40 protein-coding genes, 1 tRNA gene, 1 other RNA gene and 4 pseudogenes are annotated in these 52858 nt (G+C 71.5%); 26 read left to right on the top strand and 20 right to left on the bottom strand.

From position 1 onward, the window contains the following. The 4 genes from RKE29_RS04035 to RKE29_RS04020 form a co-directional block, all read left to right on the top strand. Window positions 1–2371, top strand: a 2371-nt coding sequence (locus RKE29_RS04035) for a hypothetical protein (RefSeq protein ID WP_312003606.1), incomplete at its 5' end; no start/stop codon positions are given. Further along, a complete protein-coding gene (locus RKE29_RS04030; protein ID WP_312003605.1) occupies window positions 2368–3552 on the top strand; it encodes a hypothetical protein in 1185 nt (394 codons plus the stop codon). The genes RKE29_RS04035 and RKE29_RS04030, both read left to right, overlap by 4 nt. Further along, entirely contained in the window at window positions 3549–4640 is a 1092-nt protein-coding gene (locus RKE29_RS04025; RefSeq protein ID WP_312003604.1) for a hypothetical protein, read from the top strand. The genes RKE29_RS04030 and RKE29_RS04025 overlap by 4 nt, the downstream gene beginning before the upstream one ends. 1728 nt (window positions 4641–6368) lie before the next feature. Beyond that, on the top strand, window positions 6369–7370 hold the full coding sequence (locus RKE29_RS04020) for a hypothetical protein (RefSeq protein WP_312003603.1): 1002 nt from the start codon (window positions 6369–6371) through the stop codon (window positions 7368–7370). Window positions 7371–7548: 178 nt separating this feature from the next. Here the strand turns inward: RKE29_RS04020 and RKE29_RS04015 are convergent, their stop codons facing one another. Continuing rightward, the gene (locus RKE29_RS04015) at window positions 7549–8343 is read right to left on the bottom strand and encodes a VOC family protein (protein ID WP_312003602.1); all 795 of its coding nucleotides are present in this window, start codon (window positions 8341–8343) and stop codon (window positions 7549–7551) included. A gap of 504 nt (window positions 8344–8847) precedes the next feature. Between RKE29_RS04015 and RKE29_RS04010 the strand changes: the two genes are divergently transcribed. Beyond that, window positions 8848–10188 (top strand): cytochrome P450, encoded by a 1341-nt coding sequence (locus RKE29_RS04010; RefSeq protein ID WP_312003601.1) that lies wholly within the window; start codon window positions 8848–8850, stop codon window positions 10186–10188. A 64-nt stretch (window positions 10189–10252) separates the two neighbouring features. Here the strand turns inward: RKE29_RS04010 and RKE29_RS04005 are convergent, their stop codons facing one another. Continuing rightward, a complete protein-coding gene (locus RKE29_RS04005) occupies window positions 10253–10627 on the bottom strand; it encodes a nuclear transport factor 2 family protein (RefSeq protein WP_312003600.1) in 375 nt (124 codons plus the stop codon). Between the two features lie 437 nt (window positions 10628–11064). On the opposite strand from RKE29_RS04005, the gene RKE29_RS04000 reads away from it, so the two are divergent. Next, window positions 11065–12933 carry a prolyl oligopeptidase family serine peptidase gene (locus tag RKE29_RS04000; protein WP_312003610.1) on the top strand — a complete coding sequence of 623 codons (1869 nt, stop codon included), beginning with the start codon at window positions 11065–11067 and terminating at the stop codon, window positions 12931–12933. Here RKE29_RS04000 and RKE29_RS03995 read toward each other — a convergent pair. The 9 genes and pseudogenes from RKE29_RS03995 to ffs form a co-directional block, all read right to left on the bottom strand. Next, window positions 12926–13768: pseudogene (locus RKE29_RS03995) on the bottom strand (SURF1 family protein); the annotation flags it as partial. The gene RKE29_RS04000 and the pseudogene RKE29_RS03995 overlap by 8 nt on opposite strands. Window positions 13769–14331: 563 nt before the next feature. After that, window positions 14332–15351: a hypothetical protein gene (locus RKE29_RS03990; protein WP_312003599.1), complete on the bottom strand. Its 1020-nt coding sequence runs from the start codon at window positions 15349–15351 to the stop codon at window positions 14332–14334. Between the two features lie 290 nt (window positions 15352–15641). Further along, window positions 15642–16283: a SigE family RNA polymerase sigma factor gene (locus tag RKE29_RS03985; protein ID WP_312003598.1), complete on the bottom strand. Its 642-nt coding sequence runs from the start codon at window positions 16281–16283 to the stop codon at window positions 15642–15644. A 399-nt stretch (window positions 16284–16682) separates the two neighbouring features. Beyond that, window positions 16683–17966, bottom strand: a complete 1284-nt coding sequence (locus RKE29_RS03980; protein ID WP_312003597.1) for an aspartate kinase — start codon at window positions 17964–17966, stop codon at window positions 16683–16685. A gap of 636 nt (window positions 17967–18602) precedes the next feature. Further along, window positions 18603–19271 (bottom strand): DUF5063 domain-containing protein, encoded by a 669-nt coding sequence (locus RKE29_RS03975; protein ID WP_312003596.1) that lies wholly within the window; start codon window positions 19269–19271, stop codon window positions 18603–18605. Continuing rightward, on the bottom strand, window positions 19264–19863 hold the full coding sequence (recR, locus tag RKE29_RS03970; RefSeq protein WP_312003609.1) for a recombination mediator RecR: 600 nt from the start codon (window positions 19861–19863) through the stop codon (window positions 19264–19266). The genes RKE29_RS03975 and recR overlap by 8 nt, the downstream gene beginning before the upstream one ends. A gap of 81 nt (window positions 19864–19944) precedes the next feature. Beyond that, window positions 19945–20280, bottom strand: a complete 336-nt coding sequence (locus RKE29_RS03965) for a YbaB/EbfC family nucleoid-associated protein (RefSeq protein ID WP_312003595.1) — start codon at window positions 20278–20280, stop codon at window positions 19945–19947. A gap of 234 nt (window positions 20281–20514) precedes the next feature. Further along, window positions 20515–23067 carry a DNA polymerase III subunit gamma and tau gene (locus tag RKE29_RS03960; RefSeq protein ID WP_312003594.1) on the bottom strand — a complete coding sequence of 851 codons (2553 nt, stop codon included), beginning with the start codon at window positions 23065–23067 and terminating at the stop codon, window positions 20515–20517. A gap of 80 nt (window positions 23068–23147) precedes the next feature. Continuing rightward, window positions 23148–23238, bottom strand: an RNA gene (gene ffs / locus RKE29_RS03955) — signal recognition particle sRNA small type. A gap of 76 nt (window positions 23239–23314) precedes the next feature. Between ffs and RKE29_RS03950 the strand changes: the two genes are divergently transcribed. Beyond that, window positions 23315–23399, top strand: a tRNA-Ser gene (locus RKE29_RS03950). A gap of 95 nt (window positions 23400–23494) precedes the next feature. Here the strand turns inward: RKE29_RS03950 and RKE29_RS03945 are convergent. The 3 genes from RKE29_RS03945 to RKE29_RS03935 form a co-directional block, all read right to left on the bottom strand. Beyond that, window positions 23495–24730, bottom strand: a complete 1236-nt coding sequence (locus RKE29_RS03945; RefSeq protein ID WP_312003593.1) for a site-specific integrase — start codon at window positions 24728–24730, stop codon at window positions 23495–23497. Between the two features lie 11 nt (window positions 24731–24741). Then, entirely contained in the window at window positions 24742–25050 is a 309-nt protein-coding gene (locus RKE29_RS03940) for a helix-turn-helix domain-containing protein (protein WP_312003592.1), read from the bottom strand. A 146-nt stretch (window positions 25051–25196) separates the two neighbouring features. Continuing rightward, window positions 25197–25724 (bottom strand): helix-turn-helix transcriptional regulator, encoded by a 528-nt coding sequence (locus RKE29_RS03935; RefSeq protein ID WP_312003591.1) that lies wholly within the window; start codon window positions 25722–25724, stop codon window positions 25197–25199. Between the two features lie 365 nt (window positions 25725–26089). Here RKE29_RS03935 and RKE29_RS03930 point away from each other — a divergent pair, with 365 nt between their 5' ends. The 7 genes from RKE29_RS03930 to RKE29_RS03900 all read left to right on the top strand — a co-directional run bounded on the left by RKE29_RS03930 (window position 26090) and on the right by RKE29_RS03900 (window position 32971). Further along, entirely contained in the window at window positions 26090–27040 is a 951-nt protein-coding gene (locus RKE29_RS03930; protein WP_312003608.1) for a hypothetical protein, read from the top strand. A 71-nt stretch (window positions 27041–27111) separates the two neighbouring features. Further along, on the top strand, window positions 27112–27792 hold the full coding sequence (locus tag RKE29_RS03925) for an ATP-binding protein (protein WP_312003607.1): 681 nt from the start codon (window positions 27112–27114) through the stop codon (window positions 27790–27792). A 130-nt stretch (window positions 27793–27922) separates the two neighbouring features. Beyond that, entirely contained in the window at window positions 27923–28753 is an 831-nt protein-coding gene (locus RKE29_RS03920; protein ID WP_312003590.1) for a DUF2637 domain-containing protein, read from the top strand. A 305-nt stretch (window positions 28754–29058) separates the two neighbouring features. Then, window positions 29059–29469, top strand: coding sequence for a hypothetical protein (locus RKE29_RS03915; RefSeq protein WP_312003589.1), 411 nt, complete (start codon window positions 29059–29061; stop codon window positions 29467–29469). Next, window positions 29466–31154 carry a mobilization protein gene (locus tag RKE29_RS03910; RefSeq protein ID WP_312003588.1) on the top strand — a complete coding sequence of 563 codons (1689 nt, stop codon included), beginning with the start codon at window positions 29466–29468 and terminating at the stop codon, window positions 31152–31154. The genes RKE29_RS03915 and RKE29_RS03910 overlap by 4 nt, the downstream gene beginning before the upstream one ends. A 152-nt stretch (window positions 31155–31306) precedes the next feature. Beyond that, window positions 31307–32356, top strand: coding sequence for an AAA family ATPase (locus RKE29_RS03905; protein ID WP_312003587.1), 1050 nt, complete (start codon window positions 31307–31309; stop codon window positions 32354–32356). A gap of 6 nt (window positions 32357–32362) precedes the next feature. Continuing rightward, window positions 32363–32971, top strand: a complete 609-nt coding sequence (locus tag RKE29_RS03900; protein WP_312003586.1) for a hypothetical protein — start codon at window positions 32363–32365, stop codon at window positions 32969–32971. 62 nt (window positions 32972–33033) lie between these two features. Here the strand turns inward: RKE29_RS03900 and RKE29_RS03895 are convergent, their stop codons facing one another. Then, a complete protein-coding gene (locus RKE29_RS03895) occupies window positions 33034–34017 on the bottom strand; it encodes an FAD-dependent oxidoreductase (protein WP_312003585.1) in 984 nt (327 codons plus the stop codon). Window positions 34018–34027: 10 nt separating this feature from the next. Continuing rightward, window positions 34028–35473 (bottom strand): carph-isopro domain-containing protein, encoded by a 1446-nt coding sequence (locus RKE29_RS03890; RefSeq protein ID WP_312003584.1) that lies wholly within the window; start codon window positions 35471–35473, stop codon window positions 34028–34030. 340 nt (window positions 35474–35813) lie between these two features. On the opposite strand from RKE29_RS03890, the gene RKE29_RS03885 reads away from it, so the two are divergent. The 9 genes from RKE29_RS03885 to RKE29_RS03845 all read left to right on the top strand — a co-directional run bounded on the left by RKE29_RS03885 (window position 35814) and on the right by RKE29_RS03845 (window position 43837). After that, the gene (locus RKE29_RS03885) at window positions 35814–36236 is read left to right on the top strand and encodes an ATP-binding protein (RefSeq protein WP_312003583.1); all 423 of its coding nucleotides are present in this window, start codon (window positions 35814–35816) and stop codon (window positions 36234–36236) included. Window positions 36237–36325: 89 nt separating this feature from the next. Then, entirely contained in the window at window positions 36326–37321 is a 996-nt protein-coding gene (locus RKE29_RS03880; protein ID WP_312003582.1) for a D-2-hydroxyacid dehydrogenase, read from the top strand. Window positions 37322–37324: 3 nt separating this feature from the next. Beyond that, window positions 37325–38440, top strand: a complete 1116-nt coding sequence (locus RKE29_RS03875; protein ID WP_312003581.1) for a GTP 3',8-cyclase MoaA — start codon at window positions 37325–37327, stop codon at window positions 38438–38440. 106 nt (window positions 38441–38546) lie between these two features. Continuing rightward, complete coding sequence (locus RKE29_RS03870) at window positions 38547–39566, top strand: hypothetical protein (protein WP_312003580.1); 1020 nt, start codon at window positions 38547–38549, stop codon at window positions 39564–39566. 26 nt (window positions 39567–39592) lie between these two features. Next, complete coding sequence (locus tag RKE29_RS03865; protein ID WP_312003579.1) at window positions 39593–40432, top strand: radical SAM protein; 840 nt, start codon at window positions 39593–39595, stop codon at window positions 40430–40432. 96 nt (window positions 40433–40528) lie between these two features. After that, window positions 40529–40663 carry an albusnodin family lasso peptide gene (locus tag RKE29_RS03860; RefSeq protein WP_312003578.1) on the top strand — a complete coding sequence of 45 codons (135 nt, stop codon included), beginning with the start codon at window positions 40529–40531 and terminating at the stop codon, window positions 40661–40663. 61 nt (window positions 40664–40724) lie between these two features. Beyond that, the gene (locus RKE29_RS03855) at window positions 40725–42554 is read left to right on the top strand and encodes an albusnodin/ikarugamycin family macrolactam cyclase (protein WP_312003577.1); all 1830 of its coding nucleotides are present in this window, start codon (window positions 40725–40727) and stop codon (window positions 42552–42554) included. Then, the gene (locus tag RKE29_RS03850; protein ID WP_312003576.1) at window positions 42547–43275 is read left to right on the top strand and encodes a lasso peptide biosynthesis B2 protein; all 729 of its coding nucleotides are present in this window, start codon (window positions 42547–42549) and stop codon (window positions 43273–43275) included. Before RKE29_RS03855 ends, RKE29_RS03850 begins: the two co-directional genes overlap by 8 nt. Continuing rightward, window positions 43244–43837, top strand: a complete 594-nt coding sequence (locus RKE29_RS03845; RefSeq protein ID WP_312003575.1) for a GNAT family protein — start codon at window positions 43244–43246, stop codon at window positions 43835–43837. Before RKE29_RS03850 ends, RKE29_RS03845 begins: the two co-directional genes overlap by 32 nt. A 409-nt stretch (window positions 43838–44246) precedes the next feature. Here RKE29_RS03845 and RKE29_RS03840 read toward each other — a convergent pair whose 3' ends face one another. From RKE29_RS03840 to RKE29_RS03825, 4 genes and pseudogenes are all read right to left on the bottom strand, one after another. Beyond that, window positions 44247–48032 carry a hypothetical protein gene (locus RKE29_RS03840; protein ID WP_312003574.1) on the bottom strand — a complete coding sequence of 1262 codons (3786 nt, stop codon included), beginning with the start codon at window positions 48030–48032 and terminating at the stop codon, window positions 44247–44249. 1396 nt (window positions 48033–49428) lie between these two features. After that, window positions 49429–49854, bottom strand: a pseudogene (locus tag RKE29_RS03835) (tyrosine-type recombinase/integrase); the annotation flags it as partial. Between the two features lie 261 nt (window positions 49855–50115). Next, window positions 50116–50274: pseudogene (locus tag RKE29_RS03830) on the bottom strand (helix-turn-helix transcriptional regulator); the annotation flags it as partial. Window positions 50275–50361: 87 nt separating this feature from the next. Beyond that, window positions 50362–50523: a hypothetical protein gene (locus tag RKE29_RS03825; RefSeq protein ID WP_312003611.1), complete on the bottom strand. Its 162-nt coding sequence runs from the start codon at window positions 50521–50523 to the stop codon at window positions 50362–50364. Here RKE29_RS03825 and RKE29_RS03820 point away from each other — a divergent pair. The 3 genes and pseudogenes from RKE29_RS03820 to RKE29_RS03810 form a co-directional block, all read left to right on the top strand. Then, window positions 50513–50982: pseudogene (locus tag RKE29_RS03820) on the top strand (alpha/beta hydrolase); the annotation flags it as partial. The gene RKE29_RS03825 and the pseudogene RKE29_RS03820 overlap by 11 nt on opposite strands. Before the next feature lie 90 nt (window positions 50983–51072). Then, the gene (locus tag RKE29_RS03815; protein WP_312003573.1) at window positions 51073–51522 is read left to right on the top strand and encodes a hypothetical protein; all 450 of its coding nucleotides are present in this window, start codon (window positions 51073–51075) and stop codon (window positions 51520–51522) included. A 16-nt stretch (window positions 51523–51538) separates the two neighbouring features. Next, window positions 51539–52285 (top strand): hypothetical protein, encoded by a 747-nt coding sequence (locus tag RKE29_RS03810; RefSeq protein ID WP_312003572.1) that lies wholly within the window; start codon window positions 51539–51541, stop codon window positions 52283–52285. Window positions 52286–52858 lie beyond the last annotated feature (573 nt).

The following is a 52858-nucleotide window of genomic DNA, read 5'->3' as shown; positions in this document are numbered from 1 at the left end:
GCGGGCCGCCGACCGGGCCGCCGACCGGGCCGCGCGCGGCTGGGCGCTGGCCCGGCCCACACTGCTGCGGCTGCCCGACGCGGGCGTGCTGTGGATACCCGACGCCGCCTGCGGCAGCGGCGCCGCCGAGGAGGACGGCCTGCGGCCGCTGGCCGACCTGCTGACCGAGCCCGCCGTGTTCGACGCGGTGCTGTCGGCCCTCGCCGAGGTGCCCGAAGGGGTCGCCGTGCCCGCGCCCAGCGTGCTGGAGCACGACCTCACCGACGCCGCCCGCGCCCGCGCCTGGCGGCTCGCTCTGGAGGCCCTGACCGGCCAGGACACGCCCGTACCGGCCGGCGCGGGCCCCGACGGGGCGGGCGCGCTCCCCGAGGGGCTGCGGCCGCTGGTCGGCGAGGCCGTGCCGCACAGCCTCGCCGACCGCCAGTGGCTGCGCCCGGGCAGCGAGGCCCACGCCCGGCGGATGGCCGCCGGACGGGCGCTGCGCGGCGCCCAGGACGCGTACGCGCGCGTGCGCCGCCCCTCGGCCCTGCTCCAGGGCGCGGCGGTGCGCGAGGCGGCCCTGCCGGACCGCCTGGAGGAGCTGGCGCGGCACGTGGGCGCGTACCGCGAGACGGTCTCCGGCGCGCTGCACGAGCAGCGGGACGGGCGGCTGACGTCCGAGCAGCGCGACAGCCTCATACGGCGCGGCGTCGACCTCACCGAGAGCCCCGAGACGTCCCCGGAGCTGGCCGTCCCGCACCTGCGCCGCTACACCGAGGACCTGATCGGCGGGCGGCTGCCGCTGCGGTCCGCCGCCGCCCGGCTGTCGGGCCTGTCGCGCCGCTCGGCACCGGCCGGCAGCGCGGCCCGGCTCAGCCGCCTGGACGAGGCGTGCCCGCCCGGGACGGTCGCGGACCTGTCCGCGCCGGTGCCCTTCGCGCCGGCCTGGCCGCCGTGGCAGGCGGCGGCGGGCGCGTTCGCGGCGGCCGTCCTGGTCGGGTTGTCGCCGCTGGCGGGCTGGCTGCTCGGCCCGCTGGTCGGCGTGGCGGCGGTGGCGCTGACGGCACTCCTGCCGGCGCGCCGGTTCGGGAGCGCCCGGGCGGGGTACGGGGCCGCGGGCGACCATCTCGTCGCCGAGGTCGCGGGCGGCCTGCTGGGCGGCGTGCTCGGCGCGGCGGCCGGGCTGCTGCTGGGGCTGCCGGGATGGGTGCGGGCCGCCGGGCCGCCGCTGGCGGCACTGCTGCTGGCCGCGGTGGCGGCGCGACGCTGGACCGCGTCGGTGGACGCCTGGTGGGAGCGCAAGCGCCCGTACGCCGCGGGGGCCGCGCTGGAGGCCATGGACGCGCTGCTGGCGCAGGCCGCCGTGTACGACTGGCTGCTCGCCGACGCCCGGCTGCGCTGCGCGGGCGGGGCCCGCGCGGTGTCGTCCCTGCTGACCGCGCTGGCCACGGAGGTGCAGCCGTGGGCCCGGACGTTCGCCGAGGCGTCCGGCCCGACGACGGCCGGCGCCAGGGCCGCGGCGGCCGCCCGCGCGGGCCGGCCCGACGGGCAGGGGGAGACGGCGGGCGAGTGGGAGCCGTGGGACTGGGACGACTGGGACCAGACCGCGGACGACGGCGACGCCGAGGTCTGGTGGGACGGCGGCGCGCCGTCCGGCCCCGGGCCCGCGCGGGACGGCGCGGGGCCGGTGAACGGCGGCGCTCCCGGCGCGAACGCGGGCGGCTACGGCACCGGCGCGCCCTTCCCGCGCGGGACGGCGCCCTCCTCGCGCGGGCAGGGCTCCGCCGGGCTGCCGTGGCTGCGGCGCGAGACGGGCGACGGCGGCCCGGCGCTGGTGGAGACCCTGGCCGGCGACCTGGCCGACGGCGTGCTGGACTTCCTCGCCCCCTACTGGGGCACGGTCGAGCGGGACCCGGGCGCCACGGCCCTGCTGCCGTTCGCCGGGCACCTGGCCGAGTTGCTGGAGGCGACCGCGGACCGGCTGGCCCGGGACGCGGCCGCGGCCCCGCCCGGCGCCCGCGACCCCGGGAGCCGCCCCGGCTCGGCGGTGCTGCTCGGCGTGGGCACCGAGGGCGTCGCGCGCGTGCTGGCCGACGGCGAGGAGGCCGCCCGACCGCTGTGCGAGCCCGGGCAGCGCCGCCTGCTGTCGCACGGCCACCAGGCGGCGCCCCGGGTCCGCTTCGCACCGGAGGCGGCCCGCCGCGGCGCCGACGAACCGGCCGCGGACGAGTGGGGCGCCGCGGACGACGACGTGGTGTGGACGCCCGCCGGCCGGTTCGCGGGCGTGCTGCGGCTCATGCCGCTGCGCCCGGGCACCGTACGCAGCGTACGGCCCCAGGACGGCCCCGGGCGGCCCCAGGACGGCCCCGGGCGGGAGGAGCGGCTGGCATGACCCAGCACCCCGGGCAGGACCCCGGGCACGACCCCGGACGGCACCCCGCGCGGGACGGCGGCCCGCAGGACGAGGTGGAGTTCTTCACCCCGGACGGCGAGCTGGCCCGGCACCGCGCGCGGTACGGGCCCGACCGGCGGGCGCCGGGCCGGGCGGGCCTGGCCGCCCGGCCCGTCGTGCTGGACGGCGGCTGGAAGCTGCTCCAGTACCGGCTGCCGCTGTCCGCGCGGGGCGACCGGCGCGCCTACGCGGCTCTGGAGCGCGGCATCGGCGCCGCGCTGACCGTCGAACGGGCCTACGGCGCGCGCACCCCGCGCCGCTTCACCCGCCTGGTGGGCCAGAACCTCGACGTCTCCGAGCCGTTCGTGCTGTTCGAGCGCCCGCGCGCGGCGCCGCTCGCCCAGCGCGGCGAGGAGCTGGGCATCGAGGAGCTGGGCCGGGTGATGGCCGAGCTGGCGCTCGTGGTGCGGCTGCTGGAGCGGGCCGGCGTGGTGCACCGGGCGATCAGCCCGGAGACGGTGCTGTGGGACGGCGAGCAGGTGTACGTGCGCGAGCTGCTGAACGCGATGCCGGCGCACTCCGCGCGGGAGGCGTTCGGCCGGCTGCCGTGGGCCGCGCCCGAGCAGTACCGGGGCACCGGCCGCTGCGACCCGCGCGACGACCTGTGGAGCGCGGCCATGGTGATGTACCACGTGATGGGCGGCCGCCCGGACGGCACCGCCGCGCCGCCCCCGGACCTGGACACCTACAACCAGCTCGCCGCGCTGCGCGACAGCGGCGCCTTCGCGCCCCTGGCCGCCGACCGCCCGTCCCCGGCCACGGTGCTGGACCGGCTCGGCGTCCCCGACCCGGCCGGGCCCGCCGCCCGGCCCGGCGACGAGCTGGACGCGGGCCGCGCCGAGTACGCCGGGCACCTGGCCGACAAGCGCCGGTTCCTGGGCGGGGACGGGCACACCGCCCCGTCCGGTGGCGACCCGCCCGGCGGCGGCCCGGCCGACCTGCCCCCCGACGTCACCGGCCCGGCGCCCGGCGCCTGGTCCACCCGGTCGAGCGAGGGCGCGCGTGGCGGCAGTCCGGGCACCGGCGGGGGCGGCCGGGCCCGGTCGCCGCGGCGCACCGGACTGGGACTCGGCCGCCTGGGCGGCTTCGGCGGCTTCGGCAGAAAGGGAGGCGACCGGTGAACGGCCGGCCGGCGGCACGCGCGTACCCGGAGGTCCGCTGCCCGTACTGCCTCGACCCGGTGACGTACGACGAGTCACGGCTGTACGTCCGCAACGTCCAGCAGGAGCTGGAACCCCTCGACCTGTCGGCCGAGCGCAACCCCCTGCGCCGCGAGGACCTGCTGCGCGGCGCCCACCAGCTGTGCCCGCACACCGGCGGCGTGCCCCCGCACTACCTGCCGGTGTCCTTCCTGGTCCACGGCCGGCCGCTGACCGTGGCCATGATCGGCAGCTCGACCGCGGGCAAGACGCACCTGCTCGCCTCGATCCTGGGCGAGGTGGAGAGCGGCGCCCTGCGGCCGTACGGGCTGGCCTGCCGCCCGCTGGACCCGGAGTGGCACCGCCGGTTCCTGCGCCAGCAGGTGCAGCCGCTGCACGACGCGCAGGTGCTCGCCGCGACCGCGTCCACGGCGTTCGCGTACTTCGCGGACGGGCTGCTGGTCTCCGGGCACGGCGGGACGCGGCCGGTGATGTTCTTCGACCTGGCCGGCGAGGACCTGGTGGAGCACGGGGAGGCCGCCCGCTTCCTGACCGGGGTCGACGCGTTCATCTTCCTGATCGACCCGCTGCGCGCGCTGCGCCTGCCGCAGCTGGACCGGGTGCGGGAGAAGACCGGGCTGCGCGAGCGGGACCTGGGCGACGAGGCGTTCGCCACCGTACTGGACCGGGTGCCGCGCACCGGCCGGTACATCGACGGCGCGGCCGCCGCGGTCGTGCTCAACAAGAGCGACCTGGTGCGCTTCGACCCGCCGGTGGACCGGTGGCTGTCCCGGCCGCTTCCTCCGGCCGTCTCGGGCCATGAGCTGTACGAGGAGAGCCGGGACGTGTACGCGTTCGTGCGCCACCACGGCAGCCCCGCGTGGCTGAAACCCTTCACCGAGTGCCTGCGCTGCACCCTGCACTTCGTCTCCGCCACCGGCGGCCGCGAGCAGGGCGGGGTCTTCCCCTACGGCGTCGTGCCCCGCCGGGTGCTGGCGCCGCTGCTGTCGATCTTCGCTATGTGCGGGCTCCTCCCGGGCGAGGACCTGAGAGAGGCGGGCCTGGCATGACCGCGCGGACGGGAACAGGGGCGGCGGGGGCGGCCGGAGGCGCACCCGGCCACGAGCCGTGGGTGCACCAGCTGGTCTTCCGGTGGGACGCGGACAACCTCTCCGGCAGTACGGGCTTCGGCGTCGTCGCCTGGTCGTGCGAGCCGGAGCGCGCGCGGGCCGTGCACCGCCGGGTGGCCACCATGCTGCGCGTCGCGGGCGGCGCACCCGCCCCGGGCCTGGTGCGGATCGTCAACCGCGGGCGCGGCGAGGTGCTGCTGGTCCGCCGCGTCCTCGGCCACGACCCGGCCGGCCGGCGGGACACCTGGTGCCACGCCCTGCTCGGGCCCGAGGCGCACCTGGACGTGGCGACCTGCCTGGGGCTGCACGCCTGGGACTGGCAGGGCGAGGACGGCGGCCTGCCGCTGGGCACCGTGCGCGGCGCCCTGCGCCCGGTGCCCCTGCCCGCCCTGGCGGCCGCCGCGGCCGACGCCCGGGACGGCCTGTACGCCGGTCTCGCGCGGGTCGCCGAACCGCTCGGCGCGGCGGCCGCCGAGGTGCTGCGCAGCCCCGGCAAGCGCTACTCGCTGCTGGACCGGTGGGGCGGCGACAGCCCGTACCTGATCCTTTGGGGGCTGTACGGCATCTTCGGCGGCGTCCGTGACGACCACCCGCAGGGCTGGTCCTTCGCCACCCACGACACCGACGACTCCGAGGCGCTGGGCTTCGTCTTCGTACCGGACTGGCCCGCGGCGGCGGCCGACGACGAGCGGCGGGTCCGGGTCGACCTCGGCCGGCCGCGCGACGACCGGGCCGGCCGGGCCGCGGCGGAGCTGGTGCGGCGGCTGCTGGAACGGGCGGACGGGACGTACGAGGAGCGGCGGGCGGTGGCCGACGCGCTCGCGCGGGCGGTACGGGCGGCGGGCCGCGCGCCGGACGGTTTCGAGGCGGCCGGCGGGCTGCTGCTGGCGGCGGCGGAGCGGGCGCTGGGCGCGCTGGGGAGCGCCGGGGCGCCGGGGGGTACGGCCGGGCCGGGCGCGGTGGAGCCGGACGGGGCCGGGCTCGGCGCTCCGGGGCGGGGTGGGGACCTGCGGGAGGTCGGCCCGGGCGGCGGGCTCCCGGACAGTGCGTTCCCGGGCGGGGCGTTCCCGGACAGGGCCTTCCAGGGCGGGGCGTTTCCGGGCGGGGAGTGGAGTGCGCCGGGGGCGGCCGCGGCGGCTTCCGCGGGGCCGGGGCCGGGCGGGCCCGCGGAGCCGGTACGGGGACCGGGCTCGGGGCCGGAGGGCTCGCCCGGGGCCTGGCCGGAGCCCGGCCGCGCGCCTGCCCCGGAGCCGGACGGGGAACCGGGCGGGGAACCGGTCTGGGGGCCCGCCGGCGGGCCCGCCGAAAGACCNGCCCGGGGCCTGGCCGGAGCCCGGCCGCGCGCCTGCCCCGGAGCCGGACGGGGAACCGGGCGGGGAACCGGTCTGGGGGCCCGCCGGCGGGCCCGCCGAAAGACCCGTCGGCGGGCCGGTCGGCGGAGGGCCGGTCCGGGCACCGGCCGGAGGCCCGGACCGGCCCTCAGGACCCGGCGGAGGGCCACCCGGGCCGTACGGGCCGTCCGGGCCACCCCGGGAGCCTGGGGACCCTGGGCAGCCCGGGGAGGCGCCGCTGCCGGCCCCGGACCGCCGACGGGACCCGGTCCCGGTCCCGGTGCCGGCCGCCGGCCCGGGCCCCGGCCACGTACCCGGCCCGACACCGGGACCGGGCGTGCCCGGGCCGGACCCCGTCCCCTGGGCCCGCGCGGGTGTCGCGCCCGCCTGGGTCGGCCCGCGCGAGGCGGCGCGCCGACAGCAGGCGGCCGGCCCCGGGGCGGGCCCGGCGCCGGGCGAGGCGGCGGCGCCCGGCCCGCTGTACGAGGTGAAGGGCCGGGAGCTGCTGCGGCGGCTGCACGAGGACCTGGCCTACCCGCGGCTGACGGAGGTGCTGCTGGAGATAGCCTGCCGGGTCGACCGCTGGCGGCCGGAACTGCGCGAGGAACTGTGCGCGACCGTGCTCGACCGGGGCCTGTTCCTGGCGTACCGGCCGCACCCGAGCGGCGGCCCGGGGGCACATCCCGCCGGCCCGGACGAGGCGACGCGCGCCGCGAACGCCGCCTCCCTCTACATCTGGGCGGTGCGCCCGTACGCCGGGCGCGACTGGGCGAACGCGCGGCTGGCGGAACTGCTGCCCGGGCTGTGGTTCGGCCGGGACCGGGCCTCCCGCGCGGCCGTGGAGTGGATCGTCAGGAGCGACCCGCGCCTGCTGGACGAGGTCTGGCTGGGGCTGCTGGGCCTCGGGCTGGCGGGCGCGACGGCGGCCTGGGCCCCGTACCTGCCCGCCCGGCTCCCGCCCGCGCCGCCCGCGCCGCCCGCGGGCCCGCCCCGGACCGCTCTCCTGCCCACGCCGCCCGACGCGGGAGCGCGCATTCCCGGGGCGCGCGGCGGCCCGCCCGGCACGCTGATGCCCGGTGCCGGCCCGCCCGCGCCACCGGCGCCCGGCTACCCGGACCGGCCCCGGCCACCGGCGCCGCACGAGCCCCCGATGCCGTACGCGTCACCCTCCGGGCCTCTGGAGCCGGCGGTGGGTGAGCCACCGGAGCCGGAGGAGGAGACGGCCGACGGGGAGGCGGCCGACCGGTGGCGGAGCCGACTGCCCGTCCTCGTCCTGTGCGCCGGGGTCGGCCTGATCGTGGTGGCGGTGGTGCTGCTGGCGCAGTTCGTGCTCGGGTGACGGCGGACGCGCGGCCCGTTCGGGAGCCCGCCCGGGAAAGGCGCGGCCCGCGCGGGACGGCATCGCGAGAACGACGGCCCGCGCGGGAGGGGCGTCGCCGAGAGCGGCCCCCGCGCGCGACCGGAAACGGCGGATCCAGGCGAGCGGATGCCAAGCGGGCCGGACACGAGCGCACGGATCAGAAGTCGGCCCGTACGGACGTGACGCTGAAGGGCGCGCCCACCACGTCGCGCAGCGCGGCCGTGCGCCCGAGCGGGGAGTCGCCCGGCGCGGACAGGACCGTGCCGCCGAGGTCGGCGGCCCTCTCGGCGACGGCGTCCACGTCGTGCACCCGGAAGTACACGTGCCAGCGGGGGCGGACGGCCGGGTCGGGGACGGCCTCCATGGCGCCGCCGCACAGGCCCGCCACGGCCTGCCCGTCGATGGAGAGGATCACGCGGTTGTGCTCGTAGCGCACGTCGCAGCGGGCCGAGGGCTGCGCGTCCCAGGCGAAGACGGCGCCGTAGAAGAGCGCGGCCTCGAACGCGTCCCGGGTGCGCAGTTCCACCCACAGCGGCGCACCGGCCCTGCGGTGCTCCCACCAGGAGGAGGTCAGGTCGCCCTCCCAGATGGCGAAGGGCGCGCCCGAGGAGTCGGCGGCCCAGGCCACCCGGCCGCCGCCGAAGTCGATCGGCCCGACCGCGACCGTGCCCCCGTGGTCCTGGGCGCGGCGCGCCACCTCGTTCGCGCTGTCGGCGGCGAAGTAGGTGGTCCAGGCGCCGGGGAGGCTCGGGTCGCGGTACGGGGAGGAGCCGACGCCGACGGTCGGCGAGTCGTCGGCGAACGCGATCGAGTAGTGGCCGCCGCCGTGGCGGCTCGGTTTGAAGCGCCACCCGAAGAGGTCGCCGTAGAAGCCCTGGGCGCGCTCCAGGTCGGAGGCCATGAGGCTCACCCAGCACGGCGCGCCCTGAACGGCGCGGAACCTGACCTGCACGGCCGGTCACCTCACCTCGCTCGCGGCCACGTGCCCGCCCCCGCCACCGGGCGCACGCGCGTGGCGGCCCCGCCACACTCCCGGCCGGGCGGCCGGGCCCCGTACAGGGTGCCCCAGGGGCGCGGCCCGACACCGGACCCGGCCCCACGGCCCGTACCAGCCGGGACCGGCCGACCCCGGCCCGCCCGACCGGCGCCCGGCACCCGCCGGGGACCCCGGCCCGGGAAGCCGTCCGCCGCACGCGCGCCCGCCGAACCCGCCAGGCCCGCCGGCTCCGAGGAGCCACCGGGCTTGCCGGACCGCGCGCACGCTGCCTCGCGCCCCGCGCGGGGGCTCGTTGTCTCCACCCTCCCCCCATCCACCGGAGCCCGCCACTCCACGCCGCAGCCGCGCGTGCGCACAGGAGGCCGACGGACGGCCGGGAAGCACGCCCAGGACGACCGGGAAGAGGATTTTTCATACCGTACACCGCCGTTCCCGCCCCGAACCGGCACTATGACGCCCATGCTGAACATCAATGTGCGGACCAGCGTCATGGCCTGGCTGGGCCGGAAGTACCTGCCCAGGCTCCAGGGAAACGGCTTCGACCTGTCGAAACTGACCTTTCTCCCAGCCACCACGCTCGCCCCGCTGCGCCGCCACGGACTCGACCCGGTGCCGGAACTCGCCCGCACGCGCGTGAGCGCGCCGGTCAGCAGCCTCCCGCTCCCCTTCGGGCTGACCGCCTGGCTGGTCACCGGCTACGACGCCGTCAAGGCGGTGCTGGGCAGGCCGGACGGTTTCAGCAGCGACTTCACGCATCTCCAGCGGAACGTGGGGGTCGTCGCCCGCCACAGCCCCGGCGGCCTCGGCTTCAGCGATCCGCCCGCGCACACCCGGCTGCGCCGCCTGCTCACTCCGGAATTCACCGCGCACCGGCTGGCCAGGCTCACGCCCAGAATCCACGCGATCGTCGACGAGCGGCTGGCGGAGATGGCCGCGCGGGCGCGCGACGGGCGGCCGGTCGACCTGGTGCAGGCGTTCGCGCTGCCCGTGCCGTCCCTGGTGATCTGCGAGCTGCTGGGCGTCCCGTACGCGGACCGGGCGGACTTCCAGCGGCTGAGCACCGCGCGGTTCGACCTGTACGACGGCGCCGACGCGTCGTTCGGCGCGATATCCGACTCCTTGTCGTACCTGCTCGACATCGTCGCCGGACAGCGCCGGGCGCCGGGCGACGGGCTGCTGGGCAGGCTGATCAGGGAGCACGGGGACGAGATCGGCGACGAGGAGCTGGCCGGGCTCGCGGACGGCGTGCTCACCGGCGGCCTGGAGACCACCGCCAGCATGCTCGCGCTCGGCACCCTGGTCCTGCTGCGCGACCCGGAGCACTTCGCGCTGATCCGCGACGGCGGCACGCGCGGGGGCGCGGACGCCGCCGCGGACGGGAACGCGCGGGACGGCGTCGTCGACCGGTTCGTGGAGGAGCTGCTGCGCTATCTGACCGTCGTGCAGGTCGCCTTTCCCCGGTTCGCGCGCGAGGACATGGAGATAGCGGGCGTACGCATATCCCGTGGCGACCTCGTGGTGTGCTCGCTCAGCGGAGCGAACCGGGACGAGGACCTGGGCCCCGGCATGGAGCGGTTCGACCCCCACCGGGGACGCGTCCCCTCGCATCTCGCCTTCGGGTACGGGATTCACCGGTGCGTCGGCGCGGAGCTGGCCCGGATGGAACTCCGCGCGGCCTATCCGGCGCTCGTCCGCGCGTTCCCGCGGATGCGGCTCGCGGTCGACCCGGCGGCGCTCTCCTTCCGGAGGCTGTCCATCGTCTACGGGGTGGACGCGCTGCCGGTGCTGCTGAATCCGTAAGCGTGGATCCGTAGGCATGGATCCGTAGGCGCTCCCCCGCCGAATCCCGCCCCCGCAGAACCGGTCAGTAGCGGTCGACCAGGTGCTCGCGGCCGGCCGGGGGCTCGTACGGCTCGGGCCAGAAGTCGGTGACGGTCTGGATCCGGCCGTCGGGAGCGAAGGTGATGAAGGCGACGAGGTGCGCCTCGTCCTCGTCGATGGTGAAGTTGACCAGGCACGCGGCCTGGTCGCCGTCGACGACGACGCGCTCGACCTCAAGGCTCCACTCGCCGGGCCACTCGGCGTGGAAGCGGACGACGCCGTCCCGCCCGACCACGTACTCCCGGGTCTGCGGCAGCTCGTAGCGCACGTCGTCGGCGAGCGTCGCGCCGAATGCCCGCCAGTCGCGCGCCTGAGCCGTCGCCCAGTACGCATCCACGATCGCGCGTATGTCGCCCATCGATCCTCCCGGTCCGACAGCCACGGTCTCACGGCCGGGCCGCCCACGGGGAGGAAACCGGTGCGTGCCACGCAAGTAGCCGGGCGTCCTCCGGTAACGGCCGTCTTCCAGCAGCGGCGCCCGCCCGGGCCGGGCGGGTCACCCGGGAGTGTGACCAAGTTGTCCACAGGCTCGCCGGGCGGCTGGCCGGGTTGTCCGGGGTACGGCGCAGAATGAGGGACATGAACGAGAACACTGGGTTCGTGACCGGGACCGGGCGGGGCGCCGCGCGCCGGGGCGCGGCCGGGCCGGGCGGCGCGCCGGACGCGCCGGGAGCACCGCGTGCGGGGAGCGCGCCGGACGCGTCACGAGCACCGCGGGCAACAGGAGCAACGGGAGCAACGGGGAGCCCGTCGGCCGGCAGGCGGCTGAGCGCGCTGGAAGCCGCCTGGCAGGCCGTGCCGGACTGGGAGAAGCGGTTCCGGGCACCGCGGGTGGGCCTGCCGGAGTGGGCCGAGGACGCGCCCGACCGGTCCCTGTTCGTGTCGAACGCGACGGGCACCTTCGAGTTGTACGCGTGGGACCGGGCGACCGGCGCGCGGCGGCAGGTGACCGACCGGCCGAGCGGCACCACGGAGGGCACGCTGACGCCGGACGGCGAGTGGATCTGGTGGTTCTCCGACACGGACGGCGACGAGTTCGGGCAGTGGATGCGGCAGCCGTTCACCGTCCCGGAGGGCCGCGGGGCCGACCCCGGCGACCTGGACGAGCCGGCCGCGCCCGGCGTCCCGCCCGGGTTCTCGGCCGGCCTGGTGCTCGGCCGGGACGGCACGGCGGTCATCGGCCGGTCATCGGACGACGACGGCACCACGATCCACGTCCTGCCGCCCGGGGCGGAGCCCGTGGAGATCTACCGGCACCGCCAGTCGGCCGGGGTGGGCGCGCTGTCGTACGACGGCACCCTGCTGGCCGTCGAGCACACCGAGCACGGCGACGCGATGCACGCGGCGGTCCGGGTGGTGCGGCTGGACGGCACGCCGGTCGCCGAGCTGGACGACACCGAGGGCGGCTCGGCCGAGCTGGGCCTGTCCGTCATGGGCTTCGCGCCGGTCGCCGGGGACACCCGGCTGCTGGTCGGGCACCAGCGGCGCGGCCGGTGGGAGCCGATGCTGTGGGACCCGCTGACGGGCGAGGAGACGCCGCTGGCCGTCGACCTGCCGGGCGACGTGGGCGCGGACTGGTATCCGGACGGCTCGGCGCTGCTGGTCGAGCACAGCCACCACGCGCGCAGCGAGCTGTGGCGGTTCGACCTGGCCGCCGGCGCGCTGACCCGCCTGGACACCCCGGCGGGCACGGTGTCCGGGGCCACCGCCCGGCCGGACGGGACGGTGGAGTTCCTGTGGTCGTCGGCGGCGCTGCCGCCGCGGGTGCGGTCGACCACGGGCCGGGTGGTGCTCGACCCGCCCGGGCCGCGGGCGCCGGAGTCGGTGCCGGTGGCGGACGTGTGGGTGGACGGGCCCGGCGGCCGGGTGCACGCGCTGGTGCAGAGACCGGCGGGCGAGGGCCCGTTCCCCACGGTCTTCGACATCCACGGCGGCCCGGCCTGGCACGACAGCGACGCGTTCGCGGCCGGTCCGGCCGCCTGGGTGGACCACGGCTTCGCGGTCGTGCGGGTGAACTACCGCGGCTCGACGGGGTACGGGCGGGAGTGGACCGACGCGCTCAAGCACCGGGTCGGGCTGATCGAGCTGGAGGACATCGCGGCCGTGCGGGAGTGGGCGGTGGCCGCCGGTCTGGCCGACCCCCGGCGGCTGGTGCTCGCCGGAGGCTCCTGGGGCGGGTACCTGACCCTGCTCGGGCTCGGCACCCAGCCGGACGCCTGGGCGGTGGGCCTCGCCGCCGTGCCCGTCGCGGACTACGTCACGGCGTACGAGGACGAGATGGAGCCGCTGAAGGCGCTGGACCGCACGCTGCTGGGCGGCAGCCCGCAGGAGGTGCCCGAGCGGTACGCGGCGTCCTCCCCGCTGACGTACGTGGACAGCGTGCGGGCGCCGGTGTTCGTCTCCGCCGGGGTGAACGACCCGCGCTGCCCCATACGCCAGGTGGACAACTACGTCGAGCGCCTGGCGCGGCGCGGCGCCCCGCACGAGGTGTACCGGTACGACGCGGGCCACGGCTCGCTGGTGGTGGAGGAGCGGATCAAGCAGCTCCGCTTGGAGATCGAGTTCGCGCGGCGGCATCTGGATCTGGCGCCCCGGGAGGAGTCCCTCGACCGCTCCCCGGCGCGGCCCGCGGAGGCGTCCCCGCGACCGGCCCGGGAGGGGTGAGGCCCAGGGCGACGTCCCGGGCGGTCTCCACCTCCCGGCGGAACAGCCGCAGCCACATGAAGACGACGAAGCCCGCGAAGACGAACCACTCGCCGGTGTAGCCCAGGTTCTGGAAGGCCTTGAGGTCCAGGCCGGTGCCCTCCGCCGCCACCGGAGGCACCGGCTTCAGACCCGGCGGCGCCGCCGCCGAGGTGATCCACGCGTCGTACACGTCGTAGGGCACCAGGTTGACCAGCGACGCCGCGCTGATCATGCCGAGCTGCCCGCGGGGCAGCCCGCCGCCTGCGGACACGCCCCGGCTGCCCTGGTGCTCGGACGCCTGAAGGGTCCCGGTCACCGTCACCTGGCCGGCGGGCACGGCGGGCACGTGGGCGGTGGCGGCGGGGTCGTCCGCGTCGCCGGGCAGCCAGCCGCGCACGACGGGCAGCACCTTCCCGCCGCCGCTGCCACCGGTCGCGGCCCGGCCGGCCGCGGTCCCACCGCCACCGGCGTGCCGGTCGGTGCGCCCGTCGGTGCGCAGCAGGGCCAGCACGTAGAAGCCCCTGCGGCCGTCCAGCTCGCGGTCGGGCACGAGCAGCTGCCGCCCGGTGTCGTACCTGCCGGTGGCGGCCGCCCGCCATCCCGCGGTGTCCTGGGTGACCGGCAGCAGGTCGCGCAGCGGCTCGGCCACGGCCGCCGCTCCGGTCCGGGCCTGGTCCCGCTGCTCGCGGTGGGCGTCGACGCGCGTCTCGAACCGGCTGAGCTGCCAGCTCCCCATGAGCAGGCAGACCGGGATGGCCAGCACGGCGAAGACGTTGATCGCCCACCAGCGGGGTGTCAGCAGGAACCGGTACACAACCACCACGGTACGGTCCGGACCCGGCCCCGCCCCGCCCGGGGCGGCCCCCGTCCCGCTCTCGCCCCGGGCGGGGGCCGCCGCGGGCCGGGACGACGACGCGCGGAGAGGCGCGCGGACCCCGTCGGCAGGAGCGGGGAGACGGGCGCGGGGAGACGGACGCCAGGAGCGGGGAGACGGGACGCGGGGAGACGGACCGGACCGGCGGGGCCGGAGCGCGGACGCCCGGCCGGCCGACGGAACCGGGCGACGACCGGACCGCGTGGGCCCGGCTCCGCGCGAGGTGCGGACCGACCCACGCAAGCAGCGGGACGGACCCACCCGCGCAAGCGAGGGGACCGGGTGACCCGGACCCGCGCAAGCGAGGGGACCGGGTGACCCGGACCCGCGCAAGCGAGGGGAGCCCGGCGGCCCGGACCCGCGCAAGGTGGGGCACCGAGCAGCCCGTGGACGCCCCGGAGGAGGCCGCCGCCGCCCGGCGAGGCCGCCCCCCCGCCCCCGCCGCGCCGGCCCGCCAGCCGCGCCCAAAGGCTCAGGTCCCGCGGTCAGCCGCGCCGGAAGGCTCAGGAGGCCGCCCGGGCCCCCGTGCGGTAGACCGTTCCCGCGCAGGCGCCCGGCAGCGTGGCACTCGCGGCGACCGGGTCCCCGGCGGCCGGTACGTGGCTGACCACCACGCTCGCGTCCGACGGCGCGCCGCCTCCGGAGCCGCCGCCCGCCGCACCCGCGCCGGAACCGCTGTCCGGCGCGTTGCCCGGGTCCTGCGTGGGGTCGGGGGTGGGCGAGGAGCCCGGGTTGGCGCACCCGCCGGTGCCGCCGCCCGCCGCGGGAATCCAGGCGAACGCGACCTTGTACGCCTCGCCCGGCCGCAGGACGACGCCGTCCGCCTCCGTGCCCGGGTCGTCGAGGCCGGTGGCCGCGTCGCCCGCCGTGTGCTCGGTGACGGTGACGCGCGAGGCGTCCGCGCCGCCCTGCGCGACGGCGTACACCGCGCCGTCGTCCAGGACCGAGCACACCCGGTCGGAGATGTTGCGGACCAGGAAGGAGCCGTAGATCCGGCCCTCCGCGTCGGCCGCCCCGACGGAGGCGGTGGCGTCGCCGAGCTGGGAGCGCGCGCAGCTCGCGTCGGCGATCGACAGGGAGCCGGAGGCGGCGGGCGCGGCGCCGTCTGCACCGGGCCGGGCCTCCTGGGACCGTTCCCCCTTCTTCCCGGCCGTGCCCTTGTCGCCGGGGCTCTGCCCGCTCGGGGTCACCGTCGCCACCGCCGTCGGGCCACCGCCGCCGGTGGCGCCGCGCGGACCGTCCGCCGCCTCGCTGGCGCTGCCGCTGCTGGCCGCGTTGGCCTGGCGGTCGTCGGCGCCGCCGCGGGTCGCCACGTGCACCAGGGCGGGCAGGGCGGCGCCGCAGAGCACCACCGCGACGGCGGCCCCGACCAGCACCTGCCTGCGGCGCCTGCGGCGGGCGGGCACCGCGCGGCGCAGGTGGTCGAGAGCGCCCGTCGAGGGGCGCAGGTCGCCGACGGCCTCGTGCAGCAGCAGCCGCAGCTCACTCTCACCCAGCTCCCCGGAGCCCCCGGTGTCACCCAAGCCCCCGGAGTCCCCAAAGCCCCCGGAGCCCCCACTGCCCCCGGAACCCCCAGGGTCACCCAGGCCCCCTGAGCCCTGCACATCCCTCAAGCCCCGGAAGTCCCGGAGATCTCCGAGATCTCCGAGATCTCCGAGGTCTCCGGCGGAGTCCCCGAGGTCTCGGTTGTCCCCACCCGCAAAGTTCGACTTATCCGACATGTCCGTAATGCCACCCAGTTCGCCGGGCCCGTCGATCTCGCGGCCCTCCGGCCGCCCGGGATCGCCGACGCCCGGCGCGTTCCTCTCGTGCTTCATGCCGGCGCCCCCATGGCGACGCGCAGCGCGGCGATGCCCCGCGACCCGTACGCCTTGACCGAGCCCAGCGATATGCCCAGCGCTTCGGCGACCTGGGCCTCGGTCATGTCGGCGAAGTACCGCAGCACCAGGACCTCGCGCTGGCGGCGCTGGAGCCCCCGCATGGCCCTGATCAGCTGGTCGCGCTCCAGCTGCTCGTACGCGCCCTCCTCCGCGCTGGCCATGTCGGGCATCGGCTTGGACAGCAGCTTCAGCCCGAGGATGCGGCGGCGCAGCGCGGAGCGGGAGAGGTTGACGACCGTCTGCCGCAGGTAGGCGAGGGTCTTCTCGGGGTCCCGGACCCGGCCGCGGGCCGAGTGCACGCGGATGAACGCCTCCTGCACCACGTCCTCGCAGGACGCGGTGTCGTCCAGCAGCAGAGCGGCGAGGCCGAGCAGCGACCGGTAGTGGGCGCGGTAGGTCTCGGTGAGGTGGTCGACTGTGGTGCCCACCGCCATCGCGCCTTCAGCCTCCCCGCGCTGGGGAGGGACGCGCGCGGCCCGCGTGGCGGGCCACGGCGCGGTCACCGGCAGGCCGCCCGCCGAACGGGGACGCTGCGGGCGCACTGCCGTGCCGCCTCGCCCAGGGGCTGCCACCATGCCGAGTACCTCTGCCACGCCTGTTGGACACGCTCCCCCCCGCCAGGGTTGTACGCGTGCGGCATGGCTATCCGCAAAGCGGTGAATCGCCCCATGCGCACCCAATCTCCCCTTTACCCCGAAAATCCGCAGTGCCCTTGGGGGCGGCTACGAAGACGCACCCTTCCCGCCCGCCGGTTGCATCGGATCACAGCGCATCCTCGAACGAACCACCGGTCCCTTTCAAGCAACCCACGCCGGGCCGCCGGTCACAAAATCCTCACGACAGAACAGGCATTCACCACCCGAAATCAGAAAAACAAGCCACAATTCACCTCACTCACCCCAATCCCAACAAATCGGGCCATCAACCCAAAAAGACAGGCCCGGACCGGTCGGCCCGGGCCTGTCGCCGCCCGCTCAGCGCCCCGTGCCCCCGTACACCACGGCCTCGACGCTGTCGCTGTCCAGGCCGAAGGTGGTGTGCACGGCGCGGATCGCCTCGGTGACCTGGTCCACCCGCGTCACCACGGAAATACGGATTTCGGAGGTGGAAATCAACTCGATGTTGACGCCGGCGTTCGACAGCGCCTCGAAGAACGCCGCGGTGACGCCGGGATTCGTCCGCATGCCGGCGCCCACCAGTGAGATCTTGGCGATCTGGTCGTCGTACCGCAGCGAGTCGAAACCGATCAGCGGCTGGGCCTTGGTCAGCGCCTCCATCGCCCGGTGGCCGTCGCTCATCGGCAGCGTGAAGGAGATGTCCGTCAGGCCGGTGGACGCGGCCGAGACGTTCTGCACCACCATGTCGATATTGATCTCGGCGTCCGAGACCGCGCGGAAGATGACGGCCGCCTCACCCGGCTTGTCCGGCACCCCGACCACCGTGATCTTCGCCTGGGATGTGTCGTGCGCCACTCCGGAGATGATCGCCTGTTCCATGCCCTCTTCTCCTTCCGCCGCGACGTCCGGCTTGCTGCGCACCCAGGTGCCCTCGTGTCCGGAGAAGGACGACCGGACGTGGATGGGAATGTTGTAACGGCGTGCGTACTCCACGCACCGCAGGTGGAGCACCTTCGACCCGCTCGCCGCCAGTTCGAGCATGTCCTCGTAGGCGATGTCCGCTATCTTCCGGGCCTTCTTCACCACGCGCGGATCCGCGGTGAACACGCCGTCGACGTCGGTGTAGATCTCACACACCTGCGCTTCGAGCGCCGCGGCCAGCGCCACCGCCGTGGTGTCCGACCCGCCCCGGCCCAGGGTGGTGATGTCCTTGCTCGTCTGCGAGACGCCCTGGAACCCCGCCACGATCGCGATGGCGTCCTGCGCGAGCGCGTCGCGGATACGGCCCGGCGTGACGTCGATGATCCGTGCCCGGTTGTGCACCGCGTCGGTGATGACGCCCGCCTGGCTGCCGGTGAACGACAGCGCTTCGTGCCCGAGGTTTTTGATCGCCATCGCCAGCAGCGCCATGGAGATCCGCTCCCCGGCGGTCAGCAGCATGTCGAACTCGCGGCCGGCCGGAATCGGGGAGACCTGCTCCGCGAGATCGATCAACTCGTCCGTCGTGTCGCCCATCGCGGACACCACGACCACCACCTGGTGGCCGTCCATCTTGGCTTCCACGATGCGCTTGGCGACCCGCTTGATGCCGTCGGCATCGGCAACGGATGAGCCTCCGTACTTCTGCACGATAAGGCCCACGTGCGCTCCTCGCAGCTTGAGTAAATGCGGTCGTCATGCGGTCGGCTCAGTTTAACGAGCTACCGGAATCCGGCCTCCCAATATCACATAGCGAGATATGACACTCACCACGTGATCGGCCCAGCTCGCGGCCCCATCCCGTCCAGCGACCAGTCCTTCCCGCCGGAAGGCAGCTGCACACGGAAGGAGGAACGTAAGTCACATCACAGTGACGATCAGACCGGTCGGGACCGGCCCGGGGACCGGCCGGGGCAGCCGGAAAACCGGCCGGAACCGCCGGCCCGACCGGGCGGCGTCCGGGCCCAGGACGCCCGGACACGAGCCCTGGCACCCGCTGAACCAGGTGCCGTACGCCGGCGTGCGCGCCCGTCCACGCGACCGCACGCCCCCGTACGGCGCCCCTGGCGCCCTCGTACGACCGTACGACGCCCCCGGGCGCCCCTCAGGACCCCGGGGACCCCGAGACCCCCGCGCAGCCCCCGCGGGCCCGTACGACAGCCCCGCCGCCACACACACGACGCGGCCGGGGTCCGGCCCGGCTCACCGCCGGACCGGACCCCGGCCCAGAAACCTCACCCCGCCCGGCACCTCACCCCGCCCCGGACCGCGCCGAGGCGCGCCCCCGGGGCGGCGGCGTCACGGCTGCGAGGCGGCCCGCAGCCCCAGCGGCGCCGCGATCTCCGCCGCCATCACCTTCCCGGCCTGCTCCGCCAGCTCCTCGTCGCCGTCGGCGTCGCTGTCCGTGTCGAAGCCGTCCAGCTCGTCCAGCGGGCTGTCGAGGCGTACGTGCGCGACGAGCGACTGCAGCGCGCGCAGGGCGGCGGAGGCGGTCGGCCCCCAGTTGGACAGGTACGAGAACTGCCACCACCACAGCGCCTCGGAGACCCGGCCCTCGCGGTAGTGGGCCATGCCGTGCCGCAGGTCGGTGACGATGTCGGCCAGGTCGTCGGAGATCCGGCAGGCCACGGTCGAGCTGCGCGCGACGTACGGGTCGAAGACCTCCGAGTACACGTCGACCGGGTCGAGGAGCACGGCGAAGCGCTCGCGCAGCTCGTCCACGTCCGGCTCGGGGCCCACATCCGGCTCGTACCGCTCGTCGGGCACGATGTCCTCGTGCGCGCCCAGGCGCCCACCGGCGAGAAGGAGCTGGGAGACCTCCAGAAGCAGGAACGGCACCGCGCTGTCCGGCTCGTCGCCCTTGGCGACCTCGGCCACGGCGACGATGAAACTCTCGATCTGGTCGGCGATCTGAACCGCGAAGTCGTCGGGATCCCGGTGGGCGTCGTGCAGCGTTGCGTCAGACATCGAGAAGTCTTCTCCCTTCGAAGGCACGTCCCAGCGTGACCTCGTCGGCGTACTCAAGGTCTCCCCCCACGGGTAGACCGCTGGCCAGGCGCGTCACTTTCAAACCCATCGGCTTGACCATGCGCGCGAGGTAGGTGGCGGTGGCCTCGCCCTCCAGGTTGGGATCGGTGGCCAGGATCAGCTCGGTAACCGTGCCGTCCGCGAGCCGGGCCAGCAGCTCCCGGATCCGCAGGTCGTCCGGGCCGACGCCCTCGATGGGGCTGATCGCCCCGCCCAGCACGTGGTAGCGGCCACGGAACTCGCGGGTCCGCTCGACCGCGACCACGTCCTTGGGCTCCTCCACCACGCAGATGACGGTCGGGTCGCGGCGCGGGTCCTGGCACACCCGGCACTGCTCGGCCTCGGCGACGTTCCCGCACACCGCGCAGAACCGCACCCTGGCCTTGACCTCGGTCAGCGCGTGCGCGAGGCGGCGCACGTCGGCGGGCTCGGCCTGGAGGATGTGGAAGGCGATCCGCTGCGCGCTCTTGGGGCCGACGCCGGGCAGCCTGCCCAGTTCGTCGATGAGGTCCTGGACCACACCCTCGTACACGTCTGCGTCCAATCCCGCGCCTGTCGCGCGCTGAAACGGTTGTCCGCCGGTGCGGCGCCGGTGCGGAGTCGTGGGTGAGGATCAGAAGGGCAGGCCGGGCAGCCCGCCGATGCCCTGGGCGAGCGGTCCGAGCTTCTCCTGCTGAAGCTCCTGCGCGGCGCCGGTGGCGTCCCGTACGGCGGCGAGCACGAGGTCGGCGAGGGTCTCGGCGTCCTCGGGGTCCACGGCTCTGGGATCGATCACCAGACCGCGCAGCTCGCCGGTGCCGGACACGGTCGCCGTGACCAGACCGCCGCCCGCGGACCCCTCGACGGACGCCTCGGCGAGATCCTGCTGGGCCGCGGCGAGATCCTGCTGCATCCTCTGGGCCTGCTGGAGCAGTTGCTGCATGTTGGGCTGGCCGCCACCGGGCATCACGAGTTCGCTCCTGGCTGTCGACGGACGTAACTTCTCGGGTAGCCCGAGCCTACGTGCTCGCACGCCGCCGCGCCCTACGCCGCACGAAGGAGGAGGGGCGTACGGGCCCCTACGGGCCGGGCGGACGGAAGGGCGCCGCACCCGGAACGGACCCACCGGAAGCAGCCGACCCTCCGGCCCACCCGGAACGAACCGGAACCCCGTACGCCCCCGTGAGCGATCACTCGTAGGCGATCACTCGTGGGCGATCTCCTCGACAACGGTGGCGCCGAGTTCGCGCACGATGAGGTCGTACCCGCTCAGGGCGCTGTCTTCGAGGTCCGGGTCGTCCTCGTCCGGGATGTCGTCCTCGGGAGCGACGGTCGGCGGCTCAGGCGGGGCGGCGGCGACCACGGCGGCCCTGGCCGACGGCGCGGTGTCGGGGGACGGCGCGGGTGAGGGTACGGACGGCGAAGCGGCCGGGACGGGCGGGGCGGGCGCCTCCTGCCGGACCCCGCCGCTCCCCGGGCCGACAGCCGCGAACCCGCCCCCGCCGGAAGAGCCGCCCCCCCCACCCCCGGAGCCGCCGCCGAACCCCCCGGAACCCCCGCCGGACCCACCAGCCGCCCCACCGCCCCCACCGCCGAAGCCCCCGGAGGACCCGAACCCCCCAGGGGATCCGAAGCCCCCAGGGCCCCCAGGAGGCTGGGGCCCACCCGAATACCCCCCTGCCAGCCCGCCCGACTGCCCGCCGGAGGGATCGACGACCGCCTCGATCCGCCACTGGACGCCGAACGCCTCGCCAAGGGCCTCGCGCAGCACGTCCTCACTACCGCCGTTGACGAAGCGGTCACGCGCGCCGACGTTGGAGAAGCCCAGTTGGAGGGTGGAGCCGTCGAAACCGATGACCGTGGCGTTCTGGCTGAGCAGGATCCAGGTGAAGCGGCGACGGCTCTTGACCGCTTCGAGGACGTTCGGCCACAGCTGACGCACCTGCGCGGCACCGGCGGCACCGCCAGCAGGCGAGGACCCCGCTCCCCCGCCGCCCCCGCCCCCGCCCCCGTACGAGGAACCCCCTGGCGAAGAGGCCCCCGCGGAAGCTCCCTCGGCACCGCTCCCGCCCCCGGCGGCCCCCCCGGACCCCGGAGCGCCCGCACCCGCGCGCGTCCCGGAACCGGGCACGGCGGCGGTGGGCCAGGCCCCGGGCTGCGGCCGACCCGCAGAGCCCGCAGGACCGGAGGCACCACCGCCGGAACCCCCAGACCCCCCAGACCCAACAGACCCACCGGAGCCCCCAGCCCCACCCGACCCAACAGACCCACCGGACCCACCCGACCCACCGCCCGCGGAAGCCACCCGCGCCCCCGTGGGCCACCCTCCCGGCACCCCACCCTCAGAACCCTCACCGACGGAGGCGGCCCCGCCCCCGGAAACGGAGACGCCCCCCCCTGGCGAACCCGCCTCCCCCGCCCCCTCGCCCCCGGACGAGCCGACCCCGGGAGGCAGCGCACCGGCGGCCGGACCGGCCCCGGACACCGCGGTGGGGGCGGCGGCAGGACCGGCGAGCCCCAGGGTCGGGGCGTGGGCGTCGGGCCCCGGCACGTACCCGACGGACGGCCCCGGCACCGGACCACCGGCACCATGCGCGAGCATCCCCCGCTCCAGCCTCTCCAGACGCACCTGCACCGACAGCACGTCGTCGAAGGCGGCGGGCAGCAGCACGCGCGCGCAGATCAGCTCCAACTGGAGGCGCGGCGAGGTGGCACCGCGCATCTCGGTCAGCCCCTGGTTGACGATGTCGGCGGCGCGGCTCAGCGCGGCGGGCCCGAGGACGGCCGCCTGCTGCTGCATCCGCTCGATGACGTCGGACGGCGCGTCGAGCAGCCCCTTGTCGACCGCGTCCGGGACGGCCGCGAGGATCACCAGGTCGCGCAGCCGCTCCAGCAGGTCGGCGGCGAACCGCCGCGGGTCGTTGCCGCCCTCGATGACCCGGTCGACGACCTCGAAGGCCCGCGCCCCGTCGCCCCCCGAGAAGGCGTCGACCACGTCGGCGAGCAGCGCGCCGTCCGTATACCCGAGGAGGGAGGTCGCCATGGCGTACGTCACGCCCTCCTCGCCCGACCCCGCGAGGAGCTGGTCCATGACCGACATCGAGTCCCGCACCGACCCGGCCCCGGCCCGCACCACCAGCGGCAGCACCCCGTCCTCCACCGGGATGGCCTCGCGGCCGCACACCTCGGCCAGGTAGTCGCGGAGCGTCCCGGGCGGCACCAGGCGGAAGGGGTAGTGGTGCGTACGCGACCGAATCGTGCCGATGACCTTCTCCGGCTCGGTGGTCGCGAAGATGAACTTCAGGTGCTCGGGCGGCTCCTCCACCACCTTCAGCAGGGCGTTGAACCCCGCCGAGGTGACCATGTGCGCCTCGTCGATGATGTAGATCTTGTACCGGCTGGACGCCGGCCCGAAGAACGCCTTCTCCCGCAGGTCACGCGCGTCGTCCACACCACCGTGGGACGCGGCGTCGATCTCGATGACGTCGATCGACCCCGGCCCGTTCCGCGCGAGGTCCTGACAGGACTGGCACTCCCCGCAGGGCGCCGGGGTCGGCCCCTGCTCGCAGTTCAGACAGCGGGCGAGGATCCGGGCACTGGTCGTCTTGCCGCAGCCGCGCGGCCCGCTGAAGAGGTACGCGTGGTTGACCCGGTTGTTGCGCAGCGCCTGCTGCAACGGCCCGGTGACGTGCTCCTGCCCGATGACCTCGGCGAAGGTCTCCGGGCGGTAGCGGCGGTACAGCGCGAGGGACGACACGCGTACGACGATATCGGGGCCCACTGACATCCGTCCCCGTCCCGCGCCCCACCCCACAAGCCCGCTCGACCGCCCCACGCAAGGACCCCTCACGCACCCGCCAGAGCCCACTTACCCTTGCTGCCTTCCGGCCCTGGGGGAGTTCGGTGGGATAACGCCACGTGAGGGGCTGCCCCCCACCCTAGCGGATCGAGACGGCGGGGAACGAGTTCGCGAGCACCGCTCCGGGTCTTGTATTGTTTCCGGCGGAGGATTCGCCTAGTGGCCTAGGGCGCACGCTTGGAAAGCGTGTTGGGGGCAACCCCTCACGAGTTCGAATCTCGTATCCTCCGCACCCTGCCTGACCAGGGCAAACGATGGCCCCGACCGGTAACCCGGCCGGGGCCTTCGTCGTCTCGTAGTTGCAGTTCCAGTTGCATTACCGCGCTCAGGCGGCGGGCGGCTCGCCCTCCGCGGCCCACAGCAGGCCGCCGACCTTGTCGGCCGTGTCCCGGAGCACGCGTCCGGTCAGGTGCTGGTAGCGGCGGCGCATGCGGGCGGACTTCCCCGGCTCCCAGCCCATGATCGCGTCGACGACCGTGTCCGGAACGCCGAGGATGAGCAGGACCGTACCGGCCGTGTGCCGCGCGTCGTGCAGACGGCCCTCGCGCACGCCCGCCGCCTTGAGCAGGTCCTTCCAACGGTGGTGGTCGGTGTTCGGATTCAGCGGCTCGCCCGTGGGCGAGGTGAAGACGTAGCCCTTCTCCACCCAGAGGTCCCCCGCGATCCGCCGCTCCCGCTCCTGCTCGGCCCGGTGCTCGGCGAGCAGCTTGAGCAGCGGGTCGGGCACGCCGATGGGCCGACGGCCCGCCCGGGACTTGGTGTCCTTGGTCTCCCGGCGGGTGTTGATCTTCTCGGGGCAGTAGCCGGGCTTGCGCCCGCACCGTCCGCCGCAGCCGTGCTTGTACCGGGGCCGCAGCCGCCCGCGATGGACGACGAGGACTCCGAGCTCGAAGTCGACGTCCGCCCACTTCAGCCCGAGGACCTCGCCCTGCCGCAGCCCCAGGGCCAGGGCGATGACCCAGCGCGCCGCGTGCCGCCGCTTGCCGGCCTCCTCCAGGAGGCGCTGCACCTCCTCGACCGTGTAGGGCTCGACCTCCTCCTCTTCCAGGCGCGGGGCCTTGGCGATCGTGGCCGGGTTCAGGGTGAGGTGCCGTCGACGCACGGCTTCGTTGAGCGCGGCGCGTACGGTGCGGTGGACCTGGTGCGCGGTCCCGGCGGCACTGCCGCCCTCCCGCATCTTCTGGTAGAAGCGCTCCAGGTGCTCGGGCTCCAGCTTCTCCAGGCGGTGCGCGCCGAGACCGGGGATCAGATGGTGGTAAACCGCCACGCGGTAGCCGTCGATGGTGTTCTCCGAGACGTGCGGCGCGGCGATGTTCTCGACCCAGTGGGTCAGCCACGATTCGACCGTCCAGACCTGTCCGGCCTTGCGTACGCCGCCGGAGTCGCGCTGCCGCTCCAGCTCGCGGACAGCCTTGGTCACGTCGGCGCGGGTCTTGCGCATGACGTGACGGCGGTCGGGCCTGCCGTTGTCCTTGACGCCGACGGTGACGTAGCCGTGCCAGTACCCGTCCTTGCCGAGGAAGATCGAGGAGGCGCCGTTGGGCTGTCGGGACTTCGCCATGACAACCCCCTTCAGGCCGCGAGCGTGACATCGGAGCGGGCGACTCCCGCTTGGGCGGTCAGGTACTCGGTGAGTGCTTGGGCGGGTATGCGGCGCAGGCGGCCGATCTTGACGGACCGGATCTGGCCGGAGGAGACGAGGGCGTACATCGTCGTCCGGCCGATGCCGAGGCGGCGGGCGGCTTCCTCCACGGTGAGGGCGACGAGGGTGGGGTCGCCGTGGCCGTCGTGCCGTTCGGCGGTCGGAGGGCGGTGGGCGCCTTGGGGTATGTCCAGCGACTGGGCGGTGTGGGTGGGGGCGGGCAGGGGGTGGTGAGGCAAGGCGTTCTCCTCGACCGCGCGCGTGCGGGGCGGCAACCCCGGCTCGCGGCGGTGGTGATGGTTCAGGGATGGGCGGATTGCAAAGGGGTTAGAGCCGATCGCCGGGGGCCCGGGCGTTCGCAGCGCACCGGGCGGGGCGGGGCGGGTTATGTGCCGGGCTCGGGTCTGGGGTCGTCGCCGCCTGGCGGGGTGCCCGGGTGGTGGAGTTCGTGGGGCTGCGGCAGGCGGGTGGTCTCCTCGGCGATGGCGTGGGAGACGGCGGCGTCGACCTCGTCGCGGATGTCGGGGTGCTGCTGGAGGTAGGCGTCCAGGGCGTCGCGGGCCTGGGTGAAGGCGAGATTGGCGCGGTGGACCTCGCGGTAGGCGCGGCGGACGTACTCCACCAGTTCCATGGCGCGGGCGTGGGCGGCCAGCTTCGGCGGGCCGACGAGGTTCTCCAGGGAGAGCCCGAAGATCTCGGCGAAGCCGATGGCCTCGTCGAGGTTGACCCGCCGCTTGCGATTCTCGATGCGCCACACGGCGGAGGGGTTCATCTCGTACCCGGCCGCGTTCAGCCGATCGGAGACGGCGTTGGTGCCCCAGCCCCGGGACTCGCGTTCCAGCTTGATCCGGATGGCCAGGTTCTCCTCGCCGCTGAGCGGCGCCGACTCCTCCCCCGGGGCGTCGTCCTCCATCGTTCGACCTCCTTCCTTACGCAGCAGCCCCCTGCTATACGCAGGGACGGGTGAAACCGTACCACGCGTTCTGCGGTTGGCAAGACACTCCTGCGATCGGCAAGGTATGTGGCATGATGGACGTCGGCCCGCCCTACCCGGGTCGGCCCTGGAGAAACGAAAAAGCCCCCGGTGCTGCGAACACCGAGGGCCCAAGCAGAAGCACCCCATAACCGCCCATCCCTGAACGATCACCACCGGCCACACGGGGGTTGCCGCCCCCAAAGCACGGCCGGGTGAGGAGTCTCCTTGCGTCAGACTACGACGCCCCACACCCACACCGCACGCCCCCCGCGCCATCCGGCGCCGACGGCCGGGCGGTGACCGTGGCGCGCATCCGCACCGTCAAGCCGGAGATGTTCATCTCCGAGACCCTGGCCTCGGTGTCCCTGACCGCCGAGCGCACCTTCACCGGCCTGCTCACTCAGGCCGACGACGAAGGCCGCCACCGCGACAACGCCGCCGTCATCGCCGGAGCCCTGTGGCCCCTGCGTCCGGAGCACACTGCCGTCCACGTCGAAGACGACCTCCAGCAGCTCGCCGACACCGGCCTGATCTGCCGCTACACCGCTGCGGACGGCAAACGCTACCTCCACCTGGTCAACTGGCACCTACACCAGAAGATCAACCGCCCCAGTGCCTCCCGCCTCCCCTCCTGCCCCCACCACGGCGCACCGGCCGACACTCACGGAGGACTCACCGAGCCCTCAAACACCCACCGCACCCAGCCTCCGACCGGCACCACCCGACCGCACCAGACCAAGCTCCCGCGATTCGACGCGCAGGCGCCCACCGACTTCCCCTGCAACAGCCCCTACGGAGAACCCGCAGGTCACAGGGCTGACGACGAGGACTCACTGAGCCCTCACGGCGGCATCCGTGAGGCGTCACCGTCTGGATCTAGGATCGTGGATCCTGGATCAGTCCTTACGGGGGACGCCAGCGCCCCCGCGCCGAACCCCATCACGCCGTCCCCCACCGCACCGGACCTGGTCGCCGAGTACGTAACCGCCTGCCGCAACCGGCCCCCGCAGCGGCACCTCGCCCGCCTCGGCAAGGAGATCAAGGCCCTTCTCGGCGAAGGCATTCACCCCGACCACCTCCGCGCCGGGCTCGAACGGCTGCGCACCAAGGGCCTGGACCCCGTCGTCCTGCCCAGCGTGGTCAACGAGGCGATGAACGCCGACCGCCCCGGTGACCCGCCGCCCTCCGCGACGTGGCACCAGGCGTGGACCAACCCCGCCGACATCCAGGACGCGTACGGGGGCGCCCTGTGACCCGCCGCCCGCATCCGCGCCCGCACGGCGCTCGCGACCCCCAGCACGCCGCCGACGCCCTGCGCCGACGCATGGCGGACCTGCTCACCGCCCGCAGCCTCACCCCCGACAGCGCCGTCCTCACCCCCGACAGCACCGTCCCGGACCCCGGCACCGCTACGGACCCCGAGCGCCAACCCACCCCGCTGGAGCTGGCCGAACGCCGGATCCCACCGCGCTACCGCCACGCACAGCCCGACCACCCCCAGGTCACCACCTGGATCCAGCAGGTCGTCCTCGCCGCCAGGCCGGGTCCAAGCGGCGCCCCAGGCATCGCCACCGGCCCCTCGCTGCTGATCGCCGGACCGACCGGCGTCGGCAAGACGCACCAGGCGTACGGCGCCGTACGCGGCCTCCTCCACGCCGGAGTCCGTCTGCGCTGGCAGATGACCACGGCCGCCGACCTCTACGCCGCCCACCGGCCCCGCCCCGGCCACGACAGCGAACGCCACCTGCGCGACCTCGCCCGCTGCCCCCTCCTGCTCATCGACGACCTCGGAGCCGCGAAGGCCAGCGAGTGGACCGAGGAGCTGACCTACCGGCTCATCAACTCCCGCTACGAGCACCTGCTCCCCACCGTCCTGACCACCAACCTCCCCACCCGCGACCTGCGCACCGCCCTCGGCGACCGCGTCGCCTCCCGCCTCGCGGAGATGACCGAACGCGTCGTCCTCACCGGCCCCGACCGCAGACGCCACCCGAGCGCCTCGTAGCACGCCCCGCGCCCGCGCGCCCCTCACGCCCTCGCCCCTATCCGCCCCGGCCGCGACGAAGCCGGACCGCCAGTGGGGCGAGTCCGCGCACCCGCCACCCCGCCGGTTCCCCTGCCCGGAGTACCACCGCATGCCCTCCCCCAGCACCACCCCGCCCGCACTGACGGCGACCGCCGCGATCCGCGCGGGCGTCGCCCTGCTCGGCGCCACCGGCTTCGTCCTCTCCTACGACGCCCTACGCCAGATGGCCGCCGCCATCCACGTCCGCGAGCCGCTGACCTACGCCTTCCCTCTGGTGATCGACGGGTTCATCGCCATCGGCGTCGGTGCCCTGCTCCTCCTGCGCACCGCGCCCCTGCGCTCCCGGCTGTACGTGTGGACCCTCGTCATCACCGCCACCGCCACCAGCATCTGGGCCAACGCCCTCCACGCCATCCGCCTCAACCAGCAACACCGCCACACCGGCCTCCACCTCGGCAACCCCACGGTCGGCGCCCTCTCCGCCATCGCTCCGCTCGCCCTCGCCGGAGCCGTCCACCTCTACCTCGTCATCCGCCGCCACCCCACCCCCGTACCGGCCTCGCCCACCGCCCACCTCACCACCGCCATCCGCCACGACCAGGCCACGGCCCCGCCCCGCAAACTCACCCCCGAAACGGACGCCGGAGGCCGACACCAGCCCACGCCACACCCCAACGGCCACGTGGCGGAAAGCATCGCCGACAAGGCGGAAGCCCAGGGCATGCCCGGAAAGCCCAAAGGCCGAAAACCCAGCGCCCCCATGGACGAGATCCTCGCCATCGGCCGCACCGCACCACGAGGACGCGACGGGCGCATCTCACGCCGAGCCGTCGAAACGGCGATCCGGACCCACGGCCACGCCATCGGCAAAGACCGCCTCGCCGAAGCCACCCGCCTCCTGCAAGACGAACTCGACCGCACCCACCCCGGCAGCGCCTGACCCAACCAGACCCCACACCACCACCAGACGGCCCCGGTCGTCCCCACGCAGGCCGGCCAGCGCGGGGCCCCACACCAACCAAGCGAGCCTGACCGCCCCACCCCGTCACCCACCGCCCCGAGGAGGCGATAAACGTGCGCCAGCACACCCCCGAGCCCACCAGCGTCCCGAACCCCGCGCCAACGCCGAACCAGCCCAGCGCCGTTGGCGGAGCAAGTAGGGGGATAAGGACTCCTTATCCCGACCCCGCCCCGGAGGGGGCAGGGCAGGCGGCCGACGAGGCTGCGGCAGCACCCGGCCCGGGGGTGCCGGAGGAGAAGTCGTTCGCGGAGCGGGTACGGCGGCGCAAGCGCGAGCCCCAGCGGCGCGAGCACCGCACACACCCGCGGTTCGGCGACGACGAGTGGGCCGCGCTCACCGCCGCCGCGAAGGCCAACCACTGCACGCCGGGCACCTTCACCGCGCTTGTGACCGCGCTGGCCTCCGGCCACGACGACCCGCGCGCCGCCATCGCCGACTTCCACGCAGGCATCCAGAAGCTCGGCAAAGCCACCACCGAGCTGTCCCGCATCGGCAACCTCCTCAACCAGGAGACCCGCTACCTCCACCAGGGCGGCGAGTTCTACCAGGCACACATGCACCTCCTGGCCCGCATCGAACAAGCCGTCGACGCCGTGGAAGACACCGCCGTACGACTGGTACGAGACCCGAAGTGATCGTCAAGCCCATCGAGGTCCGCGACTTCGCCTACAAGACCGTCCGCTACCTCTTCGGACCAGGCCGCCACAACGAACACACCGACCCGCACCTGATCGCCTCCTGGAACGGCTACGCCCCCGACCCCGGCCGCCACCCGGAACGCCACACCGTCGGCCAACTCGCCGCCCGGCTCGACGTGCCGATCAAAGCCCTGCGCGAACACCTCCGCCCGGAGGTGAAGTACCTGCACATCCCCCTGCGCGCCGCCCCCGGCGACCGCCACCTCACCGACGACGAATGGGCCGGCGTCGCGCGCCGCGTCCTCCGCGCCGCACGCCTCGCGCCCGAAGGCGACGACCAGGCGTGCCGGTGGATCGCGGTCCGGCACGCCGACGACCACATCCACCTCCTGGTCACCCTCGTACGACAGGACGGGCGTGCCCCCGACCTGCCCCGCAGGTACATCCAGGTCATGCGCCGCGAAGTCGACCGCATCGAAACCGACCTCGGCCTGCGCCGCCTCAAACCCGGCGACGGCACCGCCGCCAAACGCCCCGGCCACCGCGAACACTTCAAGGCCCACCGCCAAGGACACACAGCAGAAAGCGTCCGGCTGCGCACCGCCGTACGCCAAGCGCTGGCCGCGTCCGCCACCGTCGACGAACTCGTCACCCACCTCGCCGACCGGGGCGTGCTGGCCGACATCGCCCGCAAACCCTCCGGCGACATCCGCGGCATCACCTTCGCCCACCAACCCACCGACGGGAACAAGGCGGTGTGGTTCTCCGGCAGCAAGCTCGCCCCCGACCTCTCCCTCCCCAAGATCCTCAACCGGCTCCGCGCCGCCCAGCACTTCACCACCGGCTACCACCCCGGCGACCCCTGGCGCCACGCCGCCCGCGCCCTCCACACCCTCCCCACCGTCCTCGGCCAAGCCGACGAGCAGGCCGCCGCCGACCACATCCACGCCTTCGGCGCCCTCCTCGACGCCGCCGCCCAAGCCGCACCCGCGACCACGCCCGTCGAACTCCGCCAGGCCGCAGCCGCCTACGAACGCGCCACCCGCGCCCGCCAGGAAGCCGACTACCAGGCAGGCCGAGCCCTACGAGAACTCGCCTACCAACTCACCCGCGCCCCCGCATCCGACGAGACCCTCGCCTGGCTGCTGTGCGCCGCCATCATCGCGATGATCGCCATAACCCGCTGGCACCGGGCCCGCCACCACCAGCAACAAGAAGAGGCCGCACGCCAGGCCCTCGCCCACCTTCAGGTCGCCTACCGGCGAACCGCCGCCGCGCCCATAGCCGCCATCGCCGCGCAAGCACCGGACCCACGGATCGCCAGCCGCTGGGAGACCCGCATCCGCACACTGCTCCCCGAGGCAGCCGACCGCGTCATCACCGACCCCGCATGGCCCGCCCTCGCCGCCACCCTCCACCTCGCCCACCTCACCGGCAGCAAGCCCGAATCGCTCATCACCTCCGAAGGCGCCAGGGAGGCACTCGCCGGCACGGAGCACCCCGCCGCCCGAACAGCAGCACCAGCGCGCCCGAAGCGCGGTTCTGCGCACCTCTCAGCAGTACAGCGTCGACCAGCCGCAAGCCACCAGCACGCCAACCCACCACCGCCAAGCCGTGCACCCGACCACCAACCACAGGCGCTGACGGAGAAGACACACCAGAAACGAGCGCGTCAACCGTAGGACGGGGTTCGGCACGGGCCGACCCACCAGGTCCTTGCAGCCTGACCGAGACTACGAAACAACGAAGGGCTTGGCCGCTGAGAGGTCAGGCCCTTCGTTTTCGACTGGGGGATAAGGTAGGATTCTTCTATCCGAGGTGAAGGATACGTTCAATGGAAAAAATTGCCTTGTTCAACCACAAAGGCGGAGTAAGCAAGACCACCACCGTCTTCAATCTAGGGTGGATGCTAGCAGAACAGGGCAAGAAGGTCCTAATGGTTGACTCGGACCCTCAATGCAATCTCACGGGGATGGTGCTGGGGTTCCAGGGAGCAGATGAGCTCGAACTTTTCTATGAGACACAAGGAAGAAATACCCTCCGTTCAGGATTGCTTCCGGCTTTTGAGGCGCAGCCCCGATCTATCGAACCGGTTGAGGTGGTTTCTGTTACTGGACGCCCCGGCCTTCACCTCTTGGCCGGAGACTTGCGTCTGGCTGAGCTTGAGGTCACTCTAGGGATCGCACAAGAATTGTCTGCCGCGATTCAGGCGCTTCAAAACCTCCCAGGTAGCTTGAATTTCTTGATCAATGCAACGGGCGAACATATCGGCGTAGACTACGTGCTAATCGATTTGAGTCCAGGGCTCGGCGCAATCAATCAAAACCTCGTATCAATTAGCGATTACATGATCCTGCCGACATCGCCAGACATCTTTTCAGTTATGGCGATTGACTCGCTGGCGCGAGTCCTTCCTCGCTGGAAACTATGGGCTGATCAGGCTAGCAAGATGCCCGTACTGAGGGATGCAGCATATCCGTTCCCTGAACCTAATCTGAAAGTCCTGGGAACTGTAATTCAAAAGTTTCGCCCCCGTAAGGGACGCCCAGCCTCGGCGTTTCAACGCTGGATCGATCAGATTGATTTCGCCGTAGAGACAAGGTTGCGTCCAGCTCTTGAAGCAGAGAGCTTGCTCCTACCTTCGGAGATCTACAGGAGCTGTGGAATCGACGCGGGGCTCAATCTGGCTTTGATTGCCGATTTTAACAGCTTGATCTCTCGTTCCCAGGAACACGCAACGCCCGTTTTCTCCTTGACTGAGGGGCAACTGGCTGCAGTTGGTGACGTTCTGGAAAATTTCATTTCATCCCGAGATTCATTCCATGCCGACTTCAATGCGCTAGCGCAACGCATTGACTCCTTGATCGAAGGCTCGAAGGCCTGATGCGCCGTGCCAACTCCTGAAGTTCTGCTATTCAAGCAAAATATCACGTACGCAAGAGATCTGATCGCGACTGCTTCTGCACTGAGAGCGCAAGTTACGGCAGTTATCAACACCGATGATTTGCTAAGATCTGCACTCGTTCAAGGCGTCAGCGCCTTCGATCATTATGTTCATGAAGAAGTGCGTGCGCGGATGATCGCTACGCAATTGGGGCAACACCGGCGCGCCAATGGGTACGACAAGTTTCGTGTTAGCTTAGCGTCTGTGAGTGCAGCGCTCACTGTTGGTGGAGCTGCTTGGCTGGAACAGGAGATCCGTGAGCAGCACGGCTATCTAAGTTTCCAGCAGCCCGATAAAGTAGCCGATGCCTTTCGGTTAGTGAGCGATGTCTCTATCTGGACAGAAACAGCGAGGCAACTCGAAACGAAGCCCGAAGATGTCAAACGCCAACTAAAACTAATTGTCGATCGCCGAAATAAGATCGTCCACGCAGCTGACACAGATCCCACTCCACCACGATCGAGATACCCTATCGGCGAAGCAATGGTCCGCGACAGCATTAACTTCCTAGAGAGAGTCGTCGACGCAATATCGGCCGTACTTGAGCTTGAATAATTCTGCTTTTTGGCGTCGTGTTGCATTTTCGCTGCTTCGAACCGAGCCTTCTTCCGGGGGCGTCACCACCATGAGCAAGCGTGAGACTCGTTGTCAGGTCGAATGGCCAGTTCTCGAATCCGGGCCGCGCACCCCCACGACAACGTCACCCCGGCCCCGCCGTGCCCGTAGTTGTGCACCACCAGCCGCCCGCTCGGCAACCGCTCCGCCTCCACCCGCACAGCGTCCCGCGTCGGCCGGGCCCCGACCCGATGCTCAAGAACCCGGGAACCGGCCAGCCGGGGCTCGACCGCCGCGCACCGCTCCACGATCGCCGCCGCGGCCTTCGCGTCCGGGGCCAGGCTGCCCTCCCCGTCGACGGCGGTCCCGCCCAGCACGACCGTCTGCCCCTGCGGGTAGATGCACAGCAGGTCCGGCGACAGACCCGTGTCCTCGGAGAAGAAGTCGGTCAGCCCCGGATTGGCGACCACCACGTGCTGCCCCCGGACCGGCCGCAGACCCGCGTCCGGCACCAGCTCCCGAGCACCCAGCCCCGCACAGTTCACGATCACCGACGCCGCCCCCACCTCCCCAAGTGAGCCGACCCTGCGCCGCTCCACCCTCCCCCCGGCCGCCCGCAGCCGCCGCAGGAGGTACCCCAGGTAGACCGGCATGTCGATCAGCGGCACCGTGAACCGGTACCCGGACCGGAAGCCCACCGGCAATTCCTCGCCCTCGCACGGCCGGAAGCCCGGCAGCGCCGTCGCCCACTCCGGCGGCGCCTCAGCGTGCCGCGATGCCTCGATGCCGCCGACCAGGCGGACCCCGGTGGCCGGATCACCGGCCAGCTCGCGGAAGACCTCCAGGGAGTGGCGGCTCCACCGGTCGACCTTGTCCTTCGGCTCGACCAGGTACGGCCCCCACATCGCCCCCGCCGCCAAGGACGTCCTCCCCGGGACCTCCTCCGCGACCACCCGCACGCGCCACCCGGACTCCGCCAGCAGGACAGCCGCCGTCAGCCCCGCCACGCCCGCCCCGACGACGACAACGCCCTCCTCCGTGTCCATGGCAACGACCCTACCCAGACCCGTGCGCAACGCCCGCCGGGTGCCGGGACAGCGCCTCTTCGAGCTGCGGGAGGAAGCCCCGGACGTACGGATTGCGCTGGCGCCGCCGCAGGTCGGTGGCGAGCTGGTGGAGCAGGGCCGCGCTGCGCGGGGAGCGGACCGTCTCCAGCCGCGCGGCGGCGGTCTGGCCCACCTGGCAGGCCAGTTCGAGTTCGCCGCGAGCGCTGTGGCCGAGCGCCAGCCACGCTCCCTCGAACAGGGCACGCCGCTGGCTCGGGTCCCCTCGGTCGACTGTGTGCGCGCCCGTGTCCAGCAGGGTCGAACCCTCGGCGAGCCAGCTTCGGGCCGACGAGGTGGCCCCGCTGCGCTGCTGGGCGCGGCCCAGGTGGATGAGGGCGTATCCCGCCTGGCAGTCGAGGTGGTTGTCGGTGAGGAAGTACATCCAGCGCGGTTCATCGCCGCTGCCGCGTCGTTCGATCAGCTCGCGGGCCGTGTCCCGGGTGCGGGTGAAGTCGGTGGCCCGGCCCGCGACCGCGTACGCGTAGGCCAGCCGCGACAGGACCGACGCCCGTACGGTGACGGGGGCGGCCTCGCTGGCGCGGCGGGCGGCCTCGCCGAGCGCGATCGCGTCGGCGGGGTGGTGCCGGCTGGCCGCCTGGAAGGACAGGTCGGCGAGGATGTGGGCGGACAGCGGCAGGTCGTTCACCTGGTGGGCAGCCCGCAGTGCGGTGGCGAAGTACCGCTGGGCGAGTCCGTGATCGGCGGCGTCGAAGGCCATCCACCCCGCGAGCTGCCCGATCTCGGCGAAGGCCCGGATCAGGCGGGACGCCGCCGCCGACGGGTGGCCGCCTTCGCGCAGCAGCAGGCCCACGGCCCGGAACTGGGCGCCGACGTACGGCAGGTGCCGGGCGCCACCGTGCTCGTCGTCGAGGAGTTGGAGCCGCGGCACGTTGTGTTCGACCTGCTCCACCAGCGGGTCGGCCGACGCGCCGCCGGTCAAGCGGGGCGTGTAAGCGCCTCGCCCGGCGGTGCCGTCGAGGTACTGGGAGACGATCGCCGTCAGGCCGGAACCCGAGACCGCCAGGAAACGTCGGCGGTCGACGAGCCCTCCCAGCACCCAGTTCTCCACGATCTTCCTTAAGCCTTCGACGGTCCAGGGGCCGGTGAGGTCGGTATCGGCCGGTACGAGCATCGGGGACTCCGCCGCGCGGCCCTGCCACAGCTCGGCCACCGATACGACCCTGCCCAGCTCCTGGGATAGCACGTACGCGGCCATGGCTGGCAGGGGCGAACGGGGTACGCCTCCGCTGTCGCGCCAGTGGTACGGCGCCGACTCGGTCACCGTTCCGACGCCGAACACCCGGTTGAGCTTGCGGGCGAGAGCCTTGGGGCTCCAGCCCAGCTCGTCCAGGCAACCGGCCAGCGCGGCGTTCGGTTGACCTGGCCGTACACCCATCACAGACCACCTCGTGGTGCCGACGCTTCCCTGAACGCGAACCCGTCCATGGTGACGCCCGCGATCGGCCGCAGGGCCGCCATCGGCGGAAGTTGACCGAGTTGACCGCCTGATCCGCTCCTCGCGCCCCCTGCCCGTCGGATCTCCTGGAGATACGGCGGAAGGCGCGCGGCCTTCTCCACGGCGCGACGGACGTCAGAGCGAACGTCAGAAGGGAGGTCGGATCGTGAAACACCTTTCGGCCGTCTCCCCTACGCACCTCCGACCCGCGCCCGCCGGGCGGACGGAGCCCGAACCGGACCCCCGCTGCGCGGACGACCGCTCCGCCGGGTGCTTGATCATGGATCTGCCGTTCGGCCCCCTGGCAGCCGACGCCGCGCGCGGCGCGGTGGCCGTCGCCCTGAAGGCCAACAAGCTGTCCGGCCTTGTGGACGACGCCCAGCTCGCCAGTTCGGAGGCGGCCACCAACGCGGTGCAGCACGGCAGCCCGCCGCTGATCCTCGCGGTGGAGTGGGCGGCGGAGCCCCGCGGCACGGCCACCGTGGAGATCACGGTCACCGACGGCGGATGCCGCCGCGCGCCACGCCCTGCCCGGGCAGCCCTGCCGGAGGCCGACGCGGAACACGGTCGAGGGCTGTGGATCATGCAGGCCCTGTCCGCCGCCTGGTCCCTGGACATCGGCGCGGCGACCACCCGCGCCTGGTGCCGCCTGTCCGGCTCCGCCCGTACCCCAGACGCCGAAGCCGCACGGCGCGGCGACTGATCCGGCCTGTCCCGAGGAGGAGAGAGCACGGTGCTCATGCAGCCCGCGCGGTGGCCGCACGCCGCCACGTCAGGAGAAGGCGGTAGCCGATGAGCCCCGTCGTGCTGGTCTGCCTGCCCTCCCCGCACGACGTCTGGCGGCTGTCCCCGGATCACGAGGCGTCCCTGCGGTCCGACTTCCCGGACGCCGAGTTCCGTATCGTCGACTCCGGCGCGGTGGCCGACCAGCTCAAGGACGTGCACGTCTACCTGGGCCGGCGATTCGCCGCCGAGTGGTTCCCGCTGGCCCCGCACCTGGAGTGGATCGCCTCCCCGGCGGCCGGTACGGACCACCTGCCGGTCGCCGAGGCCGAAGCGGCCGGCGTGGCGCTGACCCGCTCGTACGGCTTCCACGGCCGCCCCATGGCCGAGCACGCCATGGGCCTGGTCCTCGGCTTCTCCCGCGGCCTGTTCGTCAGCAGCCGCCTTCAGCGGACCGACCTCGTGTGGAGGGACCGGCTGGCGGAGGAGTTCTTCGACCTGGCCGACGCCACCATGACCATCGTCGGCTGCGGCAGCATCGGCTCCCACCTCGCCAGCGCGGCCCGCGCGTTCGGCATGAACGTCATCGGAGTGCGCCGCACGCCGCCGCCCGACACGATCGAGGGCATCACCTGGATGGGCGCGGACCAGGCCCGACGGGCCATCGCCCGTGGCGACGTGGTGGTCAACCTGCTCCCGGCCACCGACGACACCAGGGGCTACTTCAGCGCCGAATTCTTCACCGCGTTCAAGCCCGGAGCGATGTTCCTCAACCTGGGCCGGGCCGCCACCGTGGACCACTCCGCGCTGCTGCACACCCTTGAGTCGGGACGTCTCCTCGGAGCGGCCCTGGACGTGACCGACCCGCAGCCCCTTCCCCTGGACCATCCGCTGCGGCACCACCCGCGGGTCGTCCTCACTCCCAAGAGCTCGACGCTCTCCCGCGGCTACATGGACGGCGCCGTGGCGTTCTTCGCCGACAACCTGCACCGCTACCTCTCCGGATGGCCGCTCAAGGGCCTGGTCACCGCGCCCGCGACCCGCCACCGGCGCGAAGGGGGCTGACCGATGCCCGCCGCCGCTCGTCACGCCCTGCTGACCGACTTCGCCGCCACCGGCCGCAACCACCCCTACCTGACCTTCGCCCTCAACTCCGTGTGCGACCTGGACTGCGTCTTCTGCGCGCCCCGCCGCATGCCGGACTACGGTCCCAAGGGCCGTCCGCTCACGGTGGACGACTACGCGGCCATCGCCCGCGAAGCCGGCACCTGGCGCGTACGGAAAGCCCACTGCTCCGGCGGCGAACCGACCCTGCGCGGCGACATCCTCGACCTGCTGGCCGCGATCGCGGGCGGCCTGGGCCCCGGAGCGGCGGTCGGCATGACCAGCCACGGCAACCTCCGCCGAGGGCTGACCGTCGACCGGCTCCGCCGGGCCGGGCTCACCCACCTCAACGTCAGCCTGCACAGCCTCGACCCGCGGCGATCGGCCGCCGTCATGGGCGGCGGCGACCCCGCCCGGGCGAGGGCCGCGATCGACGTCGCCCTCGCGTGCGGTGTCCAGGTGAAGGTCAACTGCGTGCTCCTGCGCTCCCACCTACGCGACGCGCTACGGGTCGCCGCCCTCGCCAGGACGCTGCCGGTCGCCGTGCGCCTCATCGAACTCCAGAACATCGGACCGGCCGGAGCCCTCTTCCCTACCGAGTTCGTCTCCGAGGCGGAGGTCCGCCCGTACCTGGCACGCTGGTTCGCCGACGCGGGAGAGGTCGACCGTACGGCACTCGGGGTGCGCAGCCCCGGCCGTTACCTCCGCCCCGACGGCTGGGCCGGGTCGATCGGCTTCATCGCCAACACGAGCTGCGCCACCTGCTCCGACGCCAACCGCATCAAGATCACACCCACCGGACTGGCCCGCCCCTGCGTCCTGCGCAACCGCGACATCGCCCTCAAGCCCCGCCTTGCGGACGCCACGCTCCCCGACGCCTTCGCTCACCTCTTCCGCGCCATCCTCGAACGCGACACCAACGAAGCATGGCCGGGCGTCCACCACGTCGACTACGACCTGCGCTGGGACCGCGTGGAGCGTCGCCGGGACACACCCGCGCTGCTGCCACTGGCCCGCGCCGGAGCCGCCCAGCCCTGCGCCGCGCGCGCCGGCCAACCCTCCCCCGGGGAGGTGCGGTGACCGCCCAGGCCCCGCTCGAAGCCGCCCCGCTGTACGCCGCGCTCAGCGCCCGCTACGAGCACGAGCTGCTGCACCACGGACTGGCCCTCGCCATGCTCACGCACAAGTGGCAGAGCGCCGACCTGCTCGCCCCGCACTCCGACCTCGACCTGCGCGTCCTCTGCACAGCGCTCCCGCCGACTGGCACGAGTGGAACGAGCGCCTGGCCGCCGCCCACACCGCCGCCGTCGCCCGCGACCCGGCCAACCGACGCCTGCTGGAACACCCGCCCGGCTACGCGTTCACGGTCTCCGAAGTCGACCGCCGCCGCGTCTCCCCTCCCGAACTGGCCACCTGGACCCTGATCAGCGGGCACCAGCGCACCTTCCATCGCTGGAAGTCCCACGCGCAGATGGTCCCGTGGAGCAGCCTGGACGAGCGCTTCTACTGCGCGATCCTCGACGCTCGCCTGCACGGCCGTTACCGACTCACAGACGACCACGCCGACAACGTCGCCCGGGACCTGCCCGGCTACCAGCGCCACTGCGTGGCCTGGCACTACCTCGCCCCTTGCTGGTTCGCCGCCGCCGCGCTGGCCACCCGCACCCGCTGCCCGGGAAAGTCCGCCGCCCTCGCCCAGTGGCGCCCGGCCGGCCTCGAACCGTACGCCGAGTCCTTCCTACGCCATGCCAGCGGCGCGGCACAGGATGCCACCCCGCACGAGCCCCCGCACGAGCTCCTGGCCACCGCGCACCGCGCCCTCGACGCTGCCCTGCGCCACGTTCCCACCGGGGCCGACACGCCGCCGCCCGCGGAAGAGACCGCCGAATCCCGCTCCGTGGCCTGGACCATGGCCGTCGGCATGCTCCGCGTACGCATGGCCCGCTGGCTGTACTACCTCGACCCGCCCGCCGACACCGCCACCGGCTACCTCATCGCGCGGGAGGCCAAGGAGCTACGCGCCGCCGCCAGCCTCCTGCGCTCACTGGCCGGAGACGAGGCGACCGCAGGCCAGCGGCTCACCGCCCGCATGGCCGACCTGCTGCCAACCGAACCCACCACCCCCGTCGTCCTCCGGCGCACCCTGACCGCCTGGCGACGGCACCGACACCTCGTGGAGGACTTCCTGAGCCTCCCCGCCGCCTAACGCCCGTGCTCCCAGAAAGCCACGCCATGCCGACCGAGACCCCCGGGGCCCGGACCCTGACCACAGCCAAGATCAAAATCACGACGAAGTGCAACCGGTCCTGCGGATTCTGCATCTTCGCCGACGGCGCCCGGGGCGCGAACATGCCGCTGGAGACCTTCTCCGCGATCCTGGACCGCCTGGAGACGGTCCCCTTCCAGCTCCTGCACATCAACGGCGGCGAACCCACCGTTCACCGCGACTTCCCCGCCCTCAGCCGCATCGCCCGCGCCCGCTTGCCCGACAGGACGACGGTGCTGGGCACCAACGCCATCACCCTGGCCCGCAACAAACGGCTCCTGGACGTCACCCTCGACTACTACGACCGCGTACTCATCGGCTGCGACGACGAACACGGCAACTACGCCGAGGTCCACGCCATCGTCCCCGTGCTGCGCGCGGCCGGGAAGACCGTCGTAGTCAACAGCGTCCTCGAAGGCATCGCCGCACACCGGCTCGCCGAGCTCGCTGACCTGTGCGCCTCGAACGGGGCCGTCCACGTCACCAACTACGTCCACCACATCGACGTCGGGCAGCCCGCCAACGAGCTGGGCGGGCGGTGCGCCCGCTACCTCGACCAGCACCTGATGATCGAACTCGACGGCTCCTGCTACCGCTGCTTCAACGCGATGGCCAAGGACGACAGCGAGTTCAGCGTCTGGGACGACGACTTCACGGCCAAGGTCTTCGCACCCCGTCGCCACCACTACCGCTTCTGTGCCCGGTGCCACGAGTACGCCGACTCCGGCGCGCCCGCCAACGAGCAGCCGCCGACGGTATGGGGCCCGAGAAGCCGGTCGGCACTGACTGCCCTCCGGGCGTGCTGACAGGCCGCTTCAGTCTCCGGCCCGTCCGACGACCACGTCCTCGGGCAGGCCGGACAGCAACACCATCCACATTCCAAACCGAGGAAGGGGATCGCCATGAGCGACCTGCCGAACGCCGACACCACCACCGAGGACCAGCTGCTGCCCGTCGAGCTCGGCGACGCGGCCGTTCTCACCGAGGGACAGGGCAGCGGCCGGAGCGAGGACAAGCGCCGCGCCTACAACTGCTGAACCGGCCGGTGTGGTGCGGCCCCGACAGCGGGGCCGCACCACTCCCCCGTACAGCCCTTCCTTGGAGGAACAAGTGATCTTCGGTGGTTTCAGCTCCTGCGGCCCCTGGCCCAGGCCGAAGGGCGCGGCCCCCATCGCCTCCGGGCTGGCGGCCTGGACGCTCGGGGACGGTCCCGTTCGTGGGGTGGCCTCCCGGGACGGTCGGCGACGCGTCCTGATTCTGGGCTGGTGCGGTGCCAGTGACGTCGAGACGCGCCACCTGGCTGACAGGGTGCTGCCGGACGACATCGCCTGGCGGTGGCCGGGCGCGTACGCGGTCGTCGAGGAGACCGAGGACGCCGTGGCGGTGCACACCGACCCGGCTTCCGCCCGGCCCGTCTACGTCAGCGCCTACGAGAGCGGATGGGCGTGGTGCAGCTCTGCCCGGTTCCTGGCTTCGCTCACCGAGGCCGACCTGAACACCGGCCGGATCGCCTGCTCGGTCTTACTTCCCTCGGTGCCCACGCTGGCCGGAACGGGCACATTCTTCACCGGGGTTGAGCAACTGCCTCCCGGCAGTCGGACCACGCTGCCCAGCGACGGCAGCAGCCCGCGTCAGACCACTTTGTGGCGGCCGGACCCGGACCCGGCCCGGCCGCCCTTCCTGCGACTTCGCGACGCCCTGACCGACGCGGTAGCCCTGAGAGCCGCAGCAGATCCCGACCTGTCGTGTGACGTGTCCGGCGGGCTGGACTCGACCTCCGTCGCGGTCCTGGCCGCGAACGCCCTCTCTCAGTCCCACCGTCTCGACGCCGTCACCATCCACCCCGAGGGCGACACCTTCGGCGCGGACCTCCGGTACGCCTTCCTGACCGCGGACGCCTACTCCGGGTGCGTCACGCACCATCTGCTGCCGATGACCACCGAGCACCTGCCTTACACCCGCATCACGTCCGTTCCGGCCACCGACGAACCGGCTCCCTCCACGCTGACCCAGGCCCGGCTGACCGGCCAGCTCCAGTGGATGCGATCGCAGCTCGGGGCGCGTACCCACCTGACCGGTGACGGCGGTGACAGCGTCCTCTTCCAACCGCCCGCCCACCTCGCCGACTTGATCAGGCACCGCCGCTGGCGGCGGGCGGCGGGCGAGGCGTTCGGCTGGGCCAGGCTCCGCCACCAGGCGGTACTGCCCATCCTGCGCGACTCGGTCAGGATGTCCAGGACCAGCCGCCACCGAGCCCTGGCCGACCTCGCGCGCAGCATCGGCGATCCCGGTCGCGACGACCACGGGAAGGTCCGCTGGTTCCCGCTCCTGCCGTTCCCCGCCTGGGCCGAGCCGGCAGCCCGTACCCTCCTGGCCGAGGCGGCGGAGAAGGCCACCGCCGCGCCGGACGCACTACCGAGACTGGACGCCTCGGTACGGGTCCTCGTAGACGAGATCCGCGAAATCGCCCGCACCGCCGTGGCCGATGCCCAGCTCGCCGAAGCCTCCGGCATCGACCTCCACAACCCGTTCCTCGATCCCCCGGTCGTCGACGCCGTGCTGCGAACCCCACTCGACCAGCGCCCGCCCGTGCACACCTACAAGCCCCTGCTCGTCCAAGCCATGTCCGGCCTCCTGCCACCGGCCGTCGCCGCCCGCACGACCAAAGGCAGCTTCGACGCCGACCACTACGCCGGCCTGCGCGCCAACCTGCCCGCCCTCATGACCCTCACCGACGGCCACCTGGCCGACCTCGGCTTGATCAACCCGGCCCGCTTCCGGCAGGCCCTTCGGGAGGCCGCCGCAGGCATTCCCATGCCGCTGGCCGCCATCGAGCAAGCCCTGACCGTGGAAGCCTGGCTCACCGCACACCACCGCAGCCCTGCCCCAGCCTGGACCAGCGCACCCGTAGCGAGCACGCATGGCTGACCTGCCTCGCTTCGCCACCGCTCCCAGCCACGTACGGGCGCTCGACTTCGAGCACGTCCTGGCCCTGGTCGATTACCGCGCCGGCCGCGTCCAGTGCCTCCTGCCCGCAGCCGCCGCCTTCTGGCACCAGGCAGCCGCCACCGGACGCCTCGACACCATGCCGTCTGCCCTCGGCGCCCGGCTTCTCACCGCCGGCCTCCTCACCCCGACGCCTGCGCCCGCGCCCTGGTCACCCCCCGTCAAGGCCAGGGCCGCCGCCGCGAGCTGGGGCAGCGCGGAGCATCCCGCCGGCACAACCCGGCCCGACTCCACCCTCACTCTCGCCGCGAGCGCCGCCCTCGCCGCGGTACTCGCCATCAAGCGGGCAGGCAGCTCACGCACCGCCCTCCTCCGCATCACGTCAGCCCTGAGAACCGCCGCGTCAACCGCTCGTCGTCCCGCTACCCTCCACCAGGCGAACGCCGCGGTACTCGCCGTCCGACGCGCCGGGTGGCACTCACCAGCACGGACCGCCTGTCTGGAGGAGTCCGCCGCCGCCGTGCTGCTTCTGGCCACCCGCCGCCTGGCCGTCACGTGGTGCCACGGCGTCGCTCCCGATCCCGTCCGCCTGCACGCCTGGGTGCAGACTGAGGACGGCACACCGGCCGCCGAGCCACCCTCGACCCTCGCCTACACTCCAGCCCTCACCATTGGAGCCCGCCATCAGCACCGACAGCTCTGACCCGATTCTGTGGATCGGCACCGACACTTGCGCGCTCGGCCCTTACCGCGCCGACCTCGTCGAGACGTACTGGCGCTGGGAACAGGACCCGGCTCTCCTCGTCGGTTACGGCCGCCAGCAGCCCGAATCCCTGGAGTCCCGCACCGAGGGCATGGCCCACCAACTCCGGGGCGACAACATCCGCTTCACCATCTACGACCTCAGCGCCGGCGAGCCCGTCCCCGCCGGTGTCGCCACCCTCCTGCCCGACGAGTCCGTCCGCACCGCCGAGTACGTGATCATGCTCGCCCCCGAAGCACGCGGACGCGGCCTCGGCACCCAGGCAACCCGGCTCGTCCTCGACTACGCGTTCCACATCACCAACCTGCGGATGGTCTGGCTGAAGGTCCTCGCCCCCAACAAGGCCGGCGTCCGCGCCTACGAGAAGGCCGGTTTCCGGCCCGTCGGCGCCCTCCGCCAGGCCGGATACTGGCTCGGCCAGGTCTGCGACGAGGTCATCATGGACGCCCTCGCCACCGACTTCGCCGGGCCGTCGGCCATTGCGCCGCTGATGTCCAGGTAGCTACAAGGCTACGGGCCATGGCTAGGCTTGGATGCTAGGTGTCGGTAGAACGGTTACCGTTCGTCTCTTGCCGTGATCAATGGCGAGCCAGCCGTCCCTATACCCATACGAGCAAGGACGCGACACGCAGCAATGCGCGAGGCCCGAGCCCGCTCTCAGATTTTCACTTCAGGCGGGTACGGATCAGCGACTAAAAGTCCTTCGGCTCCATCTACTCACGCAGTAAATGGGTAGTCTGCAACTTCGTATTCCTATCCCACAGACGAGCCATGTGCCACGGCGCCTCCCCTTCTTCACCCCAGCAAGCGGCTTTCTAGCGACATCTGGCGCATATGACTTCCCATACAAGCGCCCGTTGGATACCGCCGGTCAAGCTAATCGACAGCCATACCATCACAGGACCGGCATTTTAATTGCCGATAATCTTGAACCACTGACCTACTCTGGCGGTTTCCTCCATGGAGGGTAGGTTTTTCATGACACTCAAACTCAACCTCTCCTCCGCCGAGGCGAGCAAAAGCATCGGGTACCGAAGTGGATCCGAAACAATTTGCGAAGCTTGCCCATCAGTCATTCGCCGCCCGAATCCGAGACGGTAAACTCCATCTGAATAGATGAGGCCACTTCTCGCCTGGTTGTAAAGTTGCCCAACCTTCAGGAGCTCCTGCTCTCCGAATTTTCGCACGCTCATCAATTTGAGCTCACGACTAAGCCTGAACGCCGTATCGATTTCGCGATGGCGATCACAGATGGGGAGATCTCGCACTTTTTCATACAAGTCGCGCACGACCATTTCGCCCATCCTCGGCTCAAAGGAAGAGGCCAGGCATGGACAGTCTGCTATACCCAAATCTTCTACATCGCCAACGGCCAGCTTGAGGATCGGCGAAACTTTACCGCTCGGACGCTTCTGCGAGTACGAATCAGCGAATCGGATAACCCTGTGAACCACCCATGGCTCCGTCCGCTCCCATTCTCGTCGAAATATTGGCTGCAGTTCGGCCATTATGGAGGCGGGGGCCAGACATAGGAAAGCTGTCATCAAAGCCGCCCTATCCCACAAGGGAACGTCCCGATGGAATTGCGATCTCCAATATCCACGGTCGTCCCGAAGTTTCCAAGCCGTTGATGCCCGAAGAGTCAATGAAGCGCTTTGATCACAGAAATCCACTAGCTCTTTACCTTGGCGTCCGAAACCAGAGTAAAAAGCTAGCCTCCAAGCTGCCCAGCCTTCGCCTATGTGCTTCCTCACCAACTCGGCTCGATCGCCGAGCTCTTTGGGACCGTGCCGTTCATAGACAGGAGGTGAACTGCCAGCACCCAAAAGTACTCTGAGTTCACTTATACGCTCATCGACCTCTGCCGAGACACCAAGAAGAACAGGTACTTCAGCTTTAAGATTGTACCAGCGCGGATCATAGTGGCTTGCAGCAACACTACGGTTCAGGGCTTCAGCAAAGCGACCTTCTGCAGTATCTGGCGCAGATAGGGTCACGTGGCCTTCTGCCAAAGCGCCAAGATACCGCTCCATATTCCGAGGGTTCAGGCACGCTACGTCGAAGCGCCCAGCCTCGACACCCCTGCCCCACGCCATACGATTTTCGGTAGCCGTGTTCAGCAATGGTTCCACAATATCCGTTGACAGACCTGACAACGAGTGGGAGGCAACTCCACGGCGCAGCCATTCCTCTACTTCTCGAGGCTCACTCGGCATTTCCTCTAGCCACCAGGCACAACGGTCTGCGGGTTGGTCTTGAGTAGCAATGAATCGGGCCATATCGTACATGACCTCATCAGCGCTGCAATGCCGCAAGACACTCCTCGCACTATCGATCAGAGCAGACAGCCCGGCTTCTCGAGGAATGATGAGACTAGGGGACCCATCGGAGCGCCGGGAGATCGCCGCCTTATACTGCAAGAGTCGGAGGCTCAGTGCGTCTGTGAGTTGGCGCACGAGTTGCTTTGTGTCTCGTCGAGAGGCTGCCGTTACATAATCACCCAGCAGCCTACTAATCAGCGCCCTAGGATGATGCAGGTACTCGTAGCTTGGATCGCTACACAGGTCTTCCAGTCGACGAGAAAGGTCTGCGAGCTCCCCCTTGTCATACCAACCACAGAAGAATCTCGCGACGTTCATCCAGTACGGGTTGCGTATCAGTGCTTCGAGGCGGTCAGGGCGAGAACCATAAACCTCAACGGCATTACTGTAGTGTGGGGCTGTCTTATACAGATGCCGAGCCGCGAAGAATTCTCTGAGGGGCTGAACTTCAAACTCGAAGCGACCCTCAATTCGTTCAACTAGGACAAATACACGCTGAACTCCATGAAAAAGCTGGTCGACGAGATCTACTGGCCCCTCTTCTCGCTCGAAATATTCTCGCATCAAAATCTTAAGGTCAGCCAGAGCGATGTCCCCTGAGCTGCCGCCAGTGTCCACCTCTGCCCGCGAGTGCAGGATCCATCCGAGGTATCCGTGCAATTCTAGTAGCGGCTCTCTATACTGTCGAACTACGAGGTTCTTATCGGCCTCCCTATCCATGAAGGTTGTCATGTAAGCTTCATAAAGAGCGGTGCGCTTGTCTGGAAGCGACCACCCTTTTACGTAAACGAGCCATAGCAGGATGGCCAATTGCATGGGATTGCGCGCGAGGTCGGCAACGTGGGGTTGAGACAAGCAACCGCGAAGGACCTCTGAGAATTCTCGCGCCTCCTGATGCGATATTCTTTTCCTTTTGATCCAGGAAGCCGTGTAGCCGTCGATCAAGTTAGCGGACAAATCTTCAAGGGTCAGATACAGAAATTCGCTATGCGAGAAGACAGGAGACTTGGAGAATGCGGAGGGTCGACTTGTTACTAGGACCTGCAGATCTGCCCCAATAGTACTGAGTCTTTTGGTGAAAGACTCAGCAATCTTGACGATTTCTGACCGTACATCGATGTCTACTACCTCGTCGAGGCCGTCCAACATGAGAATGGTAGGCGTTGCAGAAATAATCGAGGTTAGGTCGTTAGGAGAAAATTCGAGGCCGCCAGTTGAATAGCTGATGTGTGCGGCAAGATACGCCTCGATGGACTTCACCCTCTTTTCTTCTGGGACTGACCAGGGAGTTCCTCCTTGTAGCCAAGAGGAAAAATGACGCAGCTCGATACGTAGCGGCAAGCGCAGTGGCGCAGACTGAAGATACTCAGGCATCACAGAGAGGTCTTCAGTTCGCCCCAGAATGAGAGCTCGATTAACCTGACCCAAAAACTGCGTCAGTGTAGACTTCCCTTGGCCGGGTACTCCCTCGATGACAATTCGCTTAAAATTTTCAGAGAAGACCTGACTTTGAATTAATTCTGCAGCACCGGGCCCTGTATGACGGTCGGTTTGCGGAGCTACACTCAGTCCTGCGTCGCGCGACCGCTGGGTAGCCGCGCGATTCCTCATGACCTGAGAAAAGGAGTGACGAAGTGCGTCTTCTCGGCTTTGTGTGAATGCTTGAGGGTGTACGTCAACGGCGACATCGACAAAGAACTCGAGGACCGGCATATCCAGATCTGCTTGTTTGAAGCGGAGTGATTCCTCTTCTTGGTACCGGTCTGCTAGGTAGAGCATGAGGGCGGTAACCGCGTTGTTCCGTGCAGCGGTCCGAATACCGTGGGAACCGATCTTATTCTCATTGAATATTTGCTGGAAGTAGGCGCGCACGGAATCAGGTCCACGAAAGAGCATGAACTTAAAGACTAGATCAGAATTTCGGTCGAGCCTGGCGTCGATATCGTCTCGCCACCAAAACGTGGTGGGCAATTTTAGGTGTTCCTCGGCCCATTTCTGAACACGATCACGTAGGCCAACGCCAAGATGCCCTGAGGCGCTGACGTTCGAGACGAAGATAAACTCTCTAGCTCCTCGTGAAGCGAGAACAGCGATCTTTTCGGCTTCCTTTTTGAGATGGCCCAGAACCCATTCATACAGGTCGTTAGCAGTGGGCATGCCATGAGGAGTGGGCTCGCGAAATTTGACTTGGTAAACGATCCCGTCTACTAGAGATTCATGGCCCGCAAGGTGCCGCATGACTACTGCGTCGCGCCCGCCGTCAGGACCAGAGGTAGGGAAGCACTGGACGCGCGGATGGTCTGCAGTAACGAGACTTTGCACCAGCCTTTGGAATCGTCGTCCATCCAGTTGCTCGTAGGGGTAAGTCTCGCTCACGCCTGTGCCACCTCCCGGCTCGACTCGCTGACAGCAGTTTGCACCAAGGCCGGGCATCTGCGCAGGCGCTTGGGCGGACGCGCCGTTGAAGCGCACCACCCTCACCTGGCCAGTTCCTGGAGCCTCGGAACCCTGAAGATCGGCATCAATCGCTATGGCCCATCGTGCTCGTGACAGCAGCGGGATGCTCCTATGCTGGATGCAGGCACGTTCGTGACCGTACCAACTCTGTTCCGAGCCGACCTCCAGGTGCTTATACACGGTACGCGAAAGAGAGATGTCATGGCCAGTGCTCACCATCATAAATACGCAAATCAGAACGTGTCCGGTGAAAGCCATAGTCTCACCCTCCAAGACCGTGTGCTCAGGCTCGCAAGTCTTGCCCAGGGGAACCATGATTTGGTTGCATGATGGCCAGCATGAATGCTTGATCACGGGCTTTCGGAGTTTTCCCACTGGTAGACCATCCGCACTATCCGAGGTGCCGCCACCGCGGCTCACGCCTCGCCGGTATGACCCCCATGCTCCGGAGGGTAGCGTTGTAGATGTTGATCAAGTGAATGGCATGGTCATGGCATAGCTCGCAGGGGCCTGTCGGACGAGCGGCTTGTTCTCACTTCGGTGGTGACGGTTGAGTGGTCGGTCGGGCGAGGGGATTGCGGCGGAGGCGCAGACATCGGCTTGGGCGGCTGTGCCTGGGCTGCGGGGCACTGTACGAGGCGGGTGCATGGTTACCAATGGCTCGGAGCGACCGATGTGCCGGTGAACAGCCGCCGCGCGGTGCTCCGAGTACCGCTGCGGCGCCTGGTGCGCGGGGCGCGCGTTGCTACGCACCTTCCGGGAACAGGTTCCCGGCATGCTGGAGCGCCACAAGCCGCGCACACCTCGCCGTCGCAAGGTCGACGGCTGCCTGATGATACTCGGGGATGCGGTGATGCTTCAGAAAGGCGCCGGAGACACACGGGCATCTCTGCGCGGCTCAGGGCTCGTTGGAGGAGCCAGAGCGTAGTTGCAGTTCCAGTTGCGTTCACCTGCGTTCAGCCCCGTCCGAAGCTCGTGGCCAAGGCGGCTCCGCCCCAAGTCAGGACCCCGGCGACCGTTCCCGGACACCACCGCGAACAGTTGGAAAGCGTGTTGGGGGCAACCCCTCACGAGTTCGAATCTCGTATCCTCCGCACCCTGCCTGACCAGGGCAAACGACGGCCCGGACCGCCTGAGCGGCCCGGGTCATCGTCGTCCCGTGGTCTCAGTCCTGGTCTCAGTTACCGTTCAGGCCGCGCCTTCGCCCAGGGCCTCGGGCCCGGCTGCCGCAGCCCACAGCAGTCCGTCGGCCTTCTCGGCGACGTTGTGCAGCATCGGGTCGGTGACGTACTGGTAGCGCTTGGTGGTCTCCCGCCTGGAGACCCAGCGCCTCGCCCTGCTGCAGGCCGAGGGCGAGAGCGAAGACCCAGCGGGCGGAGTTGCGCCGCCTGCCCGCCGCCAGGAGGAGCGCCTGGACCTCCTCGACGCTGAAGGGCTCGACCTCCTCCTCGTCCAGCCTCGGAGCCTTGGCGATCTTGGCCACGTTGACGGTGAGGTGCCCCCGGCGGACCGCCTCGCCAAGGGCCACGCGGAGGGTGCGGTGGGCCTGGTGGGCGGTACCGGCCGCACTGCCGGTGTCCTGCATCTTCCGGTAGAAGCGCTCCAGGTGCTCCGGGCGCAGCTTCTCCAGCCGGTGTGCGCCGAGGCCGGGGATGAGGTGAACACGGACGGCGACCTCGTAGCCGGAGAGGGTGTTCTCGCTGACGCCCAGAGGCGCGATGTCCTGAACCCAATAGGTCAGCACACGTCGAAAGGGCGGTCCACGACCGCGGCCGCCGGGCGAGCCGACGGGGACCGCGGACTCTGACAACTCGCTTTCCTGCCTGACCGGGGCGGGACGCGGGCCGGACCGTCCCAAAATGAACCAGGGCCTTCGTGATCTATCTCTTCCGTTACGGCGCCGCAGCCAGTAGGGCCCGTACGCCGTGAGCAGGAGGGAGTCAGCGGCACTGCCAATCGGCACATGCGGTACGGTTTGGCGAGTGGGCTCCGCCATCGTCGTCTACCGGCTCACCGGCAGGTCGGTGCGGCGCCTGACGCCGAGTTTGCGGTATACGCGAGTCAGGTGCTGCTCGACGGTGCTGACCGTGATATAGGGCCGATCCGCGATTTCCCGGTTGCTGTGGCCGACGGAGGCGAGCATTGCGACCCGGCGTTCGGCTGCCAGCCCGGCTACCTCCCCAACCGATGGACAAACGCTGTCCACTCTCAGGGTCTGGCGCAAGTTCTGTGAGCCGGTCGCCCAAGGTCACGCGAGGAGAACGCGTTTCCGGAGGAGCAGGAATCCGGCGCGTCCGAACATCTGCCGTTTGAGCATGATCCGGTTGACTGCTCCTTCGACCGGGCCGGAGTTCCAGTCGGTGGTCAGTCCGGCGGTCACCGCGTCGAAGTCGCTGTTTGAGCGGGTCATCAACGCCGACCCCGACGCCTGGTACCGGGCCGCCCCCGAGGAGATGGGCGCCGAGGCGTACGAGGACTACCGGCACGCGATCCGCGACGGGCCACCGTGCACGCCATGTGCGAGGACTACCGGGCCGGCCTCGGAGTCGACCGGGAGCACGACGAGGCCGACCAGCGGGCCGCGCACCGCGTCGGCTGCCCGCTCCAGGTGCTGTGGGCCACCCGCGACGACATGGTCGACCTGTACGGCGACGTGCTGGCCGTATGCCGCGACTGGGCGGGCGGCACGCTCACCGGGGGCCCGGTCGACTCCGGCCACCACATCGCCGAGGAGGCCCCCGAGGCCCTCGTCACCGCCCTGCGCGCCTTCTGGCACGGCCCCGCCGCGCATGGGCCCGCCGGTCACGGCCCCGCCGCACGGGGTCCCGCCGCCCTCGACGGCGGACGATCCGGCGCGACCCCGCCGTGACCGAGCCGCCGGCCTCCCGGGGAGGACCTTCCGGATGAATCGGGTGGCTGCCTGCGGAGCTCGGCGCTCACCCCGCCCTACGGTACTGCCATGGTGCTTGTCAGCGGTGACAGCGGTGACAGCGGCGGTGGCAGTAGTCACCGCCGCTGTCAGGACAGCGCTGCCGGGGAAAGCGGCAAGGGCCGCTGCGGCAGCCCCTCTGACGCCGACGCCCGCGTCGACGACGTAGGGGCCGCGGTGTGGGGCGCCCGCCGGCGGATGGCCGCCGCGGACGCCGTGCGCTCCCCGACCGGTTTCCCCGACATCCAGGGCGACGCCGGAAGCGCCCCGCGGCCTCGCCGGGCGGCCCGAGTGCTGCGGTACTTCACTCGGCACCTGCGGGCCGAGGTGTCCGCCGACCCCAGCCGGCACAGCCTGCGCAGGAGATTCAGGCAGGACCTCGCGTCCCTGAAACGTGCCGCTTGGCCGGCCGTCATCGGCTGCTTCGCGCTGGGCACGCTGGTGGCCCTGGCGTTCGTCGTTCCGCTGACCCTGAGCTGACGGGGCGCGAGGGGCCATGGGCGACTGGTGGTACCGCAACATCGTCGAGCCGGGGAAGCTGCCGCTGCTGCTGGCGCTGGTGGCGTTCATGGTGACCTTCGCCATGACCCGGTTCGTCACGCGGATGATCCGGGCCGGCCGCGGGCCCTTTCACGACGTCACGTCAAGCGGCGGCCACCACGTCCACCATATGGTGCCCGGCGTGGTGCTGATGTGCGTCGGCGGCTTCGGCGGGGTCGCGCTGGGCGGGCGCGGATGGGCCGCGTCGGTGACGGCGGTGGTGTTCGGCATCGGCGCCGGCCTGGTGCTCGACGAGTTCGCGCTGATCCTGTACCTGCAGGACGTCTACTGGTCCGAGCAGGGCCGCAAGAGCGTGGAGATCGTGGTGGTGACGGTCGCGATGCTGACCGTGCTGCTGGTCGGCTTCTCGCCGCTGGGGGTCAACGACGTGGGTACCGGCGAGCGCACCGGCCGCGCCGACCTGATCACCACTGCGATCGGCAACTTCGTCCTGGTCCTGATCTGCCTGCTCAAGGGCAAGCGCATGGTCGCCGTCTTCGGGGTGCTGGTGCCGTTCCTGGCGCTGGTGGGCGCGCTGCGGCTGGCCCGGCCCGGCTCGCCGTGGGCCGGCCGCCTCTACCGGCGCCGCCCCGGGGCCGCGGCCCGCGCCGAGCGCCGCTTCCTGCGCCACGAGGCCCGCTGGGGCGCCCTGCGCCGCAAGGCGGGCAACGTGCTGGGCGGCGCCCCGAGCGACCAGTGCTGACCCCCGCCCGGGCTCGGCGTGCGCCGGGACACCGGTCTCGTACGGGAGCTGCCGCGGGCCACCCGCGCCGCCTCGAACCCGCACACGGGAGGGCCGTAGGTGTAGGTCCTCTGGCTTTGTTCGCGAGTTCCGGTTCTGGCTCAACTTCTGTGACGCGGCCACTCTCCGTCACGCCAATAGGACGCGTTTGCGAAGAAGTTGGAACCCTGCTCGGCCGAACATCTGTCGCTTGAGCATCTTGATCCGGTTGACATGACCTTCGACCGCGCCCGAGCGGAATGTCAGCCCAACCGCCGAGCCGACGGGTCATTTTCGGGCGACTTCGCGTACGGCTCGAAGAGGTCCGGCTGTCACTCAGAGTGGCCGCGTCACAGAAGTTGAGCCAGAACCCACTCTCACACGGGCAGAGCCAGCCGTCAGCCTGTGGGCCGTGGTCTCAGTTCTGGTCTCATTCACCCCCGTCCAGAGGCGTTCAGAAGTCCCGCGCAGGTCGCTCCCGCTCCAGGTCAGGACGCGCGCGGACTGACCTGGACAGCGGCGTGGAGACTTGGAAAGCGTGTTGGGGGCAACCCC

The sequence above is a fragment of the Streptomyces sp. B1866 genome, assembly GCF_031932565.1.
Lineage (GTDB): Bacteria > Actinomycetota > Actinomycetes > Streptomycetales > Streptomycetaceae > Streptomyces.
This window is presented reverse-complemented; position numbering and strand designations above follow the sequence as displayed.

Coding starts and splice junctions, on each gene's coding strand:
- RKE29_RS03810 (WP_312003572.1), top strand. CDS start 51,539: ATGGGCGACTGGTGGTACCGCAACATCGTCGAGCCGGGGAAGCTGCCG.
- RKE29_RS03865 (WP_312003579.1), top strand. CDS start 39,593: ATGCCGACCGAGACCCCCGGGGCCCGGACCCTGACCACAGCCAAGATC.
- RKE29_RS03885 (WP_312003583.1), top strand. CDS start 35,814: ATGGATCTGCCGTTCGGCCCCCTGGCAGCCGACGCCGCGCGCGGCGCG.
- RKE29_RS04030 (WP_312003605.1), top strand. CDS start 2,368: ATGACCCAGCACCCCGGGCAGGACCCCGGGCACGACCCCGGACGGCAC.
- RKE29_RS03850 (WP_312003576.1), top strand. CDS start 42,547: ATGGCTGACCTGCCTCGCTTCGCCACCGCTCCCAGCCACGTACGGGCG.
- RKE29_RS03920 (WP_312003590.1), top strand. CDS start 27,923: ATGCCCTCCCCCAGCACCACCCCGCCCGCACTGACGGCGACCGCCGCG.
- RKE29_RS03890 (WP_312003584.1), bottom strand. CDS start 35,473: ATGGGTGTACGGCCAGGTCAACCGAACGCCGCGCTGGCCGGTTGCCTG.
- RKE29_RS03875 (WP_312003581.1), top strand. CDS start 37,325: ATGCCCGCCGCCGCTCGTCACGCCCTGCTGACCGACTTCGCCGCCACC.
- RKE29_RS04005 (WP_312003600.1), bottom strand. CDS start 10,627: ATGGGCGACATACGCGCGATCGTGGATGCGTACTGGGCGACGGCTCAG.
- RKE29_RS03935 (WP_312003591.1), bottom strand. CDS start 25,724: ATGGAGGACGACGCCCCGGGGGAGGAGTCGGCGCCGCTCAGCGGCGAG.
- RKE29_RS03945 (WP_312003593.1), bottom strand. CDS start 24,730: ATGGCGAAGTCCCGACAGCCCAACGGCGCCTCCTCGATCTTCCTCGGC.
- RKE29_RS03975 (WP_312003596.1), bottom strand. CDS start 19,271: ATGTCTGACGCAACGCTGCACGACGCCCACCGGGATCCCGACGACTTC.
- RKE29_RS03860 (WP_312003578.1), top strand. CDS start 40,529: ATGAGCGACCTGCCGAACGCCGACACCACCACCGAGGACCAGCTGCTG.
- RKE29_RS03815 (WP_312003573.1), top strand. CDS start 51,073: ATGGTGCTTGTCAGCGGTGACAGCGGTGACAGCGGCGGTGGCAGTAGT.
- RKE29_RS03880 (WP_312003582.1), top strand. CDS start 36,326: ATGAGCCCCGTCGTGCTGGTCTGCCTGCCCTCCCCGCACGACGTCTGG.
- RKE29_RS03825 (WP_312003611.1), bottom strand. CDS start 50,523: ATGACCCGCTCAAACAGCGACTTCGACGCGGTGACCGCCGGACTGACC.
- RKE29_RS04010 (WP_312003601.1), top strand. CDS start 8,848: ATGCTGAACATCAATGTGCGGACCAGCGTCATGGCCTGGCTGGGCCGG.
- RKE29_RS03925 (WP_312003607.1), top strand. CDS start 27,112: ATGGCGGACCTGCTCACCGCCCGCAGCCTCACCCCCGACAGCGCCGTC.
- RKE29_RS03895 (WP_312003585.1), bottom strand. CDS start 34,017: ATGGACACGGAGGAGGGCGTTGTCGTCGTCGGGGCGGGCGTGGCGGGG.
- RKE29_RS03985 (WP_312003598.1), bottom strand. CDS start 16,283: ATGGTGGCAGCCCCTGGGCGAGGCGGCACGGCAGTGCGCCCGCAGCGT.
- RKE29_RS03905 (WP_312003587.1), top strand. CDS start 31,307: ATGGAAAAAATTGCCTTGTTCAACCACAAAGGCGGAGTAAGCAAGACC.